The organism is Synechococcus sp. RS9907 (assembly GCF_014279615.1).
Taxonomy (GTDB): Bacteria; Cyanobacteriota; Cyanobacteriia; order PCC-6307; family Cyanobiaceae; genus Parasynechococcus.
The window spans coordinates 832,648-890,318 of record NZ_CP047944.1 but is presented as its reverse complement, the minus strand read 5'-3'; the positions used below and the strand labels follow the sequence as shown (position 1 = coordinate 890,318).

Genomic DNA, 57,671 nt, shown 5'->3' with positions numbered 1-57,671 from the left:
TAAGTTGTTGGAATAAACTCTCTTGTGCATGCTATCAACTCTTTGGGATACTTAGCAGAAATCCATTCGCAGCGGTGCATGCTTTTCTCAAGACGAACCTGTCCCTTAAAATTAGTCAAATCATCACCTTTAAGCTTAACCCTGCTCAGGCCTTTATAAATCAATTCGCTCTTGGAAACACGCCCATCATTATTGACATCCTGAAAGAGCTTGATCACATGCGAACCATTTTTGCGTTGCCTTAATTTCAGACTAGAAGCCCTGCCTCCACGAGGTACAATGGATCTATTGAATTCAAACAAATTATTCACACGTGCTGATGTTGACGTAATACTTCTTGTCTTTCTTCCAGTAGCACGCCTCATCTGACCACTTGAAGTCAGATATAGACTAGCAAGAAATCTTCGTCAAAAAAACCCTAAGGTTCTGCATTCCCCCGGGCACCATCTGCACTAGAGCAGGCAACGGCCGCGGTTATGCGATCGCGTCCTGCATGGCGGCAAAAGATTCAGCATGTCTAATAGCAAGGCGCATTTTGCCTCCATTTCGCTGTGGGCCCCGAACGCCTTGAATGACGCACCAGCGCGAAACAAAACGCCCTAGAAAAAGCACTGAGCTAGGGCGCAGTTCCGACACCCTGCAGTTGGTGCAGGTGCTCAGTGCCAAAGACCACCTGGATCGATGACACCCGAACAATGCTACGGCGTGAGCACGGCAAGGGATGGCGGCTTGAAGAGCAGTCGGAACGCATCAAATTGGTGCGTGTTCTCCCTGGGCTAGGGAAGCAAGCAGTCACGACTCAATTGCCGTGGCGATCCAGCAGCCAAACAAAACTTTTGGCGCTTGTCATCGAGCTACGCCAACGCATGGGTGACCTTGGCCTTTCCATGGCTGAGACGTACGACTTAGTAGGGGTTGTCCCCGAAGCCGTTCCAGGTCAGTTGGATTGGGATGAAATTGCCGCGCGTTACGAGCAATTCCGACTGAACAGTGGCTGCAAGCAAACCACTTACGACAGAGATGAGCGATACAAGATCACCAATGCCCTGAAGCTGCTTGCCAAGCCCAAGCGAGCACCAAAGGATGGAAGAGCGCTACTCGCGGCGTATGCAGTGGAGCATCTGGCAAATCTTGCTCCTGGTGGCTCTGGCCGTAAGCGGCATCTTTCTGACGTTGCCCGCCTACTGACCTTTGCCGTCAAACGATGTAGCGCAGATCAGCAGTGGTTGCCGCCAGACAAAGAAGAGATGGCTCTGCTGGTTGGGCAACGAGAAGACCCCAACCCCGACACCGTTCCAATCAAGCCAGAGCAGCTTCATGGACTGCTGCTGTCTTTGGACGACAACCCCGAGTTGCGACTTGCCGTCGCCCTTGTGGGTCTCTATGGATTACGACCATCAGAGCTCATGGCTCTCAAGGTTGAAGACGGTGAGCTGAAGGCAGGCAACGTCAAACGCAACAAGCAAATGGCAAAGAACCCAAAGAAGCCGCGATTGCTCCAACCGTTGGATCTGCAAGAGCTTCCCGGCGAAGGAGCTCGTTGCTTGCAGCTTTACGCCTCTGGCTTGGTCAAGCTTCCAACGGCCATCGCCAACGCCAAAGACTTCAAAACCTGTGGCGCAGCTTTTCGTCAGTACCTGGATCGACATCCCTACTGGCAATCGCTCCAGGCAGAAACCAACGGGTTAGTGCCGTACTCACTTCGCCACGGGTATGCCTGGCGGGGAGCCAAGTACTACACACGTGCTGTTCCAGTGAGAGACCTAGCCAACTTGATGGGACACGACGTCAAAACCCATCAGAAGCACTACGGCCAATGGACCACTGACGAGGACACCAAGGAGTCAGTACGTCGAGCTGTTGGCGAGCTTGCCAATGCGACCTGAAACTGCAAAAAGCAAAAAGATGAAACCCTCTTCCAGATAGTGCAATCTATAACGGCACAATACTATTTACTAGGAGGAACACATCAATCGAATCCCTGCACTAAACAGGTTGAACAAATAGATCTATACCAACAGCCATGACATCACTGAGCTCTAGGCCTTCAAGGAGAATACCTCTCTTAGAGTGAGTTTTAATCAACACGCCGTTGTCATCTTCAATGATTTGATATTTTCCAGACCTAGGCAGCGCGATTCTATCTCCTTGCTCAAGACTAAAGTCCTCAACAAGGTCAAGCCCCTTGGAGTTCTTAAATACATCAGCACCTGCACCGCCGATGAGGACATCTCGACCTTTCGACCCATTCAGATAATCATTTCCATTAGAGCCCTTAAGGGTGTCCCTTCCTCCGCCACCTCGAATTAAATCACTGCCATTTAATCCTTCCAGGACATCATCACCTTTTTTCCCAAAAATATAATCAGACTTATTGGTGCCAGTCAAGATGTCATCGCCCTTGGTTCCTCCGATATCATTTTTGGTATCAGGCAATTCATAGCTTTCGGCTGGAACCTCTTGCAGGTCATTAATGGCTAATGAAACAGATTGTTCAGAGACATTGCCTGCAGAATCGGTTGCTATAACAACAAAAGAATAGGAAGGTTTCGTTTCGAAGTCGGGATCGTCGTTGAGGGAAACCTGTCCCGTTTGTCCTTGAATCGAAAACGAGGAAGCGTCGTCATTATTATTTGGTTTAAGGCTATAGACGACAGAGGAGGTGTCTGATGTCGCGGCGGTATAGATGACTTGACCTGCGCCGCTATTTTCATCAATGGAAGATGCTAAATCCGCTGATGTGAAGAAAGGAGCAATCGTATCGACGGTGAGATCAAGAGCAGGGGAAGGATCCGAGGAAGGTACTTCCATGACCAAGCGGTCATCTTGGAATGGATCCGCAAGGGACACCACGCCGGATTGCAGATCCGCGTCAACAGAACTGCTGTCACCGCCATAGTTAGAATCACCCCAAGTAACAACAGAACCGTCCTCTTTCAGTGCCGCAAAGGCTTTCCAATTCGAGGAAAGTTGCATGACGCCGGATTGCAGATCCGCGCTGACGGAACTGCTGTCACCACCGGCCCCCTCATCCCCCCAAGTGATAACGGAGCCATCCTCTTTCAGTGCGGCAAAAGCGTAGTCAGTGGAAAAAATTTGCGTGACACCTGATTGCAAATCCGTGCTGACGGAACTGCTATCGCCACCAAACGGCGACGAACCAAATGTGACAACCGAGCCGTCCTCTTTCAGTGCCGCAAAGCTGAATGGGTTGGAGAAGATGTGCGTGACACCGGACTGCAGATCGCTGGTTTTATCTCCATGAGAGTCATTAGGCCAAACAACGACTGAGCCGTCCTCTTTCAGTGCCGCAAATTCCCGATCCGTGGAGAATATTTGAGTAACACCGGATTGGAGATCCGCGCTAACGGCACTGCTGTCACCGCCATAGTTAGAATCACCCCAAGTAACAACGGAGCCGTCCTCCTTCAGTGCCGCAAATGCGTGGTAATTGGAGAAGATTTGAATAACACCGGATTGGAGATCTGCGCTAACAGCACTGCTATCAGAGCCGTGATTAGAACTGCCCCAAGTGACAACGGAGCCATCCTCTTTAAGTGCTGCAAATGCGGAGTAAGTGGAGAAGATTTGCGTGACACCGGATTGGAGATCCGCGCTAACGGCACTGCTGTCACCGCCACGGTTGGAATCGCCCCAAGTGAAAACGAAGCCTTCCTCTTTCAGTGCCGCAAAGCTGCCTGAGTTGGAGAAGATGTGCGTTACACCGAATTTATGATTGATGCCACTATCTATGACACCGCCGGTGAGTGTTTCACCCCAGACAACAACGGAGCCATCATCTTTCAATGCCGCGAAGGCGGTCTGAGTGGAGGAGATCTGACTGACGCCTGAGGATAGTTTACCGCTTGTGAAACTGCTAGTACCGCCAGCCCATGAGCTACCCCAAGTAACAACAGAGCCGTCCTCTTTTAGTGCCGCAAAGGCATACTCATTGGAGAAGATTTGCGTGACACCGGATTGGAGATCCGCGCTAACGGCACTGCTGTCACCGCCATAGTCAGAATCACCCCATGAAACAACAGAGCCGTCCTCTTTCAGTGCCGCAAAGGCGTAGTTATTCCTCATTTCCTGGCTTGTGCGGCCTGGAAAGGCAGGGGAGATGGGAGTGGTTTTTAAAATTGCAGCCAGATCTGCTGATTCATCAGTGGCCGTAGCGGTGATGGCATAGGAGCCATCGGTAAGTGCAGAGCCATCTGGAACAGTGAAACTCCAGCTACCGTTCGAATCAGTCGTCGTCGTCCCTAGGGAGCTGCCACCCGAAAAGAGCTCAACGGTGGTGCCAGCTACTGCAGTGCCTATGAAGGTGGGTCTGGAGTCGTTGGTGACCGTGCTGGACCCTGAATTGATAACGGGTGCTGACAGTGTCATGCGCTCAGAAATCAGACGGGCCTACTGATTTCTACATAATGAGTCGTGAGGTGTCAACGCACCATGAGCTCACTTTCAAGCCGACCGTTGCTTTCACTGGAGGGGTTCCTCAGATCATCCACTTGAAATAAGCCCGATCCACGGTGATGCTCAACATTTCTGGAGCAAGTAAGAAATCACTCGTGCAGATCAAATTAAATACTTTTGTCCATTGGAGAATCGGCAGGGTTAAACATCGATTGCCTGCTTACCGTTGCCCTCTAGGGATTGCAGTGTCTGCCGGATCTCTTGTAGCTGCCGCCGCTGCTCAGCCTCCAAGACATTCTCACGCAAGATTTTGAAGCTCTCGCTGATGGCCTGCGTTCTTGCGTAGGCCTTCACATTGGGGTCCAGGGCGATCTGGATCAGCTCATCCGCGAGGCGTGGTGCTGCAGATGTCAGAAGATTGTTGGCGACATTGAGGTTCTCGCGTACCAGCGATTCAATGAACTCTTCAGCCCTGCGGTCTCGGTACCACTTGCGAAGGCATGGTGCCTTGATGCCAACAGCTGCTGCCGCATCAGCCCAAGTGGATCCGTTAGCGCAAAGGGTCAGGGCTTTGATGATGTGCGGCGGGATTGCGTCATAGCGGTTGATTTCGTGGTTAGACATCACGCTCCAGCGATTAAACCTTTGGCTTTCAGCTGCTTCCATTTGTGCAGCCTTCGCTGGTCGCTCATGCCAGGAGCCCTGCGGTCTCGTAGTTGCTCAGGCGTGACGCCTTCGAGCATCCAGCGTTGATATGCGAGCCTTGCAAATTCATCTGCTGCATGTCGATCTCTGCTGAACAGTTGTTCTGCCACCCGGTTGCAACGCGAGAGGACGATCTACTCGTCCATTGTTGTGCTCCAGGGTGCACTCATCTCGACCAGATGCGCTTTATTAAATACTACCTAGTGTTTTTATCTAGCGGCTGTGCTACATTAGAACTACCGAGAATTAGTTCTATTTCAGGAGGTTCCCTGGAGGCTGCTTATAACATCCAAAACCCGAACCCTACCCCCCTAAGCAGTCAGCGATGCCAATAACAGTAAGTGTCATCTTAGATGCAAAGTGCATAAGAAATAGTCAGTAAAGATCATTGATCTTTTGTGATAGCCAGGCAGGAACACCGCGTAAAATAAAGATAAGACGCGGTGGCTGACCAGCACAACGTTCTTGGCTAATCAAAACTAAAACAATGAAGTCCAACCGACACGGGCAGTCGCGTGTGTTGAGCACCGATGAGCTCGATTTATTGATTTCAAAGCTGCCTTAGCAGCATCACAAGATCGTTGCCGAGATTTGCCGCCGTACTGGCTGCCGCATTGGCGAGGCAACGCAGCTCACATGGGGCATGGTTTCGGAATCTGCCGTCACGTTCCAGCGCGGAATCACCAAAGGAAAGCTGGCCAGTCGGTCGGTGCCGGTTACGCCGCAGCTGTGGGAAGCCCTGCGCTCTTGGAAAGTGACTTGGGTGGTGCGGCAGGGTCGTGAACCTGTGGCTGACGACTATCTCGTGCCAGGCAGATTTGTAGGTTCTTGCCTGAGTACGCGCAGCTTTATGGATGCCCTTGAAAGGGCCACCGCTGAATCGGGACTAGAAGGCGTCTCAAGCCACAGTTTTAGGCGTTCAGCTCTAACTAGTGCCCACAATGCTGGAGTGCCGTTGAGGGTGCTTATGGCGCTGTCTGGGCACAAGTCGATGGCAGCGCTCCAGCGTTATCTCGAAGTGACGCCAGCTCAACGTGAGGCTGCCGCTGCTTCCTTTGCTTAATAGCTCTAAGGTACAAGGCTCCTGTAAAACACTATTGAATATTTTTAACTTAATCAAGAAATGAGCTCAGCCTCCCTTCAAGCGCTTTGATATGAAGCTTGAGATCATGAACAGTCGATTCCGTGTAGATCCTCTTGCCACGTTCCAGTTCGTACTGTTATGCCAGTGCTTGGCTTCATTATTGCTTTGCCCCTCTAAATCTTGAATCCTGTCCTTCAGTATTTTGCGTTCTTGCAGATATTTGCTTTTGCTGCTTTGAAGCAAAGCATTTTCCTGCCTTAACTCCTCACACCTCTTTTCAAGGCTTGTAATTCGTTGCAGTTGATCAAGCACTGTCTCATTATTGTTCAAAGTGCATAAAGCCATGGCACTTTTACCGATTTTTTCAACCTTGTTCAGCAAGACTTTAAATTCTTTACTTCCTGGCTTGATTTGGAACCACTCTGTCCCTGGAAGGCGTTTTCCGGAAAAGTGTTTATGGAGTTCTTGTTCTTGACGTCTTGGATCAAAACATAGGACTCGTGCCCAAATGGTTTCGGCATCAAGCTCTCTCATGCGAGCTTCGGGTCTTTGTGTGATGCCGATTTTCACCATTTCATTGGCATTTTTATGTGTAATTACATATAAAAATCCGATGGATGGCTCTGGGGAGCTTGCCTTGTTCTCGCGAACTTGGTCAGCTAGATCAGTCATATGAGAATAATCTCATCCAAAACCTCAGGACTCAAGCCCTTAGAGAGAGTAGAGCTTGCCTTCTGGAGTGCCTTTGTCATCGGCTGGCCTTTCACCATCGATACGCACAACGATCCACGGTTGAAACGTTTCCACCCCCTCCGGTGGTTTTGGTACTTCCTCGCCGCGGAATACACCGGTGACGAACCAGAGTGGTGGCCTTGATCGCGCCAGTCGGATTTGCTGCGCGCGCTGCAGCATTCGTTGCAGCTCTCGACTGTGATCCACGAGGGTTGAGGCATCTATTTCGTTCTACCGGCGGCCAAGTTCCAGAGCAGAGGCCTTTTCCTGTGGAGAAACGCGGCTTGGACAACGCGAATTTTCAGTGCAAGTGGTTCGAGCGGCATCCTCCATGCCCAATCCCGTTTGGCTTCTCGGTTATCTGGCCGGTCATCTGGCACAGGTGGCACAGGTGATTTGCCCATCAGTGCGGCAGCGTCAGCTGTTTCTCTTGGGGGTGACTCTTTTTAAAAGAATCACTAGTGCCTTGTGCCAGATCGCCCGAACCCGCTGCCGCTGCTGTGGTTTGAGCTGACACAGGGTTAACTCACTGTCCTGTGCCACTTGTGTCGGGGGGATGCCACCAGCGACGACGCTTGGACTGACCAAGAATCGTTCGACGTCTTGGATGCTTGTCCTGCGTACAACCCAAGCGACGCAGAATTTTCCCTACCTCAACGCTGTCCTTGTACGGCAACGCTGGATAAGGATGGCCCCAACCCATGTCATAAGCCGACCCAAGAGCACCTGACATGTTCAGAGCCTCTTCGGCGGTGAACTCTTTGATGTGGGGCAGAAGGTTATGCAACCAATCAGCGAGGTAGTCCTCCCAAGGGTGTTTCAACTCAAAGCCGAGGTTGCGCCGATTGGATTCAGCCTGGTGCTCTTGCGATAAGCGCGGCTCTTCACCGTCGCGGTATGCCAGAACAGCACTCTTCCAGATCGCATCACGGTTAGCCCGCAGACGATCCAAATCAATCACAAAGCCATCATCGGCATTGTGCGGAAGCTCGACGACCCAAAACCGAGAGGCACCCGTTTCATCACGGAGGAAATCATCTCGATTACTGGTGCCGGCAAAAATGCTCTGACGGGCAAACGTGTCATGCGCTCGTCCGTATGGAACACGGATGTCGTCTTTGGGAGAGGAGAGGTCGTTTTTCAAGGCACCTGCCTCCTTTTTGCTGGTGATGCTGTCCAATTCGGCCAGCTCATAAATCCAGCAACCGTGGATAGCGAGGAGAAAATCCTCATGCTTGTCCTGCGCTGTGTCGGTCAACCACGCAGGACTGGCAAGAACTCTGATGCTGGTTGACTTTCCGATGTCCTGGCCGCCTTTAAAGACAAGACAAGTGCGGAACATGCAGCCAGGTTCATAGGCCCGCTTAACCGCGCCAATTACCGTTTTACGGATCATGGCGTCGTAAAGCGGATCTTGGGTGTCCCAGAAAAGCGACCCCAACTGGTCAAGTTCAGCAGGAACGATGTTTTCGTCAGAGGCAACACGATCCAGATACTCAACGACAGGATGAAAAGAGTGCGCCATTGCTGCGGCTTTGGCGGCGTCAATCGCCTTCTCTTTGGAGATGGTGAAACCACGTTGAGACAGATGGCAGTACAAGTTCTCCAGCTCAAAGACTGGAATCGGCTTGCCGTCAAGCTCGATCTTTTTTGAGAGCTGGTTGAACCGCCAACGATTGCCGAGCTGTCTACTCAGGAGGTTGACCAAATCACCAATCTCAAGGCGGAAGCGATCCTCTTCGTTGTCGTCGATCCACCCCAGCGGAAGTTGGTCAACGAGCACCAGGTCAGTTGCCATTGGTCCGCCCCCGCAGCATGAACTTGACTTGCTGGTAACGACTGGGTTTGTCCTTCACGAATGTGAGGAACTCACCCCAACCGCTGGAACTGACACGGCTAAACGCCCAATCAGTACCGGGCACCAGCTCACCGGGTTCAAGGTTTGTTGGCGGACTAAACGTCTGACCTAAGAAGCAGCGCAGTGTTCGACCATCACTGTGGATCTGGCAAAGAGGGTTGTCGTCAGGGCCCCGGCTACAGATAGGGCAATGTTCAAGCCGTTGCCAATCCCCCCTGGCGAAGCGACTGGTGCTGACAGTTTTGTCTGCTCCTACAGCTGGGTGTGGGTAGTCACGCGCCAACGTAAGGACGTGACCCCACCATTCCGCTGGCGGTGCTGACAACGCTTCAGGTCCAGACCCATTGGGCCAGAAATAATGTCCACCACTTGCTGGGTGAGCACCCGCAACGATGACTTGGCGTCCTGGGTGGCAGAAGATTTCTTCCGCCTCACCCTTTGCGACAACTTCCCTTTTGCCGTATTCGTTTTCCCGAGTGATTGGTTGCTTAGTTCGATGGGTATTGGTGATCTGACCGTCTGGCAGCTGCGCTAACTGCTCTTCATTGGGCAAGAACAGCAGCTTGAAACGGTTTGGGTCGGTGGTTCTATTGATGCGCCAGGTGTTGACGTAATCAGGATCACGGCCGTGCATGACCGCGTAATTCACAGCAGACTCGCCATCCAAGTCGAAGCAAAGCAGAGGCCTGGTGATGCCCCCAACAGACTTCGCATACGGGAACTGTTCTTGTAGTTCTTGAACTATGAAGCCGGGGTGCTTATTCCACTCGTCAATGAGCGGAGCTTTGCCTTCTTTGCCACCACCGGTAGGAATCAAGCGGACAAGGTTTTCGAGCGGCTTAAGCCGTTCAATCTCGGTAAGGAACCGAGAAGCGTCTTTAGCTGTGTGAGCCATTAAAATGCAGGTGTAAAGAACAAGAAAGCTGCGGGGCTTTGTGTTCAAAGAGAGGTCACCGTTGTGAGCGGTGGCCTTCTTTTATGAGCAGTGTTCGGAGAAGCCCTGTGCTGTTGCCCACTGCTCCAGGGCAAAGCGAAGAACCGTCGAGTCACTAACACCTTCAACGAGTGCAGTGGTCTTCACGAACGACACAATCGGCTCAGGAAACCGCGCGTGTAGCACAGCATTCATCGGACCATTGTGTTTCTCGTGCCTAGCGAATGTCTGGACCGACATCTTTTGCGCGACAGAAAAATCTGTTACACAAATAATAACCAGTGATGCAGAAACAACCATGATTATTTCCTCGCTATTTGATATCTATTGTGCTCCAATAGTTGCTTTCCGAGCACAAACACCACGCCGGTGGAACGCTTCACGCACCAGCTCGACGTTCCAGGTGATCGCACTGTTCAACGTTGGGCCGTACGCCCAATGAACAGTGGCGTCGAGAAAGCCACCACATACGTCACGTTGTGCTCGTAAGTGCTTCGGCGAGCAACCCAACGCTTCTGCTGCTTTCGGTGTTGGCAACCAAGTGGTCGCCGTAGCGGGGGTGGACATGGAGGTGACTCCTATAGGAGCCCACTCAGTCGAGTTCGTACTAACGGCCTATGGGTGAGGCGTTTCGCGTCTTCTGGGTCCTTCTGGTGGACGTGTACAAGAACCTTCTACAGGAAACGCGACGGACTGGCACCCCCTGGATCACGCAGGGACGCCCCATGGTGAGCGCCCAACGAAGGCAAAACGAACGCGCCAACAGCAAAGCGCCCTAAATCCCTAGGGCGAAAACTGAGACCAGCCATGGTGTCCTAGGGGGCAGGGAACGAAACGCCCTAAAAAACGCCCTAAGCAGCCTTGAGACTGGTTGTGCAACAAAACCCAGATACAAGAAAACCCAGTCAAAGACTGGGCTTCAAAGAATGGAGCCAAGGAGACTCGAACTCCTGACCCCCTGCATGCCATGTAGGACGTGCGCAGAGTTGGCAACAACGTCAAACCCAGGCCAACACTAGAGCACATTTAGGCTCTCATTGCGATCTCAAGGAAGACAGCGCACGCTTCTTGCAAGCCCTTGCTAGATCATGTATGAATTCTGCGCACGGAATTGCGCACGGAGCCAAGGCAGGAGGTCAATGGCACGAAAGCCCTGGGATGAACTGATCAAGCAGCAGCTGAAGCAAGAGGTGGGCCTTGGTTGGACCATCTGCTGCCACAAGCGATCCGAGGGCTACAGCTCTGGGCGGGTCAAGCTGACTCGCCGTGATCCAGAGGACGGCAGCCGCTCCTCGGTGATGTTGCCGTTCGAGTGGGACTCCAAGAACGGAACGAAAATCCTGAACCGGGTGGTGGCCATCTCTGAGCAGATGGAATCCAACCCACAGATGACGCTGAAGGATGCAGCGGCAATCAACCCTGACGTCCTCGAATCTGAAACAGCTCAGACCACCGGCAAGAAGGGAACCGCTACGGCCTGGAAAACGATTGCCGAGAAGTTCTTGGCGACGAAAGCCGGGCAGCGATCAAGCAGCCGTTCGGAATGGAGGCGGCGGGTTGAACGAACACTGGCTTGCATCGAATCGAAGCCCAAGCCAAGAACAGGCCAGGCCGTTCTGGAGAGATACAAGGAGATGTGGTTCCTCGGCGTGATGGGCGAGGAATCAGGCACGCAAGCCGGAATGGAAGCGGGTGGCGATGGTCGCCGCCGAAACCTTGGTGATGCCTGTGCGTTTTTGAAGTGGGGTGTTGAACGCTGCGGGGCCCCGCGGCGTTACCTGCCACCAGACAAGGAGATCATCCGGGAACTGGTAGGCGAATCCCTGCAGACGGCCCAGGAGAAATTGACCCCGGCGCTGAAGGACGATCAGTTCACGGGGTTACTGGATGCCCTGCTGGCAGCAGATCGAAAGGACCTGTGGCTCTGCGTCGCCGTGCTGGGTTACACGGGCTGTCGGCCCAGCGAGCTTGCAACTTTGCAGGTGGTGAACGGTGAAGCGTCGGTGGCGGGCACCAAGAGGAACAGCAAAACGATGAGCCAGCCAGCGAAGCGAAGGCTGATCATGCCCTTGGAAATCGAAGGCAGAAATCGCGAAGGCCAGCGGGCCCTGGACCTGTTCGAGAGCGGTCTGGTGAAGCTGCCAAAAGCAGTCCGAAATCAAATCGCGCGGGTCATTGATCCGAAGCACCCCAACCCCACCGATTCATTCCAAGCCGTTGGCAAGGAGGTGGCGCAGCAACTGAAGCGATTCGAGCACTGGCAGAACCTGATCGCGGCCCAGCCAGAGCTGAGCGTTTACAGCTTGCGGCATGCTGTCGCCTTCAGAAGCGCGTTCGGCGCAAACAGGTTGCCGATCCGAGTTATCAGCCAGCTGCTCGGGCACAACGTCGCGACGCATGTTCGGCACTACGGCATGTGGGCGGACACCGAAACCACCCGCGAAGAGGCGCAACGGTTCAACGAGGCGGTGAAGTCATGACGATGCCCAGCGATGCAGAGTTGGCCGAGATCTACCGGTTCACACTCCACACGCGGTGGGGCATCGAAGGTGCGCCAGGTTCTGGCATCGGCGCGAAGGAGGACTTCACCTGCATGTGCAGCGGCTGCCTGAAGTCCAGGCGGGACCGATGGTGCAGAGAGCACACGGAATGACCCCAATCTGTGCATGAAATGCAGCTGATTGCTGCCCTTCTGTACCCCTTATGCAGGGGATTGTGCCAGTTAAAAAAGATTTTGACACCAGGGATGGTAGTAAATCCTGTTGAACAATCTTGCAAGTTCTGCTCTAATTAGATCGTCGAAGGAGGTTGACACCCGATTGCTGACTCTTCGGAGCGGGCTTCACTGAGCATGTCCTCAGTGTGACCAGGGACAACCAACAAAGGAGGGCTGGATTTATCACCCAGTCTGCTAAGGGAGGGAACTGGCAGCGCAATTTTGATCGCACCGAGTTCCTGTACCCGAGGCCCTGGGATTCATCCCAGGTAGCGCCTGAAGACACGTGATTTCCCAACAATCGTTCGGAGGAATTTCCCCGTGCCTGAAGAACCTAAACGGCTGTTTAAGACAGCCGTGGCCGCGCATTTGCTGAATATCAGTGCCGGTCACCTCAAGATGCAGATGCAAGAAAAGGGTGGTCCGTTGTTGAACGGAAAGCACTATGTCCTTGGACAAACCACCCGCTCGGCAATCCAGTGGGATGTCGATGAATGCAGGGCCACATTCAATCGCCTCGGGATGATCCACCGCAGAGGTGCAGAGGCACTTCGGCAGCATCAAGAGGCATAAAAAATGGCTGACACAATTTGCGCCAGCCAGGGTCCGCGTAACCCAAGGCTAGGGGAAGTCCTGCTCGCCGAGCAGTGCGTCACAGCACGCTTATCAACTGGCACGACTGAAAAAAGTTCCCCTCCAAGGGGGAGACGTGCGCGAAAACGTGCGCACCTGGTTCTCGATGCCGCCCAAGCCCATCTACACCTCGACCTGATCGGGCTCGACGAGAGATGCACCAACCTGCGCTTCATCCCCCACAAGGGACGACGCGGTGGAGCCATCAACGCCAACTTCTCCCGAGATTTAGAGCGCGCTCAAGAGCACAACAACAAAGGCTTCGGCATCTACCTCCAGCCGAACGTCGGCAACGGCACCAAGGCGGACGACGTGACCGCCTGCACCTGCCTGTTCATCGAGTTCGATCACATGAGCATCGAAGAGCAGCTGGTGATCTGGCGGGAGTGTGGCCTGCCAGAGCCGACCTTCATGGTGCTGACCCAAGGGCGATCGGTTCACCTCTACTGGGTGTTCACCGTCCCCATCGAGCCTGAACGCTGGGTGGTGTTGCTGGATCGTCTCCACCTTGCGGCCCCAGGGTGTGATCAGTCCTGCAAAGGCAAAAACCGCATGATGCGGATGGCAGGTGCTCACTACATCAACGCCGATGGTGAATCCAACGGTGTGAGCGAGGTGATCAACGTCACCGGCTACCGCTACGACGCCGCTTTCTTCGAGGAAACCTTGCCGCTGTTGCCATCACGGCAACCCTGCAATCGGGCTCCGCGAAAGTTCCCGCGCACGCCCGGGAACCTACGCAAGATCGCAGAGGCGCTGGACTGCATCCCACGACGTGTGGAGGGCAGCGGGACCTACAGCGAGTACCGGAACATCCTGTGGGGACTGATCGCCGCCTGTGCTGAGGAGGGTTACCGCGAGGAGGTCGCCATCGATCTGATGGAGGCTCACAGCCCATCGCGCGAGTGCGGCTGGCACATCCCGCAGGTGGCTCGGTCTGGGGGCGAACAGATCGGACCCGGAACGCTCTTCCACTACGCCAAACAACACGGGTGGAGGAGCCATGAATGAGGCCCTGGAAAGCGTTCTGGACAAGCACCAGCGACGTGAACTCAGTGATGTGGAGCTGGATGCCATCCAGCAACCGATCACCTTTGAAGAGGCCCTACCGGCAGATCTGGCGGCAGCTCTAAAGCTGTTGATGGAGCCATACCCATCTGATCCGCTCTGCTCAACGCTGATCTTCGCCGCAGCAATGAGCGGAGTTCTGAAGCTCGGCACCGGCATTAATCACCGGACCAAGGTGATGCCCGCGAACCTGTATGTGTGCCCTGTCGCCCGCACAGGGACCACCAAGTCATCGGTGTTCGACGAGCTGGTGGAGTTTCCGCTCGCCTTGGTCAAAGCCGAGGTGGCCAAGGTCAACGCGGAGGCTTTAGAGACGCACCTCAACCTCCCTAAAGGGAGACGGCCTAAACGCCCCCCGATGGAGTTGCTGTGCGTCACCAGCGACATCACCCCCGAGGCCCTGGTGGCTCACTTCGTCCGTCAGGCCAAGGACAACCGGCCCCTGCTGTTAGCCAAGGACGAGGCGTCGGAATATTTCGAGCGCATGGTCCTCGACATGAAGCAGGGCAGGGGCTCATCGATGGGTTTGTTCCTTGAGTGCTTCGACGGCAAAGGCCGAACCAAAAGCACCCGAGGCGATGGGGTGATGAGTTACCCAGCCAGCAAGCTGTCGTTCGTTGCCTGCATCCAGCCCGAGATCCTCACCGAAATGATGGGGACCACCGATTACGCCGGGAAGTGGAGTCGCCTGCTGACCCCGGTGATGCCGACTCGACTGCTGAAACTGGAAGATTCCGACCTTTCAGAGGCAGAGGGCCAGGAGTACGACGAGGCTCGACAACTCCTCCGGGAACTGGCGCTGGAGCTTTACGAGCTAGACCCCCAGGTGTACGAGCTAACGGCTGAGGCAAGGGCCCACGTCAATGCGTGGTTCCGTCCGTACCTGCAGAAAGCCATTGACCCGACAACGCCGCAGATCATGCAGTCGATGTTCAACAAGGGCATGGCTCATGCCTTGCGCATCGCTGTTGTCCTGCACGTCTTCCACACCAAGGGGAAGGTGCTGAAGGTGCCCTTAGAGCGGATTCAGATGGCCACCCGCATGGTCGATGCCTGCTTTGCCGGGACCATCAGGATGCGCCGAGGTAACGCTGGTGCCAACAAGCTCCTGCAGCACATCCAGACCACCACGCTCAAGGCGAAACGCCCCATGACTTGGCAGGAAATCAAGGGCAAAGGAGACGATGAAATCCGTTCCCTGGCTGCTCAGGATTTCAACGATCTGGTGCCGGTGATGGTGGAGATGGGCATCGGCGAGCAGGGGCTGCGGAAGCGGTCCATCACCTACATGGGGACCAAGGAGCTGGCGGCTTAGACATGCAGACATCACTCAATGTCTGCACCGATCGCAGTCAGGCATAGGGCCCTCGGGCCCTTAGACACGCAGACACGGTTTAGGGAACTCCCCGAGGCCCCGGGGAATACTTCCTCAGCCGTGTCTGTCCGTCTGAACCAGCCGGATCCGTTGCGCTGCAGTGGATCCATGCAGACAGAGCCAATGTCTGCGTCCGTCTGAATGTCTGAGTTCCTGCTACACCTGCAGGACTTCAGGCCGCTCGATCAACAGTCAAAGCCTGAAAGGAGCAATCCCTACTAGCCCCACCGTGCGCGATTACGTGCGCATCAGAACTTGGTGTTGCCGTGCCGGTTACCCCAGGTAGTGCGCCTTGCCCTGATGGCTTCGTTGTCCAGCTTCCGAGCCAACAAGATGTCGTACAGCAACCGCAGCGCGCCGACCGATGCGCTGAATTGTTTGTCGGATTCGGCCTTAAGGCTGATGCGTTGAAGGCTGGTGCACAGATGGGTCACCAGGTGCTGAGCATCGTGCGCATCCAGTCCCAGTTGAAGCTCGCCATGGGCCCAGTGCACGTCCCGTCTGGCGGTTGATCGGGAGCACCCCCACTCCTGCATCACAAACGTCACGGTGTCAGCGAAGCCATGCCCATCGCTGATCTTCACCAGGGCAGCTTCCCTGCGGCGTTTGCGTTCTGCCTTGGTGGTGCGTGCCATTGCTATCTAAAGGGCAGTGAATGACTGGTGATGTTCTGGCTGCTGATTTGGGTTATTCCCCTTTGCATTGCCTGCACTCTCTGGGCGGAAGACATTGCCCGCTTGAAAGGCCATGACCGCACGATGTGGATGTTTGCAGGGCTCTTTTTTGGACCCATCGCATTGCTGGCGCTGGCTGCTTACCCAGACCTCGAAGACAGGAAACATCAGCGGAACGCTGCTGCTGAGCTGTCGCTGATCAAGGACGACATTGATGCCATGCGTCGGGGTAAGGACTGAAGTCATGGGTGGCAGGTTGTGGCCTGCAGGTTGTGGGCAGTTTTTGGCTGAGATCGACTGCAGCGCAGGGGATCTGCCCTGCAGACCGGGGCGGCCGGTCCTGAGCACTTTTTTCGCTGAGATCGACTGCGCTGCAATGGATCTACCCCGGCCGGTCCTGGTGGCAGGTTGCTGCTTAGTAGTGATTGGCATTGCTATCTAGATGCCAGTGACTGGATGGAGTTGGTGTGGGCTGGTCTGCTCCTGCCTGGGTTGGGCTCAGCGATGAGAAGTACAGCGAACTGATCCAGCGGAAGGCTGTGGCAGTCACTAGGCGCGACAAAAGGCGTGATGGCAAATACAGCGTCAAGGAAGCGATAGAGGCCATCCATCAGGCATTTCATCGCTGCAACGGCTTTGATCCCTACGACGGTTCCAAGCTGGATCCAGAGCTTCTGGGCGAGTACAAAAACGACGAGGCCAAGGCTCAAAGAGCGGCCTACAAGAGGCGTTTCGCCATGCTGCCGACCGTTGATCACGTCGCAGCAGAGCCGGTCCCTGACTTTGAAATCGTCAGCTGGCAGACCAATGACGCAAAGGGGGACATGTCTCCGGATGAGTTCATCGCTTACTGCCACCGGGTTGTTGAGATCGCAAAACAGCATTGACCTAAGACAACCCACGACGGACAAATGCATCAACGACAAGGTTGTAGTCCTCGCCATCCAATGGAGACTCAGCAAGCTCGGCAAGGGCTTCTCGGATCAGGCGTTTGATGGCACGGATGCTTACCTTTGGTTTACCAAGTCCGGCCAGAAGTGGACCACCTTCAAGGTCATCAATGATGGACTTCATGATTGATTTTAACCCGAAAGCTGTAGTCGAAAGACAGTTGGATCTGCCGTCATTACACCATTTTGATAGAGCCCAAAGGGGTCTTCAACAAATTCCAATACCGGCTCATCAGACATAGCATTAGCCACTAATACCAATTGATAGTTATGTCGCAACCTGGCAGCAGCCGACCATTCATTAGCCGTTATCTCGATTGAAGGAAATCTCGCTCCTGTCGTTGATTTGACCTCGATTGCTACTAGATCACCATTACCTGATTTGTATTCGATATCCCATCCAGGAGTATCACCTTCTTTGGCATTCCACCGAAGAGTCTTGGCCTCATCAGCCACTAAACTCTTCTGAAGGTAATCGAAAACAAGAGATTCACCATGACTGCCAATGGCGACACTAAATTTTGAACGGCGAAAGCTCCTGCTGCTCAATGCGACTCCATCATTTACAGAGGAATTCACTTGCTTCTCTACTAGCAATTTGCAGTCGGCAAGTCTGGGCAAAACACTATCGGCGCTTTTGCGTATGGACACCTCCGCATCACCTGGAGGAATGCCGCTTTCACTTAATATCGAATTATAGGTTTCCTCAGATATTTCTCTAACTGCGACACCCCATAAATTCTTGGGGATTTTCTCGTAAGGCATCCCTTCCTTTTTGAATTCAACTGGTCTTGGAAAAGGTGTGTAGTCACCTACATAAGCAATCCACTTGCGATTTTGCTTTTTCCCATTCGGATCATTATTAGGATCCTCAAAAACTTCAGATATAACTCCATGCCCAAAATATTCAGGTATTCTCCGGCCTCCGCCAGCCCTTCGCGTACCTCGATAATAGATAAATCTTCTACCGGCAATTACTTTATTTCTATAACCATTTGGGAACTGGTATCTCTCACCAGTTGCGTCTTGCCAGTGATCGTAATGACCTCCCTCTGTTCGTTCATTCTCGACGAGAATCAAAGGTTGCATGACCAGGTGAAACCTGCGCCAAGGATGGCAGTGATCTCATTGAACGCCCAACGTGATCCACGACTGATCAGAAGGAGTAGGCGCTTGGGTCAGAACTGACTGGCACCCCGCTCACTCTCTCGCGATAGGCCTCCATCTCACCGCATAGCCTTCTGCCTTTTTCGCATTGAAGGGCCATCTCAGTCCACTTGATGCACGCCGCTGAATTGGTCGTGCAGACCTTTGAGCGATACGTCAGCAGCTGTTGCCGACGCTCAGCGTGCTGCTTAAGAGCAAGGCCTCTGTAAGTGAGTGGCTCCTTGTCCGCGAAATAGTTTGCAATCCAAAGGAAGCCGCCCATCACGGCAACACCGCCCACAAAAGCGAGAGTCAGCTTCCCTGCGGGAGAACCCTTTTCAAATAACTTCCCGAAAACGCCTAACGAGAGACGAATGGCGTCGGGGTCGTAATTGGGATGTGGTTCTTTTGCCATCCCACAAGCATGCCAATGGGACCATTTTTAGGCCGCCTCAAGAGCCCAGCCCATCTCCTTCTGTGATGTCTCGCCTGTGGCGTTTGGTTAGGGGCTAACCCTCTTAGTCGATGCGGGGGAGTTGCTCGTCTGGGGGGATTGCTTTAGCAGCTTTCAGGAAAGGACCCATTGATACGAATGGCTTTCCCGATTGACGAACGAGCCATGCATGGATCTCAGGCCCGTTGTAGATCACATCAAAGTTGCCATCTGGATTGATTTGGATGGCAATCAGATAGGTGTTCACGCTGGGACGACGCTTGGAGAGATGGACGCCAGCAGCTCTGCTCGTAACGGTTTTGATCTGGACCATTCGCCCATCCTCTGTATGGGCATCAATCCCCTTCGTCATTGCCTTGCAGAGGTTCAGCCCGAAAGCCTCAGCAACCAAGACCTCTCCAAGATTCCCGAGCTGTTGACCGCTGGGAAGAAAGTTACGGTCTGGGATTTCAGCTTCTAACCGACTTGAGACTTCAAAGAGTTGCTTGATCAGTTCTGAGACGTTGCGACTACCCATCTGAATCAGTGGGCTCAACCATCCAGCCGAGAAGGCGTTCTATGACCTCGCCGCGACTTCTCAGGCCCCACTCCTTGCGCTTGAGGTCAATCATTGCTGCCATCTCATCGCTCAGGTGGATGGTGAAAGCTTTTTTGTTGCCGATCCGTGCCATCAGTCGTCCCCGTAGGTCTCTTCGTACAAATCGTTCAGAAGGCGTCCGTCGTAAGACCAATGAGCAGGGCCTCGGATTGGTCGATCAGGCTGCTGTCGAAGCTCTTTGGTCAGCTTGGTCAGCGAGAGGGTCCTCCCTTCAAAGCTGACGTTGCGGCCATCGGCAACTGTGCAAGTGGTCTCCCCATCCCCTTGATACAGAAGGGTGCTTCCAATAGGGATGCCCATCTCGATGTAATTGAGGTTGGGGCGACGAGAACGCTTGAGCTTCTCTGCTGAGGCTTTCGCCTGAACGTCCACCTGCTCGGCTTCAGCCTGCATTGCCGGAGTCATGTCCTCCAACTTCATCAGGTCCAAAAGCCCAATCGCTTGCTCGGGTTCAATCTCAAAAAACTCCCTTCTTGGGTTGACCCTGTACGGACCAAAGGCGTTGTGGAAGGCTTTCTCCACCTTGTCCATGTCCTCCACCCTTGCGGCATAGGCGCACTCAAACGGCAGGGGCACGCCTGTTGTGTAGAGGTCGTTCAGACGCGTCTCAACGCCACGGCCTGTCTTTCCAATCTTCACCAGCTTCGGCATGGCGGGATTGGTCAGGACGTAGACGATGCCCTCGTTCATCACGGTGATTGAGCCATCTCCAGTCTGGCCTCAGCACTCCTCCTGCGGCACAGGGTGTGATGGCAGGTCTATGCGCTGGCCTAAGCACTGAACATCAGGTCCCAGCGGTCACGAGCCTCCTCCAATCGTTCAGGAGTCGGTTGAAAGCGTTTGACGATGTCGGATGACTTTCTCGGGCTCCCGTCTTTCATTGGCTTGGCGAGCCAGAACTGATAGTGCTCTTCAACACCTGCAGCTACCTCCGCGCTGTGGAAGACAAAGAACTCGGGAATTTCCGCAGGCGACTTCAGTAAAACGAAGACGTACCAGAGGCTTTCAAAGGATTTACGGGCTTTGTTTCCCGTCATCCAGTAGCCCGTGAACTGGGCTGTGCTTTTCACCTGAATGTTGACGGTCCTCAACGTTTCTGGATCGGTGGCGATCACGTCAATGAGGGTCTGCCCGTCATCGGTCTTACCCGCGATGTAACCGCGCTGGGCGAGCTGAGCGAGCACATAGAACTCACCAGCGTTCCCGATGCTGTGGTTGTTCTTTGCCATGCCAACAGTGTGGCTTCAGCCAGCTTTTGGAGTCCATCCCATTTCCACGCAGGGGGATCTAGTCAGCCGTCGAGCAGATCCCCCGAGCCAAGAACGCCGTTTACCTCGGCATCTCGTCTCACCTCCACCCCTAGCCACGGATCATGAATCGCGACTACATCGACTGGCTGGAGACGTTGCCCTGCAACCGCAAGCCGCAGAAGGCCAACCAGTGGATGAGCGAATGGGCACCACTGCCTGAACACGTTGATCTACCCCGCTACGAGGAGATTCAGCAGGAGTGGAATCAGCGTGATTGCCCTGACGGCGTGATGTCCCGCCTGTGGCGTTGGGTCAAACCTCAATAACAACCCTCAGCAGCGAAGTCGGCCTTAACTTTTGCGGCTCTCGCTTCCAAGGCTTTGAGCTGAGCATCAGGTTGATTGAGGGTTTTGTATCTGGCCTGTATTAATTTTGCGGATTCCCCTCTACCGACACATCGCATCCAAGAAATCGTCACGTTCGGCTCGTAATCTTCCGCACCACTTAAATACTTTTTCGCCTGCTCAACTGCATCTGGTTTCTCGCCGCAGTACTCAACTCGTGCTTGATAGAAGGCTTTGTCCTTGAGCTTCTTCTTATGTTCCTGCAGTTGTTGGTTCGTTCTCTGCAAGGCACCTTGCATGGCCTCGCACCTGACGTAATCCACGGCATGAGCAGCGGGTGTCAGCAGCAGCGGCAGGAGCAGGAGGAGTCGTTTCAACTGTTCAATCCTTCCAATTAATTTTGACTCCCTCAGGCAATGGAATGAAAATGCAATTTCCATTGACCTCGGGATCTCTATAATCTTTAGGGTAGGAAACAGACCATGTCTCTGTCATTGTGTCCATGTCAAACTCAAACGTGGACTGCTGGCTTAAGCTTCTTTTCCCGAAAGTATTGACCTCGTAGTTTGTTTGCCGAGCTTTAAATGTATTGCCATCTAGTGTTGTCTCGTATTCAAAGACTTCGTCTGGGTTTGGAGTCGTAGATTCCGCGTAAGAAAATGAGTTGTCAAATGCTTTGTATACATAGTTGTCTCCAGTTTTTTTCTCAAAAGTCCAAGGAACATATTCGTCAAATCCTTTGCTCCAATCTTCTTTGAAAGTGTTCAGCACTTTTTCAGATGTATGGCCCTCATCGGGGTAAATACACGCATAGCTAATTAGTTCACGGCTATTTGAGCAAGCTGTAACCAGCGCAAGCGGCAAGAGCAGCAGGAGTCGTTTCATCACGGCACGTCGTAAGACTTTCGCCCGTTGCTGTTGATTCTGTACCTGCCCCCTCTGGGGCCTTCAAAGGTTTGGTCTTTGCCTTTGAGTGGCGAATTGGCGCGGAGTCTCTTGAGCTTTTCCCGCTCAGCCTCAATTTCTTTGAGGTCGTCTCCTGGTAACGGCTCCCAGAACGGTTTCGCAGGGGCAGAGTCAGATTTGCTCGCTGGGCCACCATGACTGCCCGCTTCCCCAATACGGGAAAGCCGACGCATGTTTTCTCTGATCTTCTCGGGATCCATGGCCTGATTTTGGCCTCAACCCGCCTCTGGTGACCAGCCCATCTTCCCTAGATGTACCTCTTGCCTCCAGATCTAGTTCGGACGTAGACGCCGCCTCGCGGGCCGAATTGTGCGGGGTTACTTGATGGCCCTGACTCGGTGGCGGTGCCAGCGGGGACCGTGTGCTTCTTCCCGCCTGCGATCACTGTTGTGGGGTCCAAGTAAGTCCATGCGCCAAATTCACGTTCAATCGCTTGAAGAGCTGCTTTTCGGTCTTGGGGAAATGTTGGATCAACTGGCTTTTTGACAATGCCTTGCTTGAGGGCCATCTCCCTGTTGCGTTGAATCTCGGCCCTGTCGTGCTTTGGATAATCCAAAGCTGCAAGCCACTCAGCACTGCCTGCTTCGTAGTTGCTCATGGCACGTCGTACGACTTCCGACCATTGCTGTTGATCCGATAGCGACCACCTCTGGGGCCGGTGTAGGTACTGCTGGAATCGGTGAAATTGACTCTGGGGCCGGTGTTGGTGCTGCGCTCGTAACGCGCTCGTGAAATTCTTGCTTCCCAATCAGCCCATGCCTTTGCTTTTCGCTGATGTTCTTCTGCATATTCAGGGTCTCTCAGCCGATCACCAGGATCCACGTCCCAGATCTCCTCGATTGAATAGTCACCCTTGCGAATTGCCTTGAACTTCTGCTTTGCCTCCTCAAGGCTGTCGGCAGAAATGTGCATCCGTCCATAACCGGGAACCGCCAGCTCAAACTTTTCTTGATTTGCTGGTCCCTGGGGTGATGTTCTGCCTCTTCTACCCCGAGTTAGGTGAGCGACATTCTCCTTCGCGGTCTTACGCAGCTCTTCTCGGCGTTCAGGGGTGATTGCCATGGGACCTTTTTAGCCCGCTTCAGGAGCCCAGCCCGTCTCTCTCTGCCAGGTCGGCGCTGACTTGTAGACAAAAAGAAGCCCCCGCCAAGGGCAGGGGCTTGTGATCTTCCGATTAAGCCTTGATCACTTGGCGTAGGAAACGCCGCGGTAGGTCAGTGCAGGCTTGTCGGAGGCACCAGCCACTTTCTGTTGGTCGTACTTCTGGCCGCGATAGGTCAGTGTCATTTGATGTTCCTCAGAAATCCAGGTCCCCGTTCCTTGGCCTGGTGATCTGCGCCTCGCAGAAGCGAGGTGAACGTTGTTGGTAGCGGTTGCTACACATCCTTTATAGGGGCAGCGCCAACCCCTCTGTCGTTCAAGCGGATACACACCGCATTTTTGGCACTAGCACCGCTCAGCGCCCTCGCTCCAGAATTTTGCGCACGTTTTTGCGCACGGAAAGTGATATTCAGCCGTTTCGGCATCAAAAAAGCGGCCCGTGTGGACCGCTCAAATGACAGTGCTGGACTGTCTTTTTTGAAGAATGGAGCCAAGGAGACTCGAACTCCTGACCCCCTGCATGCCATGAAAATACTGGCAAAGCTGAGATCGGTTGCGACGACTAGCTCTAACCCCAGTAGCACTAGTGCTTTTGGCGGACCACCCCCTCACTTGCGACAACTTGCTATGGCAAGAAAGGGCAGAAATCAGACTTGAAAATCAGACTCAATTTCGGCAAGCTCTGACCACTTGCACGACAAAAGGGGTTCATGGCTCAGGCACAGCCATGGCTGAAGACGCTGCGCCAGGCCGTGAAGGGTGACTACGGGCCGGGCTGGATCCTCAAAGAGCAGTACGACCGCTTCAAGATCGGCAGAGCCGAGGCTGGTAATGCCAGACACGGCAAAACCCAATTCGTCTCAACCGACCTGCCGTTCGCTCGTGGCAGCCACCGCAAGGTCCTGAACCTCATCGGCGAGATGGTCGCCAAGATGCAGGACCCAGAATTGAACGTCGGGCTGGCCGAGGCTTACGAACTCGTCAGGGGCAGCACCGAAGTCACTGGCGCCGCCATCAACTGGGAGGAAGTTCGTTACCGCTACAAGGCCAGCAGGGTTGATTCGGGCACGGTCAAGGCCAGCAACTACGCCGAGCACGAGGAATATCGGATCAACCGAGCCTTTGCCTTGATCACTGCTCGCACTGGTGCTGCGCACGATGGTGGGGGGCTCATGCGGCTTTATGCCCGCAAGCACCTAATGGAAGTAGAGCCAGGGTCTTCAGGTCGTAAACGCAACCTGCTGGACGTTGCCCGGTTCCTGAAATTTGCCGTCAACAAGTGCGGTGCGGACAGAAAATGGCTGCCCCTAGAGGCTGACGACCTCAAAGAACTGATTGGTCATCGTCAAACCGCCCCCAAACCCACGGTGCCAATCAAGCCGGAAGAGCTGATCACACTTTTGAATGGTCTTGAGTCAGACCCATCACTCCGGCTTGCCGTCGGGCTAGTTGCACTGTTCGGGCTGAGGCCCGCAGAGCTGATGGTGCTCTCCGTTGACGATGGCAACCTAAAAATCGGCAACGTGAAGCGGAACGCCTACAGCTCAGCAACACCCAAGCCTCCAAGGACTGTTCAGGAGCTGCCTCTGAAGGAACTACAAGGCGAAGGGGCGCGGCTGGTGCAGCTCTTTCACTCCGGCCTGGTGAAGCTGCCGAAGAGCATCAGAAACCTTGAGGCTGGTGCCTTAAAGGCTTGCGGCCACACCTTCCGGCAATATCTCGACCGCAATGCCACATGGCAGTCGCTGAAGGCATCCAATCCTGAGTTGACGCCTTATTCACTGCGGCATGGCTACGCATGGCGAGCCGCCAAGTACTACCCGCAACCGCTGCCCCTGAGGGACACCGCGAAGCTCATGGGCCACGATCTAAAAACGCACATTCGCCACTACGGGCAATGGACTGACGACGCCTCGACGAAGTCGGCGGTCGAAGCCTCCATTCAGTCTTTGGTGGGCGCGAGCTGACTCACTAGCGGCAACAAAAAAGGGAGGCCGGCCCCTCAGCCATCCCCCCTCAAAAAAATGCTCGACGCATTTAAGGCACCACTGCCTCTGGTCCACAGTGGCGGATCAGGTGCCGTTATGTGCCCCCCTGAACACCTATTGAGCATTAAGACTCATTGAGCCTAGTTAAGGACTGGTTAAAGAATGTCGCTGACGCGAGCACCACTGCCACGTCATCGGGAGATGAAAGCCAGCGGGTTCCCTCGCCCGCGTCTCCCCCACCCTTCAACGCACAGGCGGGGGGCAGCGCCTCCAGCCCGTCTTCTGCATCGTCTGCCAAGCCTCAATGGCGTTGTGCCGCAGCATCCGCCGACGAGTCATCGGTTCAGGCGGGCGGGGCGGAACCCAGCTGTAGGTCCTGATAGCGACCCACTGCGCATGCACGGTCGCCGTGTCGGGCTTGAAGTGACAGAGCTTCTGCTGCTGCTCGGAATACAGCCACCCCTCACCACCAGCCTTTTCTGGCGACTCGTGAAAGCTGCGGTCCTTGTTGGCCATGCGTGAAGTGCTAGCCAGACTGGGTGGCATGCCGAGTGCCATTTATGGCTTATGCCTTGAACTGGACATCACTAAGCGCACTTGTGCTCTTGGTCCTATGGCTAGTGAGCGTTCCCTCTGCGGCCTTTCAAATTTGGTTTCTGCTGACTAGACGAGCAGACACCACCCCTCAAGTACTTATCAGCACGATCCTGCGGTTCGTCACTGGTATTGGACGACTAGTCGGCTTACCAGCAGCAGGAGCAATCTTGTTTTTTCAGGGTTGGCGCTTAGACCCGATTCTTCAGGCAGCCGTGCTTCTTCTCACTTTCGGTGTGGTCTTGGAGTCCAGCAGTGGGATAGTCGCTGACTACAAAGCATGGCGAGCCAGAACAGGGCGTGCAACGGCTGTGATTCCAGTTGCCGAGCAGCCATCAGACGACGCATGAGCCCTCTACTCCTGCTGGTTGGCTTAGGTCTCGGTGGTTATCTCGCCGTATGGCGCAACAAGCGAGCCCTAAAAGTCAAAGCAAGGCGCAGGCGTTAGCTGTCCTCAGCCAGCTCAATCACGTTGCGCAGCGTCACCCACTGAATTTCACTCCATGGTGGTGGCCCCCATTGCGTCAAATCCAAATATCCGTTCGCAACCTCAGTCCACGACGGCGCTTGCCACAACGGTGAATCAAACCTGCATGCCGTGTGTTTCTGCACGTGCTCACGCAGCGACAGCAGACCATAGGGATCCGTCTCTAAATAAATGGCCCTCTTGTCCGGCCCGACACGCCGATAGTCATCTAGTTGCCCCTTGCGGTGCAATCGCCGCAATGTCACGCAAGATTTGAACCCAAGGTGAGCACTGGCGTTGTTCAGGTTTAAAACAGTCATGGCTGGACTAGGTGACTATCCCAAAAATTGCTGTGCCTAGCTGAATATCGAGCCTTCGGATCACCCACAGAGGTCGACCAACGAGGACCCAGTCCTAAGCGTTTGTTCTTAAAAATTTTGACTAATGCTTCCTTCGCCATGCGTGTTTGCCGGGACCGTAGAGGATTAGCGAAGGCAGAGCAGCCGCAGGAGTGAACCCCAAAAGAAACAAGAACAACAATAACCTTGGGAAATCTTCTAGATTATTGGCTGAAACCGAGATATTGAAAAAAGGCAAAATCAACGCGATCCAAAGAAAGATGCACAAGCTAATGCCGAAAAGACAAATTAAGTTGTTTTTGCCAATAACTGGCTTCATCCTCCCCCCTAGATAAAGGGCTGCGAGCGAAAAAGCAAATCCCGAACACAGGCAATAAAGCATTAGCGGAACGAAAATAATTGCCAGCACAAATATTTACCCAAGCGAAGCGCACAAAGTATAAAAGAGAAGCTTCATTGGCCGGCCTAGTTGTAATCGTTTTGACAAAAAATCCTGATGTCAAAAAAGCCCGAGGGTTCTGCATCCCCCCGGGCACCATCTGCACCAGAGCAGGCAACGACCGCCGTTATGCGATCGCGTCCTGCATGGCGGCGAAGGATTCAGCGTGACGAACAGCGATGTCGATCGACTGCAGAGCACGGACACCAACAGTGCCTTTGGCGAAGTCGGTGTACGGGTCAACCAAGATCTCGAGCTGGCCGAACATGCCGATCAGCAGATCACTGAAATTTCCGTAAATCAGAGCGGACAGGCCGGTCCCAGAACCCTTTGTGAGGTTTGAGGGGACGTTGTTGCTGACCTCAAGACGCCGCCCTGCAATCTGGCTACGGCCAAGTTCAGTTCCATAAGGGCTGAGGAGGTACTGGCTCTGCGAGTCCTTGGCCTTTGCAAGAACCGCCTCGACCTTGGAGTTCGTAAGGAATCCGCACGTTGCGACATCTGCGTTGTCAACGGCCACCTCCTTTTTGAGATCCAACAGGTGGTCCAATGTTGGGGCAAGTCCATTAGTTCCTCCCGCTACCGAACCAATTCCTGACGTTTGGAGGATGCCGGTTGGTTGGCTGCTGCTGCCGGAACCGTTGATTGCAGCGGTGTCGATCGCATCGGCCAGCAGGGCAACAAAGTCGGCGCGGATCAGCTGCTCGATGTCGGGTGTCGACTGCAGCTCCATCAAGCGGGAGAACTTGGAATAAGCGCCGACGGTCTTCGGGCTCATCGAGATGGTGCCGATCGTGCCGGTCGATTCGGTCACGGCATCAGCGTTATCAGCGCCGAACCAATAGGCAGTCGCCGTCCCTGTGCGCTTGGGGATTGAGACATCACCAACCAAGCCGGTGAGCATGGTGGCGCCGAGTTCAGCAACGGCCAAACGGTCACGCAGCGCCTCGACGAAATTGCCGGCGAGCAGGTCGGTGGCGACCAGGTTGCCGCCAGCAGAGGCGGTGCTTTTAACGTAATCACGCTTGCCCCAGCAGTCATCAGGGACAAAGAAACCTTGCGTGCGCTTTCCGTTGCGATGTTCCAGCTCTTGGTTCACCTCACGCTCGAGGCCAGCCTGCGACCAATTGCCAGAGGCAGACGCCTGAATGGCGCGGACCACGCTGAAGTCACGCTGCGCATGCCCAAACTCATCCGGGTTCAAGGCGCTGATCGGTTCGTAGGTCGAAGTCATTGGTTGTTGGGTCGTAGTTGGTAGAGATCGGTTCACACCGATGGATGCGTCGGCAGGGATGCTCACGACGCTCAGCTCGATGGGCTGCCACTTGCGGACGACCATCACATCGCCCTCCTGCTCGGCTTGCTGCACGGCGTAGCCAACGCTGATGTTTGGCATCACTCCGGCTTCAACGTCCTGCCGCACCTGCCGGGCCAGGTCGTTGGTGGCCCAGGTGATGCGGGCCATGCCTCGGCGCTTCTCATCAATCCATGCCCGCTCGACGATGCCGAGCACGCGATCGGGGTCATGGTTCAACAGCAGCGGTGCAGCCCCGCCGTTGAGCCTCGACAGGTCGACGGCATCACGGTCGTGGTCGAGCACCTCGTCGCCGAAATAACGGGTGACGGGTGTCTCGCTGCTAAACGAAAACTCCAGCTGGTCGGAATCAGCCTTGTGTTCGTTGATGGTGAGATAACGCCGTTGGACTTCAACGGCTGTGGTCGTCATAGGAAACCTCACTTTCAAAGAGGGTTCGCAAATAACGCCTTGACTGAGCAGAAGCCCGGTCATCTTCCCTTGGGTCAGGTTGCCTTGGGGAGTCGTCATCTGCAGAACTGTTGTTCACCGTCATGGCCAACATTGTCGGCATGCGATTGCTCATAGCCTAAACACTTATCTTTCAAAACAATAGCCAACATTTGAAATCCGCTTAACTTGATCTAGCCAACCCTAAAACCTTCAAATACAGCGATAGAACGGCACTAATCAAAGACAAATCATCCTTAAAACCCTCTGTTCTGTCTTGGGCCGCCGGTTAAGTGGTGATTAACAAAAGAGCGCAGACACAACAGACATGGTCAGACACATGCCATGTCCGCTTAGACACCCTGCAGCGCAACGGAAATGAAAGATTCAGACAGAAAAACACGGTTTTTAGTACTCCAGGATTCCTAGGACTCCAGGGGTCTAAAACCGTGTCTTTGTGCCTGATTTGCTGTAACCACAGTCGAGAACTGTGATGTCGGCAGACAGGGTTGATGTCTGCCGATGTCTGTTATGTCTGCCCGGGCATTGCACGCTCAGCCTTGTAGGTGGTGGTGCCGTTTTCGCTGATGGTCCCGAAGCCAAGTTCAGCAAGATCTGCAATGGCGACATGGAAACCGGTTGCACCCAGATCACGCAGGGATTTGGTCGTGGCCGCCTCCCGCCTGGCGTACTGCCAACCCACAGTCCTTGGTGATGACCCGTCACCCCAGCTCAGCTGATGCACCCGACGCATCAGCAGGGTGCTGGCGTCATCGTCTGCCTGGTGAAACAGACGCATCTCCGTAGTGATCGTGTCGACGATGTCGATCGCGATCTGCATCGTCTGCGCTGTCACCCGCAGCTCCCGCGTTGCAGCGTTGAGGTTATGCACGTTGTGCAGAATCCCGGCCCACCGCAGAGCATGAGCAGAGGTCTTGCCCAGCAGTGATCGCACAACATCACTGATGTTGGGATCTATGGCCTTGGCCTGCTGTGGCGTGAACCAATCGAGCAGCAGACACCTGGCCTCCGCTGACAGCTCAACGGTCGCTGGCTGCTGCTGATGCAGCTCTACGGCGTACTTCTCCAACACTTTCTGAGCACGGGCATAAGCCGCGCGCTCTTGGTCGGTGGGGTCGTCGTAACGCAGCTCCAACGTCTTAAGCGGAAGCAGGTTGAACAGCACCCGAGCGAACTTGCCGGTGGGGTCATCACCAGCGATCGCCCGCCGCAGCACCTTGGGCTGGATGTTTCCGTAGAGGGAGACATGACAGCGTTCGTACTGCCGTTGCCCTTCGACCCGCAGCGACAGGTTGCCGCTGCCGTCGAATAGCTCGAGGAGCTGAGCTTCACCTGTGCCACGGCCACGCTTGGTGTCGGACTCGAGCGACTGCAACAGCCCGGACATTTCGTCCTTGCTGATCAAAGCTCCGAGCCCGTCCTTTTCGTGAAGGTCCAGCTGGATGTCCAATGCCTCAGGGCTGTAGTTGCCACCGACGTGAGGAAAACGAGGACGAGGCTTCGGAGGCTTGTCGTCCTTTTTCATCCCATCGGTGTCTTTAAGCCACCGCTCAACGGCATCTTCATGCTGGTGCTTGTGCATCAGCCGAATCGCCGCCGCAGGGTCACTGATCAGCTTTTGGTAAATCGGTGATTTGCCCTGGCCCGAGTAACCGACGTTGGCCCAGAAGGCATTACAAGGAACCGAATACTGGTGGTCTTGAGCCACCCGCGTTCCGATCTTGAACAGGCCGCTGTAACCCGTGAGGAGGGTGCCGGCGGCCGACAACGGGTCGGTGGGCAATGGTTGCTGAATCAGCTCCAATGCATCGGCCAGATCTGCTGGCAGCAAGCTGTCGAAGGTGAATTGATCACGCATGGCGACCCCTCCAACCGTGTTGCTGTGCATGCCACCAAAACGACCCAGCACCGATCTGATCGCCGCCGGAGCGGGCGACCTGTCGAATGTCCCAGCCGCATTGTTTTGACGGGCTGTGGTCCTCCATCAGATCGATGGCCACGTCCTCGCCGCAACCGGCTTCAGCGCAGGCATCGATCAGCCCCCAGAGGATGTTGCGGTAGTCGGCGTAGGTGCCAGACCCTTCAACACGCCGGGGGATGCAATCCAGCGCCTCGGTGATCTGGCGGAGATTTGCAGGGGTCGAGCCGGCCTTCCGGGGAGCCCTCCCGCATGTTGTGGGTGACGACAACAGCGGTAACGACTCCTCGAACTGCGCTGCCTCGTAGCGGTAACCCGTCACGTTGACGATCTGGGTCACGGCCTTGGCCTCACCATCGCGGTCGATGTAGTGACCGCCAGCGAGCCGCATCATCCGGTTCAGTCCCTTGCAGGACCGATCGCTGCCGGCATGAGCGACCAGCCGGTCCATGAGAGGCACCCATCGCTCAGGTTCGATCGGCACGGTCAGCACCCAATAGAGATGAACTGACTTGCCGCCGGTCATCACCATGAACGTGGGCTCTGGCAGCCCCAGCGATTGCCAGAGCACCAGCTGTTCTTCGACGGGCCGGTCGTCCCATTCGCAGAACAGAGCCGTGCAGGCCGTCACGTCATCGGCCTTGGTGCCGCTGGCGATGTTGACCTGGAGGTAGACGCCATAGCCCTCACGATTGAGGTCCTGAGCACGATCGAGATCATTGGCAAAGATGCCGTTGATCGCGCCTCCATGTCTCCCCTTGTGAGGGATCAAGCGGATGTTGGTGCAGGTCTCATCCAGACCAAGGAGGTCAAGGTGCAGATGGGCTTGAGCAGCGTCGAGCTTTAAGCCAGAACAGCTGCTTTTAAGCGGTGGCTTGCAGGAATTAGCGGGCGCTAAGCCCTGCGGTGTCGATAATTGCTTTGTGCCTTTTATCGACTGAGCCACCGGGGAAACGGTGGCTTTTTTCATGGCCGCTGCTCCAGTGCCTCGAGGCGTTTTGCGATCGCCTCCATCTGGATGAGCTGCACCTTCTCGACGCCATCGGCCTTGTTCATGACGCGAACAAGGCCCTCGGTCGTCAGCCTGAAGACCTCTTGCAACTGCATGTGCGAGGCACTGAGGTACGAGATCTGTTCGACCAACCAGGCGACGCGGTCGCTGTCATTTGGAAGAACAGAAGCCATCTCCTGCCACTTTTTGGCTTGAGCCTCAATTCGATGGATGTCCCATGCGATTTCAGGCATCAGCTCTGCCCTCCGCGCGCCTGCATGCCGCGTTGATGAAATGCCTCGCGGCATCGCTCAACACAAAATGTCAGTGGGCTGTTGCGGGTAGAACCAGCGCACCAGTGGTGACCGGCTTCGAGAAAACCGCCGCAAATCTCACGCTTGCGTTTGAGCGTGTCCGTTGAGATGCCAAGAGCATCCGCTGCTGCCTTTGTGGGCAGCCAAAGTTCAGTTTTCATGCCCCGACCTCAGTTAGCGGAGCCGACTGGAACGAAGGGAATGACCTCGCCGGTTTGGCTGTCGATCATGTCCCCGTCGTCGTTAAGCCAGCCTGATTTGTAGAGCTTGCTGCTGTACGGCTTTTCACCAGCGTCTAAGCGCGCGATGTATTCATCACGCTCTTTCAAAAGCTCAAGGCGGGTCAGGCCAGCAATGCCAGCCCGGCGCATGGCATCCCTCAGCGCAGGCTCACCATCGCCCACCTGATCCAAGGGGTTTGGAGCAGAGGGATCAATGGTCAGGTAGTCGAGGAACTGGTGAAAGTGACGGCGATAGTGATGGGCGATTTCATCAACATCACCAAGATCAACGCGAACACCGTTGTCCTTGATTTGCGCCGGCATGTCTTTGTGCCGACGCCGTCTTTCTTTTGAAGCTCGAGATTTAGGCATGGAGTTCCCGCAGTTGTGCGCGAAACCCAGGGATCATGCAAGGCCCATTTGAGACCCAGTCCCACCCAAGTTCACATCAACAGCATATTTGCCGCAGCAACCCCCAGCAAGCAGTGCAGAACACCACCGATGGTGTGTGGCTTCCGCATGAGCCAATCGGACTCAATGCGGAAATCAGACTTAGAAATCAGACTCACCGTCGTGAGACGGTGTCTGAGATCTCAATGGAGCCAAGGAGACTCGAACTCCTGACCCCCTGCATGCCATGCAGGTGCTCTACCAGCTGAGCTATGGCCCCATGTCGACGTGGTGGCTTCAAAGCCGCCGCCGTCGTGTCACAGCTTACACCGCCGGAGCCTCAGACCTGCCGCCACACGGCAACCAAGCGACCCTGCACCTCCACCTGTTCGGCGGGAAGCTCAATCGGTTGATAGGCAGGGTTGGCAGCTTCAAGCACCACCGTCGCCCCCTGGCGATGGAAATGCTTGAGCGTGGTGCCGCTGCCGGCCACCAGAGCACTCACCACCGTGCCGTTGCGCAACCTCTGCGGATCCTGCACCGGCTCCATCAACACCACATCCCCATCGGCGATGTGGGAGTCGACCATCGAGTCACCATTCACCGTCAGAGCAAACAGCCCGCGGGTCTCGAGCACCGGCGCCAGGTCCAGATGCTCCTGCACATCATCGAAAGCCGTCACAAGGCCACCGGCGGCAACGGCGCCCAGCACGGGAATCCCGGCGGCACCCACCATGTCGCCCAACAGCTGAAGCGTGCGCGCCTGGCCTTCCTGCCAGGTGATCCATCCCTTCTGCTGAAGATGGCGCAACCGGCTCTGGATGGGCGCGGGAGAGCGCAGTCCCATCGCCTGCATCATCTGGCGAATCGAAGGGCTGTGGCGATGGGTGCCGATGTAGTCCGCCAGCCAGTCGTAAAGCTCTTGCTGAGCAGTGGTGAGGGGCTCCTGGGGGGCACGGGTCACCGCAAGAAAGGTTCGGGCAATACATTTGTACCGTCCCTTGCCGTGTGCCGCAAGCGCAGGCTCAGTTCAAACCAGCTTCCACACTGCAGCCTCGGGAATGCTCGGCGCCAGGTTCAGGTCTTTGGGCTCCTTAAACACCACACGCCATTCGGGAACCCGGCAGGAGACATAGCCGGGATGCTCAATCAGCAGACCCGGCTGCTCGGTTGTGCTGGCCACCCAGCCCGACATCCAGTGCCCGTCCTCCGAGAGGCCACCTTTGAACCAAACCCAGCAGCGTTCCTTACGCATCGCGATGCTCTTCAGCGGTTTTTATACGACTCAAGCTGTTGCGGACAGGCCGCCATCAGATATCCCATCAACTGCCCGGTAATACGAGACTTTTCCTGATCGGTTGGTGCGTTGGGAACATCCTCGTAACGCATCGAGGTGTCGCGCTCAAACATGGTTTTGAGCTCAGGATCCGACAAGGCGTAAAAAGCATCCACACCCATTTCACAGATCTTCTCGGCCGTCCATCGGGCGATGGTGCTCTGCTGTTGTTTATCGGTGGCCTGATCCGCTGACGCTGCCACCGCATGGGCGGTGACGATCAACGGCACCAACCAGCGGTGGATCACCGTCATAGACCACCCATCAACACCGCCAACAGAGCCTGCTGCGCATGCAGGCGGTTTTCGGCCTGATCAAAGATGCGGCTTGCCTTGCCCTCCATCACCTCGGCGCTGATCTCCTCACCGCGGTGGGCCGGCAAGCAGTGCAGAACGATCGCATCGGCTGCCGCCTGCTCCATCAGGGCTTGGTCCACGCAGAATCCCGCAAAGGCCTGCTCCCGCTGCGCCTGTTCGGCTTCCTGGCCCATGGAGGCCCAAACGTCGGTGTAAACGGCCTGGGCTCCCGCCACCGCCTCGCGGGGGTCAGTCATCACCTCAATCGACGCACCGTGCTGTGCCAGGGATTGGGCCTGCTCAAGCACACCCGGCAAGGGCTCGAAGCCCTCGGGGCAACCGATCCGCACATTCACCCCCAGCAGCGCGCCGCAGAGCATCAGGGAATGGGCCACGTTGTTGCCGTCGCCCACATAGGCCAGGGTCTGACCAGAAAGGGCGCCATGGGCTTCCTGCATGGTGAGGAAGTCGGCGAGGGCCTGACAGGGATGCTCCAGATCGGTGAGGGCATTGATCACCGGCACCGAGGCCCAGTGGGCGTAGTCCACCAGTTCCTGCTGAGCGAAGGTGCGAATCGCCAGCACATCGCAGTAACGGCTTAGAACCCGAGCCGTGTCTTCCAGCGGCTCGCCGCGGCCGAGCTGGGTGACGGAAGGATTGAGATCCACCGTCTGGCCGCCGAGGCGGGCCATGGCCACCTGAAAACTCACACGGGTTCGGGTGGAGGCCTTGCTGAAGATCAGACCCAGCACACGGTTGCCCAGATCGATCCGACGATCGCCGCTCTTCAGTTGTGCAGCCAGATCCAGCAACGCTGCTGTTTCCCCGGCGGAACAATCCGCAGAAGAAAGGAAGTCACGTCCGCACAGCGGAGACAGGACAGCAGCAACACCCGCAGAAGCGGTAGCCATTGCGACGGTTCAAAGGACTGTTATCGGGGATGAGGCCCGCTGCCGTCAAGCGGTCACACCGGACGGCAGCACACTCGCCTCGAGCATCTGCTTGAGGTCATCCCCCTCGATCACCTCTTTTTCGAGGATCTTCTGGGCGATCGTCTCGAGCAGCGCCATGTTCTCCCGCAGGATTGCGAGGGCGTCGTCGTGGGCCTGGTCCACCAGCCCGCGAACCTCCTTATCAATGGCCTGAGCCGTGGCATCACTCACCGAGCGGCGTGGGTTGTTGCCTCCACCAAGGAAACGGCCACCGCCCTGCTTGTCGTAGGCCAAGGGCCCCAGGGTGTCGCTCATGCCATAGGTGCCCACCATCTGCTCAGCCAGATCGGTGGCCCGCTGCAGATCGTTGGCAGCACCCGTGGTGATCTTGCCGAAGACGATCTCCTCAGCCGAGCGACCCCCCAGAAGCGTGGCGATCTGGCCCTGAAGTTCCTCCTTGGAATTGAGGAATCGCTCTTCGGTGGGCAGCTGCAGGGTGTAGCCCAGGGCGCTCATGCCACGGGGCACGATCGAGATCTTGGCCACCTTGCTGCCGCCAGGCATGAGATGGCCCACGATCGCGTGGCCCACCTCGTGATACGCCACCACCTTCTTTTCATCGTCCTGAAGGACGCGGCTCTTCTTCTCCAGACCAGCCACAACCCGCTCGATCGCTTCACCGAGGTCCTGCTGCTCAACGCTGGTGCGCTGGGCACGCGCTGCGAGCAGGGCAGCTTCATTCACCAGGTTGGCGAGATCAGCGCCGGCAAAACCACTGGTGGCCTGGGCGACGCTGTCGAGGTCAACACCTGCAGCGAGCTTCACCTTTTTGGCGTAGATCTCGAGGATGGTCTTGCGGCCGGAGAGGTCCGGACGGTCCACCAGCACTTGCCGGTCGAAACGGCCGGGACGCAGCAGGGCTGCATCGAGCACCTCGGGCTGGTTGGTGGCCGCCAGAACGATCACCGGCTTGTCCTGGGCAGTAAAGCCATCCATCTCGGTGAGCAGCTGGTTGAGGGTCTGCTCCCGTTCGTCGTTGCCGCCGACAACGCCCATGGAGCCCGAACGGCTCTTGCCGATGGCATCGAGTTCGTCGATGAAGATGATGCAGGGCGCTTTTTTCTTGGCTTCTTCAAACAGGTCGCGCACGCGAGCGGCACCGGCACCAACGAAGAGTTCCACGAACTCCGAGCCGGAAATGATGAAGAAGGGCACCTCGGCTTCGCCGGCCACGGCCTTGGAAAGAAGGGTTTTACCGGTGCCGGGAGGGCCGACCAGCAGCACACCTTTGGGGATGCGCGCACCGATCTCGGCGTAGCGCTCAGGGCGCTTTAGGAAGTCGACGATCTCCGTGAGTTCCTGCTTCGCCTCATCGACGCCCGCCACATCGGCGAAGGTGATCCGCGACTCCTCATCGGGCACGTACACCTTGGCCTTGCTCTTGGTGAAGCTCAACGCCCCCTGAGCACCACCGCCCATCGAGCGGCGAGCAAAGAACTGCAGCACCAGGATGAAGATCAGGGGCGGCACCACCCAGCTGAGGATGGTGGTGAAGATGTTCGGCTTCTTCGGGGGAGCTGCCGCGAACTCAACGCCCTTGGTCTCGAGGCGTTGGGGCAGATCCATGTCGAAGATCGGCGTGGTGGCCAGCACCGGAGGCGTGCCCTCCTCGGGATCACTCAGCTCGTAGCGAATCTGATCCTGCGTGATGAAGGCCCGCTTCACCTCACCGTCATTCACCTGATCAATGAACAGGGAGTAGGGCACCCGCGGCACCTGCTGCATGCCATTGCTGGGGAGGAAGCTGCTGGCCAGCAGCAACACCCCGAAGCCAATCAGCACCAGGTTGATGATCCCGAAGCGACGGTTCGGCTGGTTGTCGTCCTGGCGGATCGGCATGGATGGCCTGAGAGTTCCGACACGCTACGAGGGATCTCTGGCAATCAACGGGTGTGAGAACCGAACGGCGCCTAGCTTCTGCCCATGTGTGGTCGCTACTGCCTCGACACGCCTCGCGCGGAATTGCAGCAGCTGCTGCGCTGCTGGTTGCGGCCGGAGGACAGCGCCTGGCTGGAGCATTACGCCCCCCGCGAGCTGATCCGCCCCCACGAACCGGTGCTGGCTGTGCGGCGTGAGCACGGTGAAGACCATCTCTCCCACATGCTCTGGGGCCTCCTGCCGGGCTGGGTCAAGGACCCGCTGCAGGCGCCGCGACCGATCAACGCCCGCGCCGAAACCATCGCGGAGAAAGCCTCCTTTCGCGGGCCATGGCGTCATCACCGCTGCCTTCTGCCCAGCACCGGCTTTTTTGAAAAGGGGCATCTGATCCAGCGCAAAGACCGGCAGATGTTCTGGCTGGCCGGTGTCTGGGACCGCTGGATCGGCCCCGATGGCAGTGAAGTGGAGACCTGCTGCGTGATCACGACGCAGCCCAACAGCCTGGTGGCCCCATTGCACGATCGGATGCCGGTGATCATTCCCGAGGGATTGGAGAGCATCTGGCTGGAACCGGGTGATGGAGCCCACCGACGCGCCCTCGAGCCGATGCTCACGCCAGTGCCAGCGGAGCCATGGGACTGCAGAGCACTCAAGCCAGCGGCCCCCGCCAACAAGCACCAGCAGCTCTCCTTGCTCGATTGAGCAAGGCTTGACAGCCGCAGCTCACTGCCGACCCTGGGAACAGCAGCATTAGCCGAGGTGCTTGAGGGACTGGTTCAGCGGCTTCTGCGGCGTGATGACACGCAGCTGAAGCTGCTGCTGCTCTTCACCCTGATCGCCACCGTGGGCTTCGCCTTTCCGCGCTTGGACTGGGTGACCTACATCGGCTACACCCTTGTTGCCTTGCTGCTCACCCAGGTGATGGTGGGCAGCAGCAACGCACCGAATTGGAGTGATGCGCTGTACCGCGGCCTGGGGCTGATGGCCGTGGTGACCATGTGGCTCTGGCTGCTCACGCCCCTGGAGCTGATCTACAGCGGCATGCCACTGGCCCTGAGCTGGAGCGTGCTGGTGGGCTGGAGCGTGATCCGCCTGGTGACACGCTTCGCCAACACCAGACGGGTCACCGAGGCGCTGCTGATGGGTGCCACAGCGGGGTACCTGCACATCGGACTCGCCGCCGGCCTGGTGATGAGTGCTCTGGAAACCATTCAGCCAGGCAGCTTTCACCCCCTGGAGATGGCCAACGTTGGCGATACGAGCGTTCTGGCCAACGCCCGCATCTTTTCAGCACTGAACTACTACGCCTTCGTTTGCCTCACCACCGTTGGCTTCGGAGACATCAGTCCAATGCTCCCCCTGTCACGGATGGTGAGTGTGGCCACCAGCGTCGCCGGACCGCTCTACCTCGCTGCCGTGATGGGGGTGCTGATCGGCCGCTTCGCCAGCAGCCTCGATCGGCAAAGCCGGGAGCGCTGAGCTAGCTGCCGCAGCGCCAACGCAACAACCAGTCGTTGCCCATGGGCTCGCTCAGATGCCACTGCCCCTGCAGCACCTGATCCATGGCGCTGAAGTTCAGATCCCCTAAAGGAGTTCGGGCCGCCATGCCCCCCATCAGCTTCGGAGCCACCACTGCCGCGATCTCCTGCACGCAGCCCTGCCGGATCGCCGCGGCCGCCAGCTCAGGCCCGCACTCCCAAAGCACCTGGTTGCACCCCCGTTGCGCCAGGGCCTCCATCAGCTGCTCCGGTTCACAGGCCGAAAGCCCAAGGCCCTCAGGACCGGATGGCAAGCGCTGGGGGTCAGCCTCGGGCCCGTGGGCCACGAGGGTCGGCGCCACCGCGGTGTTCCAGAGCTGGGCCTGATCCGGCAGATCCAAACTGCGGCTCAGCACCACCCGCAGCGGTTCCGGTGAACGCCGGCCCCTGCTGGTGAGCAGCGGATCATCGCCGCGCACCGTGCCGCCCCCAACCACCACGGCATCCATGCCGCTGCGCAGCCGATGCACCCAGTCGCGGGCGGGTGGACCGCTGATCCATTGGCTGGCCCCATTGGGCAAAGCAGTGCGGCCATCCAGGCTCATGGCCCACTTCAAGATTCCAAACGGGCGGCCGGTGCGAACGCGGTGCAGAAAGGCTCGGTTCTGCTGGCGGGCCTCCTCGCGCAGCACACCACTGATCACCTCCAGCCCCGCCTGCCTCAGCTGACGGATGCCGCCCCCATCCACCCGGGGATCGGGATCCTCCAGGGCGATCACAACGCGGCGAATTCCCGCACGCAGCACCGCCTCACTGCAGGGGGGCGTGCGGCCGTGGTGGCAGCAGGGTTCAAGGGTGACCACGAGGGTTCCGCCCCGTGCCGCATCCCCGGCTTGCCGCAAGGCACCCACCTCGGCATGGGCGTCTCCTGCCCGGGCATGAAAGCCTTCGCCCACAAGGCGCCCTTCGCGATCAAGAACCACGGCCCCCACGAGGGGGTTGGGGCTGGTGTGGCCTTCAGCAAGGGCGGCCAGGGCCAGGGCCCGCCGCATCCAGAGCTCCCACATCAGCTGAGGGGCAGCTCCTGCAAGGACCGCCATTCACCGACGACGTAGGGAGGGATCGGCAACTCGGTGAAGACACCCGGCAACGCCAAACGCAGCGGTCGGTTGTTGCTGAGATCGTCCAGCAGAGGATCGAGGGCAAATTCAGCCGCTGCGTCGCGGCCATCGGTGGCCAGCACAGGATTGGCCAGGGTGATGTCGTCCAGCTGCCATTCGCGCCGACCCGCCAACACCTGAAGGCTCACCGGATGATCGAGCCGCAGTTTTCCGGGATAACCCACCACGCGCAGCACCACTGGCTGGCCCGGAGGGCCTTCGCGGTAGGCCACCGCCTGCCAGCTGTCGTAATCGAGGTCCCTGAGGCTCTCCAGCGAACGGACCATGGCAACACCGGCCTCGTTTTCGTGCTGATGAACCTGGGCCCAGGCCAGACCTGGCGTGAGCAGCAGCAGCCCCAGAGCAGCCAACAAACAGCAGAGCAAACGGCGCATGGGCAGGAGGTGAGTGAGTGAATTCTCACAACAAACCTGCACAGAAGGCGATTCACGCCAACAATCAACCCATGGAGGTTGCATTCCACTCTGCTCCGGGCCTCAGCAAGAGCCTGCAGGCGGTGGGCTTCGAGATGGATGTCGCCCAATTGAGCCGGGGCCGGCTCGAAGGGACCTTCCGGCTGGGTGGTTCACTGCAGCTGCCGGTTTTTTCCATCCAGACCAATCAAGACCTGCTGCTTCAGGGCAACCGACGCCCTGGGGTGATGCCCCTCAGCTTGAACACCACCGAGCAGCTGCCGGTGGTTCGCGGGAAGGAGATACAGCCCTGCTCACTGCATGGTTTTCATGCCGGCCTGAGCGACGCTTTTGTTCAGCTTCCGGCAGGGGCCCACATCCAGGTTGCCCTCGTCTCCCAGACGCGATTTGAACAGCTCGCCACCGCCACCGGTGATCACCAGACGCTGGAGGTGATCCACAGGGCCAACTCCGCCAGCCTCCACCCCCAGAGGTTTGAGGAGATCAGCGCCTTGATCCAGGCCCAGCTGATGGGAGGCGGCCAGGAGGATCTGGTGGAAGTGGCTGTGCTGGAGGCGTTGTCACCCCATCAGCTGCAGGGATCAGTCAGTGGTGAACTCGGTGTGGGGGCAGGACTGATGAAGGATCTGGTGGCTTGGGGGTTCAAGAACACCGGCCAAGCGATCACGCTCAACGATCTCAGCGCCACGATCTTCGCCTCGCGGTCTTCGATCGTTCACCACTGCCGCCAGAGCTTTGGCACCGGCCCCATGGCGTTGCTGAAACAGATCCGGCTCAGCCAGGTGCATCACGCCCTCAGCTCCCCGGAGGTGCAGGAGACCATTGGCGGCAGCACCGTGCATGAAATTGCCTGCCATTACGGCTTCCATAGCCGGAATCACTTCGCCAGGGATTACCGCAACCAGTTCGGTGAATCCCCCAGCGCCACGCTTCAACGGGCATCCGCTCCGGGGATGAGCGTCCAATCGGTCTCCGTGGCCCAGAGCCCCCAGATGGCCATGGCCCTGAGGTAGTGACAGGCCCGGAAGGTGTTCACCGCCGTGATCGCCTCAGGGGTGCGGAATTGCAGACCACCGGAATAAACCTGCTCAACAACCGCTGAGCAGATCGCTTGCGCCGTCTGCTTGTCTCCCATCAGGCGGTAGTAGCTAGCGATCCCGAAGTTGATCCCCGTCCACACTTCGAGCGGGTGGGTGCCATTGGGATCCAAGGGTGTGCCATCGCGGCGCAGGCCGTTGGCCACACCGAGGGATCCACCATCGAAAGCCTCGAAGCAGGCCTCCTTCACCGCCTTCAAGGTGCTGCGGCTGTTGTTGTCACTCACCACCGGCGGCAGGCCCAGGAGCCGTGCGTAGAAATCGCCGCAGAGCTGATCGGCCATCACCACCGGCGTGCCGCTCTCGGCATCAATGTCGTAGTACTCGCCGTTCCAGAGCAGCTTGTCGAAATTGCCTCGGGATTGCTCCAGCCAACCGCTGAATTCCCTTTGCTCAGCGGAGGTATCGAGCCCAGTACTGAGCTGAAGCGTCTGGGCCATGGCCAGGGCAGCCTCAAGCGCAGCAATCCAGAGGGCACCGCAGTAGGCACTCACCCCTTTGAGGGGCCAGTCGTCGAAGGTCTGATCCGGAGCACCGCCGTTGTCGGGCAGGCCGTCGTTGTTCACGTCGAACGTCTTGAGGTAGCGCAGCGCCTCCACGGCCGCCGGCCAGCAATCGGCGAGGAAGCGGATGTCTTCACCACTGGGGGCGAGCTTGAACGTGCGCCACACCTGCAGCACAAAATCACTGCCGAGGTCCTTCCAGAGGTTGCAGTCCTGATAAGCGGTGTAGTTGGTCGCATCCCAGGGGATCTCGTTGGGAGCCCCCAGGTCGTGGGGGGTGGCTCCTTTCACCTTGCGGTCAGCCTCCACCCGGCCCTTGCCCTGGGTGAAATACCAACCGATCGGGCGCTGGGTGGCATCTGCGGCCGGGATCGCCCGGGCAAAGCTGCGCAGCACGGCCTTGTCGAGTTCTGGCCAGAGCTGCAGCAGGGCCAGGGATCCGTAGAGACGAACGTCAAGACTTTCGTACCAGGCGTAGTCGAGGCACTCGAGAACGCCGAAGCGGCCGTAGGGATCCTCAGGTGATGCCGCACTCCAGAGACTGCCGCCACTGCAGAGGTCATAGAGCTCATTGAACAGAGCCATTCGCAGCGGTTCCGGCAGGTCCTGGCGTTGCAGCACCGGCTGCTGCCAGGCCTCGATCTGCTGGCGCCAACTGCGCCAGTCACGCAGCGCTTCAGCGGCAATGGCAACCGCCTGGTTGGCATCCGCAGCGAAGAAGTCGGTGTAGCGGCGCAGCGCCTGGCTGCCGGTGGCAAAGGCCGTCACAGGCAGATCCCAGCTGATCACCAGCGGAATCTCAATGCTCTGCCCGGGGGCCAGCTGACACTGCACCGCCAGCGCAGCACTGAGGGGATCGTCGGATCCACTGCGTCGGTCGTTGTTGCTTTCAGGGATGGAGCCATCAGCACTGAAGCTGTCCCACAGCTCACGCCCATCACCGCTGGGATTCCAGCGACTGCAGCGCCGGATCGTGACCCCGGGCTGCTCGGCTGTGGCGATGCACCACTGGCCCTCACCTTCGGCAACGGGGTTGGAGACGTTGCCCTCCAGCACCACTCCCTTGAGGGAGCCATCGTCAATGCAACGGTTGCGCTGGCCGGTGGTGCTGCCGATGGCCGGGGCGTAGTTGTGCTCGGGGCTGCCGTCATCGCGGAAGTGAACCTCCGCCGAGGCATCGGTGTTGGTGAACCAGCCGGTGGTGTTGCGCCAACTCAGCAGCAACGACAAATCCAGAGGCTGATCCGTGGGATTGCGCAGCGTCCAGACGAACACCGCCACCGGGTAGCTGGTGCGCTGGTAATCACCCGGCAGGATCGGGCTGAAGGCCTCACAACGCACCTCGGCGTCATACACGCCCTCATAGCTGGTCCAGCTGAGGGGATAACGGGCGGAATAGGTACCGGTGCTGCGATCCGGCGTGCTGGCCGGGTACCACTCCCAGGCCTTTAGCGGCTGGCCAGCCCCCGGCCGCGAGGCATCCCGATCCGGCTGAACCGCCAGGGCGTGGGCGCGCTTGCCGCGGCCATTCCCTTCAAACAGAGCGAACTGGCAATCGGGCAGCACCCCAAACCAATGCTCGCCGCCATCGAGGTGCCAGAGGTTGATGTTGCCGTCGGGCGCCCGCCCGAAGCAGCCAGCTCCGAAGCCCCCCAGCGGCATGCCGTGGTTGGGGCCGTCGTCGAGGTTGCTGGCATAGCGAACCGTGTAGGGCTTGTCCCAGCCCAGGCCAAAGGGTCGGCTCCAGGAGGCCTCCGGTGGCTGCCAGCTCTTGGCTTGCTTGCCGCGACCCAGCAGGGAGTTCAGAGCGGACCAACCGAACGAAGCCATGCAGGGGCCGAGAGTCGCCCCAGATTGCCAGGTTTGACGCGATCAGCCAGCCGTTGCGATCAGCCTGCAGACATCAACCTGCAGACAGTGGTGAGGGATTGTCTTCGGCATCCAGCAGGGCATCCAAGGTGACCGCCGTGCGGACCAAGGCTTGATAGCGATGCAAGCTGCGGCGGTTCTGATCCAGCCAACGGCCAGGGGCCGTCCCCTCCAGGTCGGGCTGATCGGGATCGAGCAGGGGCAGATCGTCCTGCTGAGCAATCAAGGCAATCACAAGCTCGTGCAAGCGTTGGCGACGATCGTGGGCTTGGGTCATGCCTCCTCCATCAGGTCGTTCAGGCGCTGTTCCGCCGCCAAGGGCAGGGTCACCGGATCAGCGGTGTAGCTGCGGGCCTGGGCAATCCGAGCCGACAGCGGGGCCTGCGCCACTGGCCAGCTGCTGAGCCCGAGTTCGTCATAGATCCGTTTCAGCGCAGCGAGGGGGTGGCGGATCAACTCCTCATAAGGCAATTCAACCAACTGCCCCGCAGGAATCCGGTGCCGAGACGCTTCAAAGGCCTCAAGCAGCTGGCGATGGGCCGCCACCGTTTCCTCCACCTGGGTGACGGCATCGGGCAGGGGCTGAAGCCCCACCAGTGAACCCAACCGCTGCTTCACCTGAACCAGCGAGCGGATCGAATCCTGCCGATCACGCCGCAGGAGCACAAAGCGCGCCCGGGGGAAGTGGCGCAGCACCAACTCCACCCGGGCGGAATGAGCGCTGTTCTTGATAAGAAGTCCCGCCTTCCCATGCCCGTCATGGAGCCAGGTGAGCTTGGTGAAGTGCAGCCACTGCCGCTCGAAGGCAGCGGAGGAACCCAGAACATTGCGCCGGAAAAACCAGGAGTAGGCCAGGGGGAAGGCCATGCCCGCCATGTTGGTGTCGATGCTGAGTCGGGCCAGACCGAGCTCATCCTCCTGGGGGTCATTCGGACCCCAGGGCACCGCGTCGATCGGCCGCTTCCGCGTCATCCACGCTTGGAGTGCCCAGCGAATACAGGGTTTGAGCAGCAAGGCCACCTGCGGCGCCGTGGTGAGGGAATTGCGCGCCGTGGCCAGCGTGGGGTCACAGGCCAGCAACTGATGCAGATAGGTGGTGCCACTGCGCCAGTGACCAATCACCACAATCGGATCGTCCGGCAGTTCAGCCTTCCGCAAGCGGCGAGCCCACAGCCACGACTGCAGCCAAGCCAGGGGCTCCACCAGCAGGCCACTGAGTCCCATCAACAGGCCCACCCTCCAGCAGGAGAGGGCCGGGCGACGCAGCTGCAAGCCTCGAAGCAGCACCGCAGGACGCAGGAAGCCCCCGGCCACCAAGCGATCCACCAGCAGATCACCCCCTGCCATGGCCCCACAAACCCTCACACCAGAATGACGGGATGATCAACTCACGCAACAACATTTCCAATAAATACGCAGAAGCCAAATCCAAGACCCGCCAAACATTCAGCACAAAAACAAACAAATAAACCCAAAAATAACCGCCACAAATCAATTTCATGTGGACAGACAAGACCCACCAAGCGCATACCTTTAAGACAATCAAAACAATGAACAACCAAACACGCAACAGAAAAGGCCAACCCCTCAAAAGAGGAACCTCCCCCAAAGCAGAAACACCAAGAAAAACCCTTACCGCAGATTTACCAACAGATAAAACTTTCTCGAACTCCTAGGCCAACCCCAAACCCCGACCAAACACCAAGCAATCCATCAGAATCAGACAAAAATGCACCCCTCACAACGACAATCCCATCTCAAACAAAACCCCGAACCCACACCTCAACAAAGCCCCTAACAAACAGAGAGCTAGGAGTAGAAAAACAAATAACCCATAACAAAAATAAATAAATCGCCTTCAAGCCCCCTCAAGAAGAGTCAATCAAAACAATCCAGGCCGACAATCAAACAATCTCGAAGTCAGCACCCAACAAATCAACACCTCCTTGGAACCGAGCGAATAAGCCACCGTCACCCCATCCTTTCTCCTTGGCATCTTCATTGAAGTAAAGAGAACCGCTTCGACTCTCATAGACAAAATCCAGGTTTTTCTTTGAAGCTTTCTTCAGCTTTTTGCGACCGCTGACCGCATCAAATGTGACTTTTTTACCAAAATCAAATACATCTTTATCGATCAGAAGAATATCGCCTTCACCAGAATCGAAGTCTTCAATAATGTCTGACCTCTTCTTACCATAGCCACCGGGATCACTAAAGAGGAAGCCGTCAGAACCGCTCTTACCTTTAAGAACATCCTGGCCATTCAGGCCAGCGATAATTTCACCTTCAGAGGTGCCCGTAATGTCATCATCACGTCGAGTACCAACAATAATCTCTTTCAACTTTTGACCCCCAACTTTTACAGCCTTTTTAAGCTTAAATCTCGAAATATCATCTTGCGTTTCTATTTCATCGATTGACCGAACAACCGGCAACTCATCTTGGTCATCAACCGAAAGAGTGAACTCAACAGACGCCGGTGGGCTACCAGGCAACGCGGGATCACTCGCCGAAACCGTGACGGCATAGGCAGCCTTGCTCTCAAAGTCGAGCTCTGTTCCTGCCTTCAGGAACAGCCGGGTGCCCTTCACTTTGAAGCTAGAGGCATCAGCACCGGCAAGCGAAATCTCATTGCTGCCTAGCTCGTCATCACTGATCACGATGTCAGCCACCTTGATGCGCTGGCTGGTGCTGCTGTTCTCATCCAAGGAGCTGACCGCATTGATCAGGCTCAGTTCAAGTGACGACTCTGATGGAGACGCAAATGGTTCACCTGCAAGCAATGCAGGGTCGTAAATCCTGCCGTCTGCGATTCCGTCACGATCACCACGACCGCCATCGCGAATCCACAACACAGCCCGATCGGCATACCCGTCATCGTTGTCGTCGTGGAACTGCGCACCAGTACCAGTGATGGGGTCGTAATCGAAAGGTTCCCAGCTGTTGTCTGCACCCTGCTTGAGCAAGACAGGATTAAAAACGCCAGCTTCAGGCAGGCTCAGATCCACCCTCTGCAGACTGCCTGGAGCAATGTCATCGAGGCTGAAGCCAAGCTGACCAAACAATGGTTGATGATCTGGCGCATACTGCTCAGCAGCTTCCAATGCATCGCCTGTGAAGGGGTCGAGGCTGATCTCACTCAAGTTGGATCCCTGCTCTGATCGCAGAAGCAATGATTGGCTCGCCTTTTCCACCGCTGTGCGATGGCGCGCATCTTCGGGCAAGACAGACCACTCCTGCTGCGAGAGCTGCAAGACGTTTTCATCGCCTGGCATCAAGCTCAACAGATCAAGATCGATCGACTCGTCATTGCGATGGACTGTGAGCGATGGGTCGAGGCCATAGCGCCTTGCCAGCAGATCCCTGGCATCAAGAATGCTCACCCTTCCATCGGCACTGATGGAAAGAGCTGAGGCAAGTGCCCCTTCAATCTGGAAGGAAGCCCCAGACTCTGAGACAAGAGTGCTCAGACGCTCTTTTAACGGCTGATGCAGCGGTGCTTGCCAGGGGCTGTCAATCCAACGCAGGAGCTGATCCTCACCCGCGAAGCCCATGATCCTGATGTCCGGACTGCTGGTCGCAGCAGGCCGTTCAAACCGAAGCCGCGCCAGCACGACCGGTGCGGAGGAACCAGGACCAGGCCAGGACGCTGCCAGCGGATCGCTCCACTGCAGACGCAACTGATTGTTCTCCAGACTCTCACCAAGCCAACCACTAAGGAAGACGTCGCTGAGGTGGGCCTCGCTCAACAAGTCACCACCGGATGGATCACTGAGGGTGAGATCCAAGCCCGTACCACCACCTGGCAGAGCAGAGCCGTCGTAAATCAGCTCCAGTTCATGATCGTTGATCCAACGGCTGGTGAGCAGAAGCACCGGGGCCTCATCGTCTTTGAGCAGAAGACGGGTAGGTGTTGAGGGCAGAAGCACCCCGGATTCATCGGTCTCAAATCGCAGCTCAAATTCACGATCACCCTGCAGCACGTCGTCGTCGACAGTGGGCAGCGACAACACTCCACGTTGGGAGCCTGAAGAGAAGCGCACAAGGCCAGTGCGAACTAGAGCTTGATCCACAAGCGCCTCGCTCGTGGGGGAGAGACTCCAACTCAAAGCAAGATCGGCTGAAGCAGGTCTGTCGAGCTGCAACTCCAGGGCGAACGCTTGACCTTCATCCACAGAAAGAGCGCCAACGATCCGCAATGCGGGCAACGGCGCCTCCAGCGCAGGATGAACCACCACGGTGGTGTAAATCTCCACATCAGGCCGACCTGGCCCGTCGCTGGAGATCAGTCGCAGGGAATAATGACCCGCTGGAGTTTTGGGATCCACCAAAAGACGCGCTCCATCCAGGCGGATTCCGCCTGGCAAGGGATGGTCGTCACCACTCTCAAGTCGGAAGTGGAGTGGATCGTCGTTGACATCGAGCACCCAACGCTGGGAGAGCAGATCCCAACTGTTGTTGGAACCTGAGCTGGCCTCAAGGGTTGAAGGCACACTCCACACCGGTGACAGATTGCGCTCGCGAATGCTGATCTCTAAACGCAAGTTGAGCGATTCGGTGCTGGGGTTGCCGTCGCTGGCGACGATCGTCACCAAGTGATCGCCAATGGTCGAGAAGGGCAGTGAACCGATTGTGAGGATGCTGCTGTTCTCAGCAAGGTCGAGACCTTCCGGCAGAGTGCTTCCCTCAGCGAGGCTGAAGCTGATGGCATCGCCATCAGGATCCATCACTAGTTGTTGAAGATCGATCTCATCACGGATGCCATCAGCTCGGAGACCGGTTTCAAGCAGGAGGCGCAGGGGGTTTTGCTGGTTGTCCTCCTCTGGATTGAGCGGCGTCCGGCGAGGGGCATCGGGCACGTTTTCGACGTTGAGCGATAGAGGCGTGTCCACCACGCTCCGACCATTGCTGTAGTCGAGAGAAAGGCTGAGTTCGCCGTGATAGTCGACCCCAGGACGCAACACCCAAGCCTTCTCTGTGCGCCGTTGCTCACCGCTACCGAAAGAGATGTTGATGGGCTGCACCTGAAGCTCTTGGTCTGGGTCAGATGGGCGAATCGCCTCCAAAATCAAGCCATCGCCGTTCGTCCCCGAAAGCTCCGGAATCAGGCCAAGGTCGGCAAGGCTGAGCAAGCCTTGCGACAAGGAATCATCGGGATAACCCAGAAGCTGCAGCTGCAGTCGCAGATTGGCAACGGCGCCCTGATCGACGGAGTCGTTCAGGGCTTCGGTGGCCTCATCAAATGAGAGATTTTCGAGCAACAGCAAGCCCCGACCTTCAAGGAAACTGCGGGATCCAGCGCCCTCATCGGCCAAAGCAATAGGCGCTACGGGATCGGTAAGGCCATCTCCAGGGGATGCAACCTCAAACAGCAAGGTCTGGGTGAACAGACGCAGGCTGCCGGCAGGACTGCTACCCGGGTCTGCATCGGCCAGTGTTTCCTGCAGCACCACATCCAGCGCCACGGGGCCCGGGGCTCCAGGGTTGAACGTGAAGCCGGCCAGCAGAGCGGAGAGCTCTTGGGCGTTGCCGCGCTCGCTCGGGAGCAGGGCATCCGGATCGCCCTGAAGGTGGATGCTGAGCTCTAACAGGCGAGAGCCGGCGGCATCGATCAGCGTGGACGGGAGGCCAAGTCCGCTGATGGTGTTGTCTTGATTGGGAGCCAGCTCTGGGCGATAGAAGGCGGTGTGGGTGGTGATTCCATCACCTCTAGAACTCACCAACAGCCAGCGGGAGCTGGACAGACGCTGTTCGTCTTCATCGGTCGAAAGCTCCTTGGACAGGAATCCACCAAAGCCACCTTCATCATTGGCGACGGGAAGCAGCTGTAGATCATCACCGCTCACGAGGGCATCGGTGGAGAGCTGAAGGAGCGTTAACCCAACTTGGTTGTCGCTGGGCTCAATGGATGAATTAAGCCGTAAACGGTTGCCGCTAATTTCGGAGGTTTGAACAGAAATCTCCGTCAGGTCTGCGCGTTGGGGCAGCCAGGGGATCGCTTCAGACTCGGCCGGGATCCAGGTGAATGGAGCGGTCTGGGCATGAACGCCTCGGCCCAGATCAACGCCCAGGCTGAATTCGCCCGCTTGTAGGCCAGCGGGCAAGGTGAAGTAGCGGCTTGTGGAGCTGCTGTTGGAGCGACCATCAATCGCAAAGCTGAGATCGCCAAGGGCAAGAGAATCAAGCCCGTCCTGGCGCAACAACACCACGCGGGCGCTGGCAATGTCTTCAGATCGCAGGTGACGGTTGCTGACACTGAGCTCAGCGTTCAGCAACAGAACACGCTCGGCAGGGTCAATGGTTTCATCCACTGAGACAACAAGCACGGGCTGGCTGTCGTCGTTGCCGAGGGTGATGCTGCTGGTGAAGGTTCCGGGACGAATGGCGTCATCACCCTCGAGTTGCAACAGGAAGGTTTCAGCCTCTGATTCGGCACGGGCATCAGTCAGTGGGAACTCACCCGGACGGACACCATCACCGCGCAAGGGAAGCACCACTTCACTCCAGCGAGCTCCTGGTTGCCACTGGGGAAGTTGGCTCGGAGCGCCGATGTCGATGCCCGGGAAGTTTGCCGCCACAGCACCTGGAACGTCGAGGCTGGCACCGGCAGCAAGGGTGGGAGTGTTGTCATCAGTGGCGTTTGGTTCACTGAGGCCAACGGGCAGCACCAACTGGTGGTCGGGTCCGATGCCACCGCTGCGATTGAGATGGGCGATCACCGCTTCCGGCTCGCCACTCTCGAGGAACAACAAGCGGCTGTAAGCACTCAAATCGTCGACGTTCAAGCTGGTGAAGCTGAGGCGATAGGCCTGGAACGTTCCGCTGGAGGGCGTGAAGGTGAGATTCGCTGGCGAATCGCCCTGGCTCAGATTTCCGAGGCGGGAGCGGTCTGCCTCGGCATCTGCTGCACTGGCATAGGCCACGAATCCGGACTGGAGGGTCTCGCCGGAGGCCACGGTTTCCCAGCGGAGCCAGAGCTGTTGGGGGGCAGCAACGCCGTTGAGGAGCAGATCGCTGCTTGCCACGGCGATCACCCGACCGGAATCCAGCACATTGATACCGAACGCTGCAGGATCGGCCTCAATCAAGGAATAAGCATCTCCGCCTTGATCGTGGTCGGAGATCGAAACGTCGAGCAGCGACAGGGTGCGTGACGGTTCCGCCGATACCGACGACGGCAGGGTCAGGCTGAGCAGACCTTGAGCTTCCTCAACGGTGAGGGAATGGTCGTCTTCGCCCTCGGCGGAACCCAGGTCGACCCGCTCAAGGGTGACGTTGCTGATGCCCTCCTCGAGGGTGAAGGGGATCAGAAGGTCACGATCGGAACGCAGCTGCAGCGGCGAAACTGCAACGTTGTTGATGTCATCAAGATCAGCATGCAGCTCCTGCAAGGAGCGGCCGTCGCCGATGAAATTGGCATCCAAGTCCAGCGGTGTGGACAAAGTCTGAAGGCCGAGATCGATCGTGCCACTGCTGGCAGCATCGATCACCACCAGCCGCACATCCGTTCTGCGACCAAGATCATCGGCTGGTGTTTCCTCTTTCCAATCCAGCAGTAAACGGCTGGAAGAATCAGGATCACTCGAGAGAGTGAAAGGAAGCTCAGCCAATCCCCCATCGGCAGCCCAGGCCTCGATGAGCTCATCGAACGTAGGTAGTTCATCACTGGTGGCTTCAAGCACCTGAGTGGTTGTGGTGACCTCCTCTGTCTGCCCATTAACGAGGGTTGTCTCCACCTCAAGCCTGTACGTCAGAACTTCTTGGGGAAGTTCAGCGGTAAACGCCCTCTGCTCTGTTGCGTTGTCATCTGCAGACCGGACGATCAGCGCCCGAAGCACGGGGCTATGGGACAAGGTGAGGCTGTGGTCGGTCAGCTCATCTGCTTTGAGAATCTGAAGACCGTCAATCAGGGCGCGGGCCTGGCTGCCGGTGGCTGTCAGCGTCCAAACGGGATCTTCATCCGTTGGCTCAATCACCTCGAGACTGATGTCGCGCGTGTTGGGTAGCCGACCGAGGATCTGCTCCCAACCGGGAAGATCGGAATTGGTGCCTCCCTCAGCGGTCGTTGAGGCCAAATCCTCGAGGACCAAGCGTCGACCGCTAATGCCATCAATCAACTGAGCACCGTCGGGCAAGCGGAGTGTCCAGCGGTCGTGTGAGGAACTGTTGGCCTCTAGAGAGGTTGTGCTGGGGATGCGATCTCCACCATCACGGAAACGCAGTTCAAGCGGTTGAGTGATTCGGACGGCGGGCACCTCGCCATCGATAAAGCCCTGCTGCCACTGCAGAGACAGGGGGGCACGGCCCGTGGCCTGGCGCGTGGGTATGAAAGCCAGCCTCTCAAGCTGATCAGCCTGAAGGGGCAGTGCGCGCAGATTCGAGTCATCAACGTCGACCGCCGCGGGGGCCTCAGCAGTGCTGCCGTCGTCGTTCAGAAGAACGAAGCTGCCGACCTCTTGCAGCCAGTCGGGGAGCTGAAGATTGATGATGGCGGGATCAGCCGGCTCTGGGAAGTCGATTCCAGGATCAAGCTCTTCCAGCCGCTCTCGCAACTGCAGTGGGATCACACCGTTACCACGGTGCTGCAGGCTGTTGCCTTCGCTGAGGCGGATTGCGCTGATCCCCAACAGTTCTGGGCGAGTATCAGGTTCAGGAGCAGCAGGAACACTCAGTTCTGAAGCGGCAGAAAGCGCCTCTTTCTCTCCGGCATCCACCACCCGCAGCTGCAAGTTCAGGTTGCTGCCGGGCTCAAGGGCATCGGCTTGCAGAGCTTGGAGCTGGGCTGCATCGATTGAAAGACCTGAAACAGCCGATCCTGCAGGCAGATCCTGCCAAGCCGATGGTGCAGCATCAGCATCAAGCAATCGCCACTGGTGACGCAGCAGATCCTGAGGCGTTTCTGGGTCGCTGCCGGGTTGCCAGCGCAGCAGCAAGAACGAACCATCACTGTCGGGCTCCAGACCCAAGAGCACAGGTGCTTCGGGGCCCTGGTTACCACGCACCGATTGGTTTTCTATGACTGAATAGCGTTGTCCGAGATCCTCTGCATCCGCCGGGGTTTGGTTCCAGCTCACCAATAGGTCGGGTCGACCATCACCCAGGTCTTGCAGACGGAGCCTGTAGTTGGCGTCAGCAGAGCCGCCTCCCACAGCAACCAGTTCGAGCGAGATATCCCCAGGAACAGGGGTGTCAGGGTCGGTGAACTCGAAGCGCAGAGCCCCGCTTCGTGCATCCTCGAGCGTGAAGCTGAGGTTGGAGTAGGCATCCTGGCCGAGCTCCGCGCGCACATCTGCACCGTTGAGGTACAGCGTCACCTCGGTGGGCACTTTGTTCAATCTGTAGCGCTGGCGGGTGAGCAGATCTGCCGCGAGGTCAAGCTCGGCGCCCAGGGGGTCACCGCTGCGGAAACTCACCAGCTCTTCGTCATCCACCAAGAAACTCCACTGTCCCGTGGCATCCGCAAACTGGAAGCTGCGGTCTTCCCAGGTAAGATGCACACCATCAGCATCATCGGGAAGGGATGCCAGGAAAGTGGGAACGTCTGAAATCAGCGCGCCAGTGAAGCCAAGGAACGGTCGATACAGCTCACCATTGGCGCCATAACCCTGCTCAGCAAACAGCCGGTCGCTTGCAGAGTCGTATCGAATCCGATCGCGGAAGCCATCGCTATCGAGATCGATCGTGAGGGTATGGGTCTCCTCCAAAGAGACGATGCTGTCTGGCAGAGGCGTAACGACTGCCCCGCTGAGCAGGCGACCTGCCTCATCGAGCAGAAGCTTCAAAGGCTGAATGGTGAAGTCAGCTCCATCGGCCCAAACCGAACCTCTGAAACCCTTATCAACGGCCTGCACTGACCAGTGATAAGTCTCCCCGGGGAGTCCACCGCGGAACAGCCCTGCATTGTGGAAGCCTTGGTTGCCAGCAGCGGCAAGCCGTCGTTCGCCACTGAGGGGGTCGGCCAGAGGAGACACCATGTCGAAGACGAGCCCCTCTCCTGGAGCGACACGATCTTCTCCGCCACGGGGGGCGCGGCCAATGCCGAGGTTGTAGCTGTAAGGAGAATCGTCGTTCAGCAAGTGGCTGAAGGTCCAGCCCAGCTGCACAGCCTCTTGAGAGCCGTTCCATTGCACGCCAAGCGCATCGGGACGATCGGGGCGTCGGTTGAGGACCCCGGAGAACGGAGGCTCACCTTCAGAGGTAGCGCTCAATCGCTGGCTTGTGGTGTTGCGGAAGACCTGGAGGTAAGGCAATTCAGAACTGCCCTGGACGCCACTAATCGCCAGGTCGAGATCACCATCGAGATCGATATCCCCCCAGCTGGCCACTGACCTCTTCAGGCCAGGCAGGGCAATGGACAGTCGCTCAAAACTGGTGCCACCACCGACAAGGGGATTGCGCAACAGCTGTGTTGAGAGCAGACCGGTCGTGGGGTCTGTTCCACTCAAAAGCAAGTCGACATCCCCATCGTTGTCGATGTCAGCCCAGGTGGCAGATCCCTCTTCCAAAACTGGCGTATCCAGAACGCCTACCTGCAAGCGGAACGAGCTGGTGCCGAGCTGTTCCTTCGCGAGCAACACGCTGGTGGAATTGTCGAAGTTCAGCGCTGGCGCCACCCGCAGATGGGCATTGGCATTGGCCAACTCTTCACTCCACGTGAACGTGAGCACGTCTTGATCACTGCCGAGCTCATCTGTCGGTTGGTTGTCATCGTCCTGGAGGCGATTGAGCAACTCGTGATTGTCACCCTGGTTTTGGCCAACGATCTGGAGACGCATGGCCAGTGGTGTTGCGCTGGCAGGGCTACCCAGGCGAGCAGAGAAGTCAGAAATCGCTTGGATCTGATATGTACGTCCAACAACCGGTGTTCCAATCAGCTCAGCCAGGCTGAAATCACGATGCACAAAGGTGTTTCCGGCATCACGCAAAGCGTCGTTGAGAGGACCCGGCAGGAGGGAAGGACGACGGTCAAGGGCTGGATTGGTGAGCTGTTCTATTTCCAGACCTTCTTCCCTCAACAAGTGAATGTCGTCGTAGAGGGTGGCCATCGCCAATGACGGCAAGGCGCTGCGACTCGCACCTTCTGATCCAGGCAGGCCCGGCAAAGCGAAGACAGGGTCGTAGGCGACCATGCCGGCGCGTTCGCCACCGAGATAAAGATCGGTCAATGGACCGCCCAAGTCGACATCTCCAAAAGCAGCAATGACTGCGTCGGGGAAGAGCGACCCTTCGGCAAATATGAGCGGCGGCTGATCGATATCAGCCTCTAATGGAGCTGTGTTGCGCAACACCTCAAGAGGTGACTCCACAGGCTTGAAGATCAGTTCGATCGAACCGTTAAAGCTGTGAATGTCGTCAATCAGGCCTATATCAGTCGGCGAAAGGATCAGATCACTTCGCAGAAGCTCAATCACTTCAGCAGCAGTAATCTTTGTATCCTCAATCAGAGCCGAAAAGGCCTTTCCGTCATAAATCACATTTGCAAGAACAATATTGCCGTATTGATCAACTTCCGGAATTTGGAACTGGTAATCATCAAGCGCAACGCGATCAGCATGAAGGCCCTGAAGCACAGCGGTTTCAAGATGGAGCCGAGAATCTGTAGGCAGAACCCCCAAACCATCCAGATGAGCGGAATTGAGATCGCTTGCAAGAGTGAAGCTATATTCACCACCACTGCTATTTACAAACGAAAGCTCTTCAATCCCGAGGGTGTGATCAACGAATTCATTACCACTTAAGCGCGGGAAAAATTCAATTGATACAACTGATTTCGCCAAAGAGTCCTGAAGATCATTTGACCTCTGCGCTGCATCGGCGTCGGAACCAAAGTCCAACACAAGGTTCTGCGCGCTGCCGTCGGCATATTCAATGGCCACCTCATAATTGCCCCTGCTTTGATTTGCAAAAGTGAATGACTCCAAAGTGAAAGCGGCCTCACCTTCGCGCTCCAACCTCAGCAAAGGCTTGTTCAACAATGCGAGATTCCTGGCCGTCATCAGCAACATCCCAGAGCTGACTCCCAAGTCAGCTTCACCCTGTCGATCACCGCTCAGTTGCCGACCGTTGTAGCCAGAAATCAACAAGCCAGACTGCTCTTGACTTGCCGCAAAAGTATCGTAATTTAAGACAAACTTTTCAGTGTATTCCTTATTATAATCAGTATAAATATTTTTCAACGAAAGGCCTAAGCCTGTATCCGCCAGTCCATTGACCAGAGGAATTGCAAATCCCGTATCACTAAATTGATAGTAAGGCGTAAAGCTGATGGCATCAATCTCACCCTGATAAGCATCTTGATAACGCTGACTATCCTGAAGAAAAGCGATGCGCTCATCCCTGAGCTGATATTGATCACCGGCCTCATTCGAAACATACTGCGAAATTTTAAACGGATGGAAACCAGCCCTTGAATTAACCTCCCCATTAAACCAATTACTTATAAACGTTACGCCAAGATCAATGCTGCGTACATCAACAGGCTCAGCGAATTCAATCGCCACCATGCTTGATTGCGGATCGGCCAAATCACCAACAGCAGCGAAGCTGTTGAATTCGGGCTCATTTTGCCTGAGCCAGTCAAAGCTTAGAGGTGCTACGACACTCTCACCCTTTTCATCCTTTGCATCCCCGCCGCTTGTTGGCAGCCAGTACACCGAGTAATCCTTACTCGTTCCAGAAAACTCACCATAGGCACCAACCCGCTGCTCTTTACCACTAAGCTTCCCGTGAGTGTAAGCACTGGAAAGCAATACATCACCAGATTCAGAATTTATAAACGCTGGCTGAATAACATTCCGCTCAGGATGATTCTGGAGATTCGAATAAGTTAATTGATGAATATTGCTAGCCACAACAGAGCCCTCATCAACAGTCCAACGCAAGAGCGATCCATCCTCTACGGATGCCTGGCTGCTACTGTCTTCCAGCTCAGACTTGATCGGCTGACCCAGCGAGTTTTCAAAGAGTTCTCGAACAACCTCTGTTGATGGATTCTCGATCTGCCAAACCACCAGATCTTGCTCAACCGCCTCTGATAGAAGCTGGGCAGTTAGATACTGAAGAGGGAAGACAACATCGAAAGAACCAACCAGCTGAACAAGATCATCATCCAAGAACAAATCATCTTGAAACAGGCCGAACTCAGCAAAACTTCCTGTATCAATAGCAGCAGAAAGAAGCAGGGAAGAAAGCGCTTCATCCTGGAATTTATACTGACCTATTGACGCTTCAGTAACCAATTCACTCTGGAACCTATCAACATAAAGCAAAGGAGACCCTTCCATTGAGGGGTTCCGCGATTGATCCAAGTTAAAAACGTCAACCGAGCGTTGAACATCACTCAACAAGTTACCGACCCGGATAGTACTTTCGCGATGGAATTCATAAAACAATTCTTGCAGCGCGACACGTGCTGTTTCCTGCACACCCTGCTTGAGCGGAAGCGGGCGGTGATAAACAACCGGCACACCATCAGGCCCGGTGAGCTCAGAAAGATTGAATGCTGCATTCAAGACATCACTGTGCCTGTTGTTGCGCACATCAATCAACGAGTCATTGACCTCCAGGAAGTAAACGTATTCAGGATCATGACGGAACGTCAGCGGCGTCTGATTAAAGGCACCATTGCCCAACAGCTGCCAGCTCTCCTGATGGTCGAACAGGAAGGCATCGAGTTCGGAGCCGGCCCCTTGACGAGCCCATTCGATGAGAGCTGTTTGGTTGTCTGGTAGATCTTCCTGAACACCGGTGTCGGCGGAGAATCGGTAGTTCTCATCGCCATCCATAAACACCGATCGAGGCAGACGATACAGGGAGTAGGTCGCATCAAAACCACCGCGGCCTAACTCAAACTGCACAAGCGAATGAAGATCAAGACGCTGGTTGTCTTGATGATGGGAATCGAGACCATCGAAAGCTGACAGCTGTGGCTCAAGGGCGGCGAGCATGTCATCGAGGACAACCAGATCGACCGGTAAATCGAACAATGTGCTGTCCGAATCAAGGAAGAGCACCGTGCTCTGCTGGCCCACTTCTGTGTAGTCGAGCCCCTGCCAACTGCGGTGAGCAGCGATGTCCATGCCACTGGCCAGGCGCAGCGTTGGATTGAGCGGATGGCGATCGCCACTGCCATGTTCTCCCTGCTCAGTGTCGAAGTTGCCGAATTGCAGCCTGGTGCCGC

The 57,671-nt window shown here is 56.8% G+C and carries 52 protein-coding genes and 1 tRNA gene (2 of these 53 only partly in view); 13 read left to right on the top strand and 40 right to left on the bottom strand.

Features of this window, described 5'->3' with window-relative positions; genetic code table 11:
* Positions 1–365, bottom strand: the 5' portion of a protein-coding gene (locus tag SynRS9907_RS04720; RefSeq protein ID WP_223157675.1) for a hypothetical protein. 85 nt of this gene lie to the left of the window's left edge; only the first 365 of its 450 coding nucleotides appear in the window; it begins with the start codon at positions 363–365; its stop codon lies off the left edge, out of view.
* A gap of 471 nt (positions 366–836) precedes the next feature.
* Between SynRS9907_RS04720 and SynRS9907_RS04715 the strand changes: the two genes are divergently transcribed.
* Positions 837–1,886 carry a site-specific integrase gene (locus tag SynRS9907_RS04715; protein WP_188021993.1) on the top strand — a complete coding sequence of 350 codons (1,050 nt, stop codon included), beginning with the start codon at positions 837–839 and terminating at the stop codon, positions 1,884–1,886.
* A gap of 100 nt (positions 1,887–1,986) precedes the next feature.
* Here the strand turns inward: SynRS9907_RS04715 and SynRS9907_RS04710 are convergent, their stop codons facing one another.
* Both SynRS9907_RS04710 and SynRS9907_RS04705 read right to left on the bottom strand, forming a co-directional pair.
* Positions 1,987–4,389 carry an Ig-like domain-containing protein gene (locus tag SynRS9907_RS04710; protein ID WP_188021992.1) on the bottom strand — a complete coding sequence of 801 codons (2,403 nt, stop codon included), beginning with the start codon at positions 4,387–4,389 and terminating at the stop codon, positions 1,987–1,989.
* Between the two features lie 228 nt (positions 4,390–4,617).
* Positions 4,618–5,082: a hypothetical protein gene (locus SynRS9907_RS04705; RefSeq protein ID WP_255445987.1), complete on the bottom strand. Its 465-nt coding sequence runs from the start codon at positions 5,080–5,082 to the stop codon at positions 4,618–4,620.
* 616 nt (positions 5,083–5,698) lie between these two features.
* Here SynRS9907_RS04705 and SynRS9907_RS04700 point away from each other — a divergent pair.
* A complete protein-coding gene (locus tag SynRS9907_RS04700; protein ID WP_255446025.1) occupies positions 5,699–6,184 on the top strand; it encodes a tyrosine-type recombinase/integrase in 486 nt (161 codons plus the stop codon).
* 66 nt (positions 6,185–6,250) lie between these two features.
* Here the strand turns inward: SynRS9907_RS04700 and SynRS9907_RS04695 are convergent, their stop codons facing one another.
* The 4 genes from SynRS9907_RS04695 to SynRS9907_RS04680 form a co-directional block, all read right to left on the bottom strand.
* Positions 6,251–6,877: a GIY-YIG nuclease family protein gene (locus SynRS9907_RS04695; protein ID WP_188021991.1), complete on the bottom strand. Its 627-nt coding sequence runs from the start codon at positions 6,875–6,877 to the stop codon at positions 6,251–6,253.
* 39 nt (positions 6,878–6,916) lie between these two features.
* A complete protein-coding gene (locus SynRS9907_RS04690; protein ID WP_188021990.1) occupies positions 6,917–7,117 on the bottom strand; it encodes a hypothetical protein in 201 nt (66 codons plus the stop codon).
* 346 nt (positions 7,118–7,463) lie between these two features.
* A complete protein-coding gene (locus SynRS9907_RS04685; protein ID WP_188021989.1) occupies positions 7,464–8,735 on the bottom strand; it encodes a VapE domain-containing protein in 1,272 nt (423 codons plus the stop codon).
* The gene (locus SynRS9907_RS04680) at positions 8,725–9,738 is read right to left on the bottom strand and encodes a hypothetical protein (protein ID WP_188021988.1); all 1,014 of its coding nucleotides are present in this window, start codon (positions 9,736–9,738) and stop codon (positions 8,725–8,727) included. The genes SynRS9907_RS04685 and SynRS9907_RS04680 overlap by 11 nt, the downstream gene beginning before the upstream one ends.
* A 1,130-nt stretch (positions 9,739–10,868) precedes the next feature.
* Between SynRS9907_RS04680 and SynRS9907_RS04675 the strand changes: the two genes are divergently transcribed.
* From SynRS9907_RS04675 to SynRS9907_RS04660, 4 genes are all read left to right on the top strand, one after another.
* On the top strand, positions 10,869–12,209 hold the full coding sequence (locus tag SynRS9907_RS04675; protein ID WP_188021987.1) for a site-specific integrase: 1,341 nt from the start codon (positions 10,869–10,871) through the stop codon (positions 12,207–12,209).
* A gap of 557 nt (positions 12,210–12,766) precedes the next feature.
* Complete coding sequence (locus tag SynRS9907_RS04670; protein ID WP_188021986.1) at positions 12,767–13,018, top strand: hypothetical protein; 252 nt, start codon at positions 12,767–12,769, stop codon at positions 13,016–13,018.
* Between the two features lie 3 nt (positions 13,019–13,021).
* A complete protein-coding gene (locus tag SynRS9907_RS04665) occupies positions 13,022–14,089 on the top strand; it encodes a hypothetical protein (RefSeq protein WP_188021985.1) in 1,068 nt (355 codons plus the stop codon).
* Positions 14,082–15,461 carry a DUF3987 domain-containing protein gene (locus SynRS9907_RS04660; protein ID WP_188021984.1) on the top strand — a complete coding sequence of 460 codons (1,380 nt, stop codon included), beginning with the start codon at positions 14,082–14,084 and terminating at the stop codon, positions 15,459–15,461. Before SynRS9907_RS04665 ends, SynRS9907_RS04660 begins: the two co-directional genes overlap by 8 nt.
* 308 nt (positions 15,462–15,769) lie before the next feature.
* Here SynRS9907_RS04660 and SynRS9907_RS04655 read toward each other — a convergent pair whose 3' ends face one another.
* Positions 15,770–16,156, bottom strand: a complete 387-nt coding sequence (locus SynRS9907_RS04655; RefSeq protein WP_188021983.1) for a hypothetical protein — start codon at positions 16,154–16,156, stop codon at positions 15,770–15,772.
* Positions 16,157–16,186: 30 nt separating this feature from the next.
* On the opposite strand from SynRS9907_RS04655, the gene SynRS9907_RS04650 reads away from it, so the two are divergent.
* Both SynRS9907_RS04650 and SynRS9907_RS04645 read left to right on the top strand, forming a co-directional pair.
* Complete coding sequence (locus tag SynRS9907_RS04650) at positions 16,187–16,435, top strand: hypothetical protein (RefSeq protein ID WP_188021982.1); 249 nt, start codon at positions 16,187–16,189, stop codon at positions 16,433–16,435.
* Positions 16,436–16,662: 227 nt separating this feature from the next.
* On the top strand, positions 16,663–17,082 hold the full coding sequence (locus SynRS9907_RS04645) for a hypothetical protein (protein WP_188021981.1): 420 nt from the start codon (positions 16,663–16,665) through the stop codon (positions 17,080–17,082).
* A 1-nt stretch (position 17,083) separates the two neighbouring features.
* On the opposite strand, the gene SynRS9907_RS04640 is transcribed toward SynRS9907_RS04645, so the two are convergent.
* The 7 genes from SynRS9907_RS04640 to SynRS9907_RS04610 all read right to left on the bottom strand — a co-directional run bounded on the left by SynRS9907_RS04640 (position 17,084) and on the right by SynRS9907_RS04610 (position 20,572).
* On the bottom strand, positions 17,084–17,269 hold the full coding sequence (locus tag SynRS9907_RS04640; protein WP_188021980.1) for a hypothetical protein: 186 nt from the start codon (positions 17,267–17,269) through the stop codon (positions 17,084–17,086).
* Positions 17,270–17,277: 8 nt separating this feature from the next.
* The gene (locus SynRS9907_RS04635) at positions 17,278–18,234 is read right to left on the bottom strand and encodes a DUF3883 domain-containing protein (protein ID WP_188021979.1); all 957 of its coding nucleotides are present in this window, start codon (positions 18,232–18,234) and stop codon (positions 17,278–17,280) included.
* A 67-nt stretch (positions 18,235–18,301) separates the two neighbouring features.
* A complete protein-coding gene (locus tag SynRS9907_RS04630) occupies positions 18,302–18,706 on the bottom strand; it encodes a hypothetical protein (RefSeq protein ID WP_188021978.1) in 405 nt (134 codons plus the stop codon).
* A 103-nt stretch (positions 18,707–18,809) separates the two neighbouring features.
* Complete coding sequence (locus SynRS9907_RS04625; RefSeq protein ID WP_223157674.1) at positions 18,810–19,280, bottom strand: hypothetical protein; 471 nt, start codon at positions 19,278–19,280, stop codon at positions 18,810–18,812.
* Entirely contained in the window at positions 19,255–19,416 is a 162-nt protein-coding gene (locus tag SynRS9907_RS04620) for a ribbon-helix-helix protein, CopG family (RefSeq protein WP_188021976.1), read from the bottom strand. The genes SynRS9907_RS04625 and SynRS9907_RS04620 overlap by 26 nt, the downstream gene beginning before the upstream one ends.
* A complete protein-coding gene (locus SynRS9907_RS04615) occupies positions 19,416–20,033 on the bottom strand; it encodes a GIY-YIG nuclease family protein (RefSeq protein ID WP_188021975.1) in 618 nt (205 codons plus the stop codon). Before SynRS9907_RS04615 ends, SynRS9907_RS04620 begins: the two co-directional genes overlap by 1 nt.
* A gap of 80 nt (positions 20,034–20,113) precedes the next feature.
* A complete protein-coding gene (locus tag SynRS9907_RS04610) occupies positions 20,114–20,572 on the bottom strand; it encodes a hypothetical protein (protein WP_188021974.1) in 459 nt (152 codons plus the stop codon).
* Positions 20,573–20,715: 143 nt separating this feature from the next.
* Between SynRS9907_RS04610 and SynRS9907_RS04605 the strand changes: the two genes are divergently transcribed.
* Complete coding sequence (locus tag SynRS9907_RS04605; protein WP_188021973.1) at positions 20,716–20,919, top strand: hypothetical protein; 204 nt, start codon at positions 20,716–20,718, stop codon at positions 20,917–20,919.
* Here SynRS9907_RS04605 and SynRS9907_RS04600 read toward each other — a convergent pair.
* The 5 genes from SynRS9907_RS04600 to SynRS9907_RS04575 all read right to left on the bottom strand — a co-directional run bounded on the left by SynRS9907_RS04600 (position 20,913) and on the right by SynRS9907_RS04575 (position 23,190).
* On the bottom strand, positions 20,913–21,314 hold the full coding sequence (locus SynRS9907_RS04600; RefSeq protein WP_188021972.1) for a hypothetical protein: 402 nt from the start codon (positions 21,312–21,314) through the stop codon (positions 20,913–20,915). The genes SynRS9907_RS04605 and SynRS9907_RS04600 overlap by 7 nt on opposite strands.
* 4 nt (positions 21,315–21,318) lie before the next feature.
* Entirely contained in the window at positions 21,319–21,822 is a 504-nt protein-coding gene (locus SynRS9907_RS04595; RefSeq protein ID WP_188021971.1) for a hypothetical protein, read from the bottom strand.
* Positions 21,823–22,150: 328 nt separating this feature from the next.
* The gene (locus SynRS9907_RS04585; RefSeq protein ID WP_188021969.1) at positions 22,151–22,501 is read right to left on the bottom strand and encodes a hypothetical protein; all 351 of its coding nucleotides are present in this window, start codon (positions 22,499–22,501) and stop codon (positions 22,151–22,153) included.
* The gene (locus SynRS9907_RS04580) at positions 22,498–22,965 is read right to left on the bottom strand and encodes a hypothetical protein (RefSeq protein WP_188021968.1); all 468 of its coding nucleotides are present in this window, start codon (positions 22,963–22,965) and stop codon (positions 22,498–22,500) included. The genes SynRS9907_RS04585 and SynRS9907_RS04580 overlap by 4 nt, the downstream gene beginning before the upstream one ends.
* A gap of 123 nt (positions 22,966–23,088) precedes the next feature.
* Positions 23,089–23,190 (bottom strand): DUF4278 domain-containing protein, encoded by a 102-nt coding sequence (locus SynRS9907_RS04575; RefSeq protein WP_186495676.1) that lies wholly within the window; start codon positions 23,188–23,190, stop codon positions 23,089–23,091.
* Positions 23,191–23,714: 524 nt separating this feature from the next.
* Here SynRS9907_RS04575 and SynRS9907_RS04570 point away from each other — a divergent pair.
* A complete protein-coding gene (locus SynRS9907_RS04570) occupies positions 23,715–24,971 on the top strand; it encodes a site-specific integrase (protein WP_188021967.1) in 1,257 nt (418 codons plus the stop codon).
* Positions 24,972–25,235: 264 nt separating this feature from the next.
* Here SynRS9907_RS04570 and SynRS9907_RS04565 read toward each other — a convergent pair whose 3' ends face one another.
* The 14 genes from SynRS9907_RS04565 to ftsH all read right to left on the bottom strand — a co-directional run bounded on the left by SynRS9907_RS04565 (position 25,236) and on the right by ftsH (position 36,912).
* Entirely contained in the window at positions 25,236–25,508 is a 273-nt protein-coding gene (locus SynRS9907_RS04565; protein ID WP_188022360.1) for a DUF1651 domain-containing protein, read from the bottom strand.
* A gap of 522 nt (positions 25,509–26,030) precedes the next feature.
* Entirely contained in the window at positions 26,031–26,372 is a 342-nt protein-coding gene (locus SynRS9907_RS04560) for a hypothetical protein (protein ID WP_188021966.1), read from the bottom strand.
* A gap of 605 nt (positions 26,373–26,977) precedes the next feature.
* Entirely contained in the window at positions 26,978–28,576 is a 1,599-nt protein-coding gene (locus tag SynRS9907_RS04555; RefSeq protein WP_188021965.1) for a phage major capsid protein, read from the bottom strand.
* Between the two features lie 547 nt (positions 28,577–29,123).
* Positions 29,124–30,503 (bottom strand): DUF3987 domain-containing protein, encoded by a 1,380-nt coding sequence (locus tag SynRS9907_RS04550; protein WP_188021964.1) that lies wholly within the window; start codon positions 30,501–30,503, stop codon positions 29,124–29,126.
* Complete coding sequence (locus SynRS9907_RS04545; RefSeq protein ID WP_188021963.1) at positions 30,466–31,305, bottom strand: hypothetical protein; 840 nt, start codon at positions 31,303–31,305, stop codon at positions 30,466–30,468. Before SynRS9907_RS04545 ends, SynRS9907_RS04550 begins: the two co-directional genes overlap by 38 nt.
* A gap of 194 nt (positions 31,306–31,499) precedes the next feature.
* Positions 31,500–31,778: a hypothetical protein gene (locus SynRS9907_RS04540; RefSeq protein WP_188021962.1), complete on the bottom strand. Its 279-nt coding sequence runs from the start codon at positions 31,776–31,778 to the stop codon at positions 31,500–31,502.
* Complete coding sequence (locus tag SynRS9907_RS04535; protein WP_188021961.1) at positions 31,778–31,999, bottom strand: hypothetical protein; 222 nt, start codon at positions 31,997–31,999, stop codon at positions 31,778–31,780. Before SynRS9907_RS04535 ends, SynRS9907_RS04540 begins: the two co-directional genes overlap by 1 nt.
* A gap of 9 nt (positions 32,000–32,008) precedes the next feature.
* Complete coding sequence (locus SynRS9907_RS04530) at positions 32,009–32,383, bottom strand: hypothetical protein (RefSeq protein WP_188021960.1); 375 nt, start codon at positions 32,381–32,383, stop codon at positions 32,009–32,011.
* A 273-nt stretch (positions 32,384–32,656) separates the two neighbouring features.
* Positions 32,657–32,729: transfer RNA gene (locus SynRS9907_RS04525), tRNA-Ala, on the bottom strand.
* Between the two features lie 60 nt (positions 32,730–32,789).
* The gene (gene lexA / locus SynRS9907_RS04520) at positions 32,790–33,413 is read right to left on the bottom strand and encodes a transcriptional repressor LexA (RefSeq protein ID WP_186494920.1); all 624 of its coding nucleotides are present in this window, start codon (positions 33,411–33,413) and stop codon (positions 32,790–32,792) included.
* A gap of 66 nt (positions 33,414–33,479) precedes the next feature.
* Complete coding sequence (locus SynRS9907_RS04515; RefSeq protein WP_188021959.1) at positions 33,480–33,704, bottom strand: hypothetical protein; 225 nt, start codon at positions 33,702–33,704, stop codon at positions 33,480–33,482.
* Positions 33,705–33,715: 11 nt separating this feature from the next.
* A complete protein-coding gene (locus tag SynRS9907_RS04510) occupies positions 33,716–34,039 on the bottom strand; it encodes a hypothetical protein (protein ID WP_188021958.1) in 324 nt (107 codons plus the stop codon).
* A complete protein-coding gene (argF, locus tag SynRS9907_RS04505) occupies positions 34,036–34,992 on the bottom strand; it encodes an ornithine carbamoyltransferase (protein ID WP_188021957.1) in 957 nt (318 codons plus the stop codon). The genes SynRS9907_RS04510 and argF overlap by 4 nt, the downstream gene beginning before the upstream one ends.
* 45 nt (positions 34,993–35,037) lie before the next feature.
* Positions 35,038–36,912, bottom strand: a complete 1,875-nt coding sequence (gene ftsH, locus SynRS9907_RS04500; RefSeq protein WP_188021956.1) for an ATP-dependent zinc metalloprotease FtsH — start codon at positions 36,910–36,912, stop codon at positions 35,038–35,040.
* 84 nt (positions 36,913–36,996) lie between these two features.
* On the opposite strand from ftsH, the gene SynRS9907_RS04495 reads away from it, so the two are divergent.
* Complete coding sequence (locus SynRS9907_RS04495) at positions 36,997–37,653, top strand: SOS response-associated peptidase (protein ID WP_188021955.1); 657 nt, start codon at positions 36,997–36,999, stop codon at positions 37,651–37,653.
* Positions 37,654–37,710: 57 nt separating this feature from the next.
* The gene (locus SynRS9907_RS04490; protein WP_255445986.1) at positions 37,711–38,430 is read left to right on the top strand and encodes a potassium channel family protein; all 720 of its coding nucleotides are present in this window, start codon (positions 37,711–37,713) and stop codon (positions 38,428–38,430) included.
* 1 nt (position 38,431) lies between these two features.
* Here the strand turns inward: SynRS9907_RS04490 and ribD are convergent, their stop codons facing one another.
* Together ribD and SynRS9907_RS04480 are read right to left on the bottom strand one after the other, a co-directional pair.
* Positions 38,432–39,496, bottom strand: coding sequence for a bifunctional diaminohydroxyphosphoribosylaminopyrimidine deaminase/5-amino-6-(5-phosphoribosylamino)uracil reductase RibD (gene ribD / locus SynRS9907_RS04485; RefSeq protein WP_188022358.1), 1,065 nt, complete (start codon positions 39,494–39,496; stop codon positions 38,432–38,434).
* Entirely contained in the window at positions 39,496–39,984 is a 489-nt protein-coding gene (locus tag SynRS9907_RS04480; RefSeq protein ID WP_186515008.1) for a DUF3122 domain-containing protein, read from the bottom strand. The genes ribD and SynRS9907_RS04480 overlap by 1 nt, the downstream gene beginning before the upstream one ends.
* A 71-nt stretch (positions 39,985–40,055) precedes the next feature.
* On the opposite strand from SynRS9907_RS04480, the gene SynRS9907_RS04475 reads away from it, so the two are divergent.
* Positions 40,056–41,036 (top strand): helix-turn-helix transcriptional regulator, encoded by a 981-nt coding sequence (locus tag SynRS9907_RS04475; RefSeq protein ID WP_188021954.1) that lies wholly within the window; start codon positions 40,056–40,058, stop codon positions 41,034–41,036.
* Here the strand turns inward: SynRS9907_RS04475 and SynRS9907_RS04470 are convergent.
* From SynRS9907_RS04470 to SynRS9907_RS04455, 4 genes are all read right to left on the bottom strand, one after another.
* Complete coding sequence (locus SynRS9907_RS04470) at positions 40,955–43,453, bottom strand: GH116 family glycosyl hydrolase (RefSeq protein ID WP_188021953.1); 2,499 nt, start codon at positions 43,451–43,453, stop codon at positions 40,955–40,957. The two genes, SynRS9907_RS04475 and SynRS9907_RS04470, sit on opposite strands and share 82 nt — an antisense overlap.
* 73 nt (positions 43,454–43,526) lie before the next feature.
* Positions 43,527–43,769, bottom strand: a complete 243-nt coding sequence (locus SynRS9907_RS04465; protein ID WP_188021952.1) for a hypothetical protein — start codon at positions 43,767–43,769, stop codon at positions 43,527–43,529.
* Positions 43,766–44,839 (bottom strand): sulfotransferase, encoded by a 1,074-nt coding sequence (locus SynRS9907_RS04460; protein WP_188021951.1) that lies wholly within the window; start codon positions 44,837–44,839, stop codon positions 43,766–43,768. The genes SynRS9907_RS04465 and SynRS9907_RS04460 overlap by 4 nt, the downstream gene beginning before the upstream one ends.
* 557 nt (positions 44,840–45,396) lie before the next feature.
* On the bottom strand, positions 45,397–57,671 hold the 3' end of the coding sequence (locus tag SynRS9907_RS04455) for a leucine-rich repeat protein (protein ID WP_188021950.1). 28,159 nt of this gene lie beyond the right edge of the window; only the last 12,275 of its 40,434 coding nucleotides appear in the window; its start codon lies off the right edge, out of view — the gene reads right to left on this strand; it ends in the stop codon at positions 45,397–45,399.

Bases quoted from the DNA above. Each gene is read 5' to 3' on its own strand.
- SynRS9907_RS04710 (WP_188021992.1), bottom strand. From the start codon at position 4,389: ATGACACTGTCAGCACCCGTTATCAATTCAGGGTCCAGCACGGTCACC.
- SynRS9907_RS04705 (WP_255445987.1), bottom strand. From the start codon at position 5,082: ATGGAAGCAGCTGAAAGCCAAAGGTTTAATCGCTGGAGCGTGATGTCT.
- SynRS9907_RS04695 (WP_188021991.1), bottom strand. From the start codon at position 6,877: ATGACTGATCTAGCTGACCAAGTTCGCGAGAACAAGGCAAGCTCCCCA.
- SynRS9907_RS04690 (WP_188021990.1), bottom strand. From the start codon at position 7,117: ATGCTGCAGCGCGCGCAGCAAATCCGACTGGCGCGATCAAGGCCACCA.
- SynRS9907_RS04685 (WP_188021989.1), bottom strand. From the start codon at position 8,735: ATGGCAACTGACCTGGTGCTCGTTGACCAACTTCCGCTGGGGTGGATC.
- SynRS9907_RS04675 (WP_188021987.1), top strand. From the start codon at position 10,869: ATGGCACGAAAGCCCTGGGATGAACTGATCAAGCAGCAGCTGAAGCAA.
- SynRS9907_RS04665 (WP_188021985.1), top strand. From the start codon at position 13,022: ATGGCTGACACAATTTGCGCCAGCCAGGGTCCGCGTAACCCAAGGCTA.
- SynRS9907_RS04660 (WP_188021984.1), top strand. From the start codon at position 14,082: ATGAATGAGGCCCTGGAAAGCGTTCTGGACAAGCACCAGCGACGTGAA.
- SynRS9907_RS04655 (WP_188021983.1), bottom strand. From the start codon at position 16,156: ATGGCACGCACCACCAAGGCAGAACGCAAACGCCGCAGGGAAGCTGCC.
- SynRS9907_RS04650 (WP_188021982.1), top strand. From the start codon at position 16,187: ATGTTCTGGCTGCTGATTTGGGTTATTCCCCTTTGCATTGCCTGCACT.
- SynRS9907_RS04640 (WP_188021980.1), bottom strand. From the start codon at position 17,269: ATGAAGTCCATCATTGATGACCTTGAAGGTGGTCCACTTCTGGCCGGA.
- SynRS9907_RS04635 (WP_188021979.1), bottom strand. From the start codon at position 18,234: ATGCAACCTTTGATTCTCGTCGAGAATGAACGAACAGAGGGAGGTCAT.
- SynRS9907_RS04630 (WP_188021978.1), bottom strand. From the start codon at position 18,706: ATGGCAAAAGAACCACATCCCAATTACGACCCCGACGCCATTCGTCTC.
- SynRS9907_RS04620 (WP_188021976.1), bottom strand. From the start codon at position 19,416: ATGGCACGGATCGGCAACAAAAAAGCTTTCACCATCCACCTGAGCGAT.
- SynRS9907_RS04615 (WP_188021975.1), bottom strand. From the start codon at position 20,033: ATGAACGAGGGCATCGTCTACGTCCTGACCAATCCCGCCATGCCGAAG.
- SynRS9907_RS04610 (WP_188021974.1), bottom strand. From the start codon at position 20,572: ATGGCAAAGAACAACCACAGCATCGGGAACGCTGGTGAGTTCTATGTG.
- SynRS9907_RS04605 (WP_188021973.1), top strand. From the start codon at position 20,716: ATGAATCGCGACTACATCGACTGGCTGGAGACGTTGCCCTGCAACCGC.
- SynRS9907_RS04595 (WP_188021971.1), bottom strand. From the start codon at position 21,822: ATGAAACGACTCCTGCTGCTCTTGCCGCTTGCGCTGGTTACAGCTTGC.
- SynRS9907_RS04585 (WP_188021969.1), bottom strand. From the start codon at position 22,501: ATGAGCAACTACGAAGCAGGCAGTGCTGAGTGGCTTGCAGCTTTGGAT.
- SynRS9907_RS04580 (WP_188021968.1), bottom strand. From the start codon at position 22,965: ATGGCAATCACCCCTGAACGCCGAGAAGAGCTGCGTAAGACCGCGAAG.
- SynRS9907_RS04575 (WP_186495676.1), bottom strand. From the start codon at position 23,190: ATGACACTGACCTATCGCGGCCAGAAGTACGACCAACAGAAAGTGGCT.
- SynRS9907_RS04570 (WP_188021967.1), top strand. From the start codon at position 23,715: ATGGCTCAGGCACAGCCATGGCTGAAGACGCTGCGCCAGGCCGTGAAG.
- SynRS9907_RS04565 (WP_188022360.1), bottom strand. From the start codon at position 25,508: ATGGCCAACAAGGACCGCAGCTTTCACGAGTCGCCAGAAAAGGCTGGT.
- SynRS9907_RS04560 (WP_188021966.1), bottom strand. From the start codon at position 26,372: ATGACTGTTTTAAACCTGAACAACGCCAGTGCTCACCTTGGGTTCAAA.
- SynRS9907_RS04555 (WP_188021965.1), bottom strand. From the start codon at position 28,576: ATGACGACCACAGCCGTTGAAGTCCAACGGCGTTATCTCACCATCAAC.
- SynRS9907_RS04550 (WP_188021964.1), bottom strand. From the start codon at position 30,503: ATGCACAGCAACACGGTTGGAGGGGTCGCCATGCGTGATCAATTCACC.
- SynRS9907_RS04540 (WP_188021962.1), bottom strand. From the start codon at position 31,778: ATGCCTGAAATCGCATGGGACATCCATCGAATTGAGGCTCAAGCCAAA.
- SynRS9907_RS04535 (WP_188021961.1), bottom strand. From the start codon at position 31,999: ATGAAAACTGAACTTTGGCTGCCCACAAAGGCAGCAGCGGATGCTCTT.
- SynRS9907_RS04530 (WP_188021960.1), bottom strand. From the start codon at position 32,383: ATGCCGGCGCAAATCAAGGACAACGGTGTTCGCGTTGATCTTGGTGAT.
- SynRS9907_RS04515 (WP_188021959.1), bottom strand. From the start codon at position 33,704: ATGCGTAAGGAACGCTGCTGGGTTTGGTTCAAAGGTGGCCTCTCGGAG.
- SynRS9907_RS04510 (WP_188021958.1), bottom strand. From the start codon at position 34,039: ATGACGGTGATCCACCGCTGGTTGGTGCCGTTGATCGTCACCGCCCAT.
- argF (WP_188021957.1), bottom strand. From the start codon at position 34,992: ATGGCTACCGCTTCTGCGGGTGTTGCTGCTGTCCTGTCTCCGCTGTGC.
- ftsH (WP_188021956.1), bottom strand. From the start codon at position 36,912: ATGCCGATCCGCCAGGACGACAACCAGCCGAACCGTCGCTTCGGGATC.
- SynRS9907_RS04495 (WP_188021955.1), top strand. From the start codon at position 36,997: ATGTGTGGTCGCTACTGCCTCGACACGCCTCGCGCGGAATTGCAGCAG.
- ribD (WP_188022358.1), bottom strand. From the start codon at position 39,496: ATGTGGGAGCTCTGGATGCGGCGGGCCCTGGCCCTGGCCGCCCTTGCT.
- SynRS9907_RS04480 (WP_186515008.1), bottom strand. From the start codon at position 39,984: ATGCGCCGTTTGCTCTGCTGTTTGTTGGCTGCTCTGGGGCTGCTGCTG.
- SynRS9907_RS04475 (WP_188021954.1), top strand. From the start codon at position 40,056: ATGGAGGTTGCATTCCACTCTGCTCCGGGCCTCAGCAAGAGCCTGCAG.
- SynRS9907_RS04470 (WP_188021953.1), bottom strand. From the start codon at position 43,453: ATGGCTTCGTTCGGTTGGTCCGCTCTGAACTCCCTGCTGGGTCGCGGC.
- SynRS9907_RS04465 (WP_188021952.1), bottom strand. From the start codon at position 43,769: ATGACCCAAGCCCACGATCGTCGCCAACGCTTGCACGAGCTTGTGATT.
- SynRS9907_RS04460 (WP_188021951.1), bottom strand. From the start codon at position 44,839: ATGGCAGGGGGTGATCTGCTGGTGGATCGCTTGGTGGCCGGGGGCTTC.